This window comes from Dyadobacter sp. SRI_021, from assembly GCF_057586235.1.
Window position 1 is genome coordinate 576,715 of sequence record NZ_JBYCZM010000004.1, and the last position, 57,671, is coordinate 634,385.

Here is a 57,671-nt window from a genome sequence, read left to right on the forward strand (position 1 = left end):
GAGCCGGGAGTTGCAAAACCGGAAGGTCACAGAACGCGACAGTTTGATCAGCCCACATTGCAGCACTTTCGGGTCGGCACCCGCCGTCCGCGGCAAATTGATGATTTGTGTCTTTTCAAACGGCCAATTGGAAAGTATCCCGACGCCCTGCGTCCCGTTTTCATTGGTATCGGCAACTGCATAGGCATAATACATGCCCGTCTGTGCGGCGATCTGCCTCAACTGGAACTGCACCTTTCCCTTGTCTGTAAGGCTGTCGACCGCCTGTAATGCCACAAGATCCGGGTCATTCTCCTTGATTATCCTTAAAATATCCCTCAGATTCGACTCTTCCCGATTATTCAGGCCATGCCGGATGTTGAAACTCATCAGCTTCACTTCCACAGCCTGGCGGGGCTGAGATGAAAGCAATGCAAACGATAAAATAAGGATGGATAATGCGTAAAATAGTCTACTCAACCTGTTCGAATGCTAGTTCATACTACGACCTTTATTCTCAGAGGGCAAATATCTGTTCCATTAACACCCACTTTTCGCCGGGTTTGGCAGTGGGCAATGCTTGTTGGTATTTCCACATGAGCTGCTCCCATTCCTGTACTTTCGGATTGTCGGCGTCCATTTGGGATTTTGTTTCAAAACTGAAATCGTCTTCCGTCTCCATGATCATGAACAGGCGGTTACCAACCCGGTAAATGTCCATCACAGTAATGCCGGCATCGGTAATGCTCTTATGGATTTCAGGCTGGATCTTTTTGTGGTAGCCTTCGTATTCCGCAATCATTTGCGGGTCATCGACCAGGTCCACTGCAAGACAATATCTTTTCATAATCCTATTAAATATCGAGGTTGTAAAAGCGCCTCGCGTTGTTACCCATTACATCGCGCATTTCGTCGTCGGAGAACATACTCAGGTAGTCGGTCAGGATTCCCTTCGCGCCTTCGTATTCGCCCGCGACCAGGCATACTGGCCAGTCGGAGCCATACATAATGCGCTCCGTTCCGAATGCTTCGAAAACCACATCGAGATAAGGCCTGAAATCGGCTTTCTCCCAATGCATCCAGGTGGCTTCGGTCACCATGCCAGACACTTTGCAATGCACATTCGGCAATTCTGCGAGTCGACGGATATCATCGGCCCAGGGTTGCAACTCCTGCGCTTTGATGAGCGGCTTGGCAATGTGATCCAGCACGAAATGCACATTCGGCAGTTTTACCGCGAAGTTGAATGCTTCTTTCAACTGGTTTTGGTAAATGAGAATGTCGTAGGTAAAATCGAATGCGACCAGCGTACCCACGCCCCGGATAAACTCCGGTTGCAGCAGAAAACCTTCGGGCTGCCCCTGCGCCACATGACGGAAGCCTTTCAATTTCTCAAACTGCGAGTATCTTTCGAGCTGATCATACAAATTCACCGCTTTGAGATCTACCCATCCTACCACGCCTCTCACAAAATCGTTGGCCTCGGCTAAATGCAGCAAAAACTCCGTTTCCGCATCGTTCTGCGACGCCTGCACCGCCACGCAGCCATCTACTTTATTGGCTTTGAGGACCGGCCAGAGGTCCTCCGGTAGAAAATTCCGCCGGATAACCTGCATGTCGGGTGTGATCCACGAATCACGTTCCTCGTCGAATATCCAGAAATGCTGGTGAGCGTCTATCGTCATATACTTCTTTACTATGCTGGTAACTTGGTTCGGCTGTCAAGTATGGTCATGTGTTGTCATCCATTGTCATTTGTGGTCATTCGTTGTCAAGTGTGGTCAGGTGTTGTCAGGCATTGTCATTCATTGTCAGGGCTTGACTATCAGTGACTACACTTGACAGAACACGACCACACCTGACTATTAATGACTATACCTGACCATCCCTGACTAGTTATGACCCCGAACGTAGCAAACTCCCTTACACCGTCGCCTTCCAGGCAATCGCTTCCTGCTTTTGTGAACCCAATTTTTCAATACCCAATTCTACAACGTCGCCTGGTTTGAGGTAAACCGGCGGCTTCATGCCCAGACCTACGCCCGCCGGTGTGCCGGTCGTGATCACATCTCCCGGGAGCAGTGTCATAAACTGGCTCAGATAGCTAACCAGGAATGGGATCTGGAAAATCATGTCGGATGTATTGCTGTCCTGGATTTTCTTGCCGTTCAGGCTCAGCCACAAATCGAGGTCGTTGGCATTGCCTACTTCATCCGAAGTAACCATGTATGGTCCCAGCGGTGCGAAAGTATCATTGCTTTTACCTTTCACCCATTGTCCGCCACGCTCCATTTGGAACGCCCGTTCCGAATAGTCGTTGTGAACGGCATAACCAGCTACGTAGTCTAATGCATTAGCCTCATCCACGTAGCTCGCTTTTTTACCGATTACTACGGCCAGCTCTACCTCCCAGTCTGTTTTTTCCGAATTTCTCGGGATAATCACCTGGTCAAAAGGTCCGCATAATGCAGTAGTTGATTTAAAGAAGATGATAGGTTCTTTCGGAAGCTCCGTCGCGCCGGATTCGTAGGCATGTTTGGCATAGTTCATGCCAATGCACACGATCTTCGAAGGACGTGCCACGCAGGAACCATAGCGGAAACCATCCGCCACTTTCGGCGCGGAGGCCGCATTGATTTCGAGCCATGCCGACAAACGAGCGATACCATCGGTCGCGAAGAATTTTTCATTATAATCTTCACCAAATGCAGAAACATCCAGCTTTGTACCGTCGGCCAATTCTACGCCCGGTTTTTCATTTTCAAATGCACCAAATCGAAAGAGTTTCATATTTTGTACTTCGGCTTTCGGCTTTCGGCCGTCGGCATTTTTTTAGTTATACTTCGGCCGTCGGCTATCGGCCGTCAGCTTTTTGCTAGTTATTATTCATTTCAAGGTCCGACAGCCGATAGCCGACTGCCGACAGCCTCCTAATTATTTAGCTTCTCAAATCCCCCGTCAATCAAATAATCGCAACCTGTGATAAAACCTGCTTCATCCGAGCAAAGGTACAATGCCAATGCACCGATTTCTTCCGGCTTCGCCATACGGCCGATAGGTTGGGTTTTGGACAGTTTTTCAAACATTTCCTGCTCCTTGCCCGGATAATTTTTCGAGATAAAACCATCCACGAAAGGTGTGTGCACGCGTGCCGGCGAGATGCTGTTGCAACGGATACCGTCCGCCAGGTAATCGCGGGCTACCGACAACGTCATGGAGTAAACCGCACCTTTTGCAGTAGAATAAGCAAAGCGGTCGGGTATTCCTACTGTTGCGGCAATGGAAGCCATGTTCAAAATCACTCCTCCGCCGTTGGATTTCAAATGCGGAATGGTGGCCATGAGGCAGTTATAAACGCCTTTGACATTGATATTAATCACCCTGTCAAAATCGATTTCCGCAGTCGTGTCCGCCTTGCCGATATGCGCGATACCTGCGTTGTTTACAAGGATATTGATCGGATGCTGCGCGGCGATGGCGTTGATAATATTCACGACATCCGCCTGTTTGGAGATGTCCAGTGCGTGTGCCTCAGCTTGTCCGCCTTCCGCAGTGATTTCGCTCACCACCTGATTGGCCAGATCAATATTGAGTTCCAGAATATGCACGTAAGCGCCCTGTTTAGCGAAAGTTTTAGAGATCGCCAATCCGATCCCACTCGCTCCGCCGGTTACCAGTGCTGTTTTTCCTGTTAGATTAAACATAGATAGTTGGTCTAGGCCCAAGGCTGAAGCCTTGGGTTAATGATGCTTGTCTGTTGGTCTTAGGCAAAAGCACAGCTTTTGCCTTGTTACTGTTATTGTTATTGCATTGCTGTTGCCGATGCGTTGCTGTTGCAGTGCAATTCTGTTGCTCTACAATTCTCTTGATTGAAATCTTTCTGCTCTGCAATTCTTTTGCTTTGCGATTCTTTTGCTTTGTGTCCGGGGGTTAACCCCCCGGCAATAGATTTGCGCTTCTCCGAGTTACTGCGTCGGACAATTTGAATTTGCTATGCAAATTTCCAATCTGTTACCGTCGGTTTTAACCGACGGAAGGCCGAGACTTGGATTCTGGGAGCCCGGCGCCGAAAACCGGTTATTATAGTGAAACGCCGCGTTTCCACGGGATAAAGTCGTCTTGTCCCAATTGCTGCGCTTTGGTCAGCTCGCCGCTGGCTACTTTAATCACATATTCCAGCAATGCTTCCGCATTCTGTTCGATTGATTGCGTGCCGTCTACAACCGGACCACAGTCGAAATCGATCACGTCGGGCATTCGTTGGGCAAGAGCCGAGTTGGTGGCTACTTTTGCTACCGGGCAGATCGGGTTACCTGTTGGGGTACCAAGACCAGTGGTGAAAAGGATAATGTTTGCGCCTGCGGCGGTTTGACCAGTAGTGGCTTCCACGTCGTTGCCTGGCGTGCACACGAGGTGCAGACCTGATTCCGTTGCGCGTTCGGTGTAGTTCAAAACGTCGGATACGTAGGCATTACCCCCTTTTTTAGCTGCCCCGGCGGATTTGATCGCGTCGGTGATAAGACCATCCTTAATATTACCCGGCGATGGGTTGAATGCGAATGCGGAGCCAACGGCCTCGGCTTTGCCAGCGTAGTCGCGCATCAGTTTTTCAAATTTGGCGGCTTTTTCTTCGGTCACACAGCGATTGAGCAGCTCCTGCTCTACCCCATTCAATTCGGGGAATTCGGCAAGAAGTGTCTGTCCACCGAGGCCCACGACGAGGTCGGAAAGGTGACCAAGTACCGGATTGGCAGAAATCCCTGAGAACCCGTCCGATCCGCCGCATTTCAAGCCTACTGAAAGTTTAGAAAGTGGCGCATCGGAACGTTCAAATTCGTTGATTTTAGTCAAACCCATGAAAGTTTCCTTGATCGCACCCGACATGAGCGAATACTCAGTGCCCTTCTGGTGCTCGAATGCAAAGAACGGCTTGCTGAAATGCGGATCGCGCTTGCGGATTTCGTCTTCGAGCGTTTTCAGCTCGGAGTTCTGGCAACCGAGGCTCAGTACCGTAATACCTGCTACATTGGGATGCACCGCATAAGCCGCGAACAGAGAGCACAATGTATTCGCATCCAGACGCGTACCGCCGCAACCGCCCTCATGCGTGAGGAATTTAACACCGTCCACATTCTTGAACGGGCGTTCCGGTTTCTTTTTCGCTGCCGCCGGAGCGTCAACAAAAGTTTCCAGATTCTTGATCGTACGCATATCGCCCTGCTGGTACAAATGCAGGAATTCGCGTACCTGGTCGCGGTAAATATCCGTTTGTGCGTACCCGAGCTCGCGCTCGAATGCGTCCTTCATGATGAGCACGTTGCGGTTCTCGCAGAAAACGAGCGGCACTACTAGCCAGTAATTGTATGTCCCTACGCGACCATCTTCACGGTGGTAACCTTTGAAAGTGCGGTTTTGCCAATGGCTCACGTCGGGCTGCGTGTATGAATACGGCTGACGATTAGCAGTGCTGTAATCGTGTGCGTCGTGTTTCAGGTTGAATGTTGTGATCGGCTCGCCTTTTTTGATCGGCTGGGTGGCACGGCCTACAAGCACGCCGTACATAATGATGGCGCCGCCGGTTTCGATATCCTCCGTAACGAATTTATGCTTGGCCGAAACGCCGTATTGAAGATGGTAGAGATTCCCCTCGTACGTCACGTCCGAGCCCGCGGGCTGGTCGCGCAATGCCACGATAACATTATCGGAAGGGTGAACTTTCAGGAATTGGGACGCCATATTAATGTTCAGGTGAATGTAATCTGGTATATCCTACTGGTTTTCAATCACGCCAAATAGAATATATCAGCAAAGCAACAGAATTATTTGAATACAATGAACTCAGACATTAGCAATTTTTTCAACTATATTGGCATATATTTCTCCCTAACGGTTTTAATTGTGTAATTATTTGTGAAACCGCAGCTACTTAAAGTCCCGAAAGGCTTACAGAAATCATTCAGCATCCGGCGCGATGTAGTGCTGTATTTCTATAACCGATGGCATTACCATCCTGAGTTAGAGCTCATTCACATCGAACAGGGCTCCGGTACGCAATTCGTGGGCGACAATATCCGCAGTTTCCAGAGTGGTGACTTGCTGCTGATAGGCCCCAATCTCCCTCATTACTGGCGTTGCGACGAAAAGTACTTCCAGCGCGGCAGCCAGCTTTATGCACAGGCGACTGTCGTCCATTTTTCGGAAGAAATTTTTGGCAAAAACTTCCTGGCGCTGCCCGAAAACAAGTCCATCCACGATTTGCTCGTGAAAGCTCGTCTTGGAATGAAGATACTCGGCGAAGGTACTGATAAAGTAAAAATGCTCTTGCACGAGCTTCTCAACCAGACCAGCGGCAATCCGATTATCTCTTTAATGCAAATACTCGAAACGCTGGCCCATTGCGAGGAGATTAACCTGCTCTCCAACACGCAGTACCACAACGAGTACGACCAATACGACACCGACCGCATCAACCATATTTATCAATACTCGATCTCTAATTTCCAGAAGAAGATCTCGATCGAGGAAATCGCTGAAGTAGCCAGCATCAGCCCGCATTCGTTTTGCAGGTATTTCAAAAGCCGCAGCCGCAAAACCTACTCACAGTTTTTGCTGGAATTGCGCATCGGCCACGCCTGCAAACTGCTTTCCGAAAGCCGTATTCCGGTGGCTCAGGTTTGTTTTGAGAGCGGTTTCAACAACTTCGCCAATTTCAATAAGTATTTCAAACTCCACACCGGCAAAAGCCCGATGCAATACCAGAAGGAATTCCGGAAAATCCCTATTTCAGGCCATTTGCCCACTTTTAACACCGTATTATGAAAGTTAACCTGATCAATATCTTCGAAAAGCGTATTCAAGAAGCCGAGATTCACATCGTCGGCAAGCGGATCAGTAAAATCACCGTATCAGGCCCCGAAAACCCTGCCCTGCCTTATGCGTTACCCGGCTTCACGGACGCACATGTACACGTGGAAAGCTCAATGCTCACTCCTGTGCAGTTTGCGAGACTGGCCGTGGTACACGGGACGATTACGACGGTGTCGGATCCTCACGAAATTGCGAATGTACTCGGCGTCGAAGGCGTGCATTTCATGATCGAAGACGGCAGGCGCGTGCCGTTTAAATTCTGCTTCGGTGCGCCTTCGTGTGTCCCCGCGACGGTTTTTGAAACGGCCGGGGCCGTTGTAGACGCGAAACAGGTGGGTGAGCTGCTAGCCAGCGATGATATAGGTTATCTGGCGGAGGTTATGAATTTCCCGGGGGTTTTAAATGAACATCCCGACATGATGGCCAAGATCAATTGGGCCAAACATTATGATAAGGTAATAGACGGCCACGCGCCCGGCCTGCGCGGTGAAGCGGCGAAACAATATGCCAGCTACGGCATCAGTACAGATCATGAATGCTTCACGTACGCGGAAGCGCGCGAAAAGATCAATTATGGGGTAAAAATCCTGATCCGTGAAGGCAGCGCGGCCCGGAATTTCGACGCGCTAATTCCGCTTATCGCCGAGTATCCGGATCACATTATGTTTTGTTCCGATGACAAGCACCCCGACAACCTCGTCGAAGGACATATTAATATGCTCGTCAAACGGGCTCTCGCGCTCGGGTACGATCTCTGGAATATACTGCAAGCCGCCTGCATTAACCCCGTAATGCATTATAATGTGAATGCCGGCTTGCTGCGCGAAGGAGATGCCGCCGATTTTATCCTGATCGACAACCCGAAAGCATTTAACATCCTCGAAACCTGGATCGACGGCGAACTTGTTGCCCAAAATGGCACATCATTAATCCCCGATTTGCGCAGCAGGCACCCTAACTTTTTTGAATGCGCGCCGAAAACTGCGGCAGACTTTAAATGTCCTGCAAATAATTCCGAAACAAGAATCAGGGTGATCGAAGCCTTGGACGGTCAATTGGTTACAAATGAGTGGATAACGGAGGCAAAAATTATCAACGGCGCGATAGTATCTGACCTGGAAAAGGACGTATTAAAGGTGGTTGTCGTAAACCGCTATTCAACTGCACTGCCCGCCATTGCATTCATCCGCAATTTTGGGTTGAAACAAGGCGCATTGGCGTCGTCGGTTGCGCACGATTCGCACAATATAATATGTATAGGATGTGATGATGAAAGTATTGCGCGGGCAGTGAACCTGGTGATGGAAGCACGGGGCGGATTATCCGCTGTGGGGGCGGGATCGGAGCATTTGATCGGGCTCCCGATCGCCGGATTAATGACCGACCGGGACGGCCATGAAGTGGCCGAAAGTTACACGAAAGTCGATCGTTTTGTAAAAGAAACGCTCGGGTCAACATTAAAATCGCCGTTTATGTCGCTGTCGTTCATGGCATTACTGGTGATACCATCGCTAAAACTGAGCGATAAAGGCCTTTTTGACGGGGAAAATTTCAAGTTTACCACGCTAAGTTTATAGAAAGCAGCGATTTTCAGGAAATAGTATCATTAACCTTAGAAATATAATTTTATGATGAAAATATTTTTAAAATATGTTTTTTTATAAATATATTTACAAGTGTAATAATGACATTATTCACAATCATTCCTAACCCCAATTCCAAATCCTGTCCAAACAATGGCTCACCTACGCTACAAGCAAGAAGAAGAACTCTGTTTTTGGGATCAGTTCAGAAAAGGCGATGAAAATGCCTACGCATGCCTCTACCGCTCTTACGTTCACATTCTTTACCAGTACTGTTCGCAATTCACGATCGACAAGCCCCTTATCAAGGATTGTATCCACGATTTGTTTGTAGAATTATGGAGAAACCGCATGACGCTCGGTGACACCACTTCGGTCCGCTTCTACCTGATGGCCTCCATCAAACGCAAATTGGTCCGCCATTTGAATGCACAACAAAAGCACACCAGCAATGAGGATATCCCGGTTGAGTACTGGCACATCAACACCCCTTCCCACGAGAACCAACTGATTTCGGAAGAAGAGTTCGAATCGACCAACCAGCATCTGAATGTGGCCATCAACGGCCTGCCACGCCGCCAGCGCGAGGCTATCTTTCTCAAATTCTATATGAACCTGAACAACCACGAGATCGCAGATTTGATGAAGATAAATATACAATCAGTTTACAACCTGGTTTTTGGTGCGTTGGGTAACCTGAAAAAGCAGATGACGCTCGACCGGCTGACTTTTTGATAGCAGCCTGTTTAAACGTTTAAATACATGCATAGAAAGCGTGGCGAACTCTGCCGCGCTTTTTTTGTGTTAAATTTGCCTTACATTGACAAGCTAAATTCCGACACTTCACCCATGAACACGATTACCACGCCCCTTGCCGAACGCCTCCGCCCGCGGACGCTCGACGACTTCGTAGGGCAGGAAAAGCTACTTGGCCCGAAAGGACCTTTACGGCGGGCTATTTTACAAAATGCCATCCCCTCGATGATTTTTTGGGGACCTCCCGGGGTGGGGAAAACCACCCTCGCATTACTCATCGCCGAAACTACCAAGCGGCAATTCTATAACCTGAGTGCGATCAGTTCCGGCGTGAAGGACTTGCGCGAAGTGCTTGCGCGACCTTCCGGCCTGTTCCCGGCGATCCTTTTTATCGACGAGATACACCGGTACAACAAAAGCCAGCAGGACGCATTACTCGGGGCGGTGGAAAAGGGGCAGGTTACGCTGATTGGCGCCACCACCGAAAACCCGTCGTTCGAAATCAATTCCGCATTGCTCTCTCGCTGCCAGGTATATATTCTGGAAGCATTCGGCGAAAAAGAATTGAAGAACCTCATTGCTCGTGCACTTGAAAAAGACCCCTGGCTGAAAGAAAAGAACATCAAATTCACATCATATGACGCTTTAATGCGCCTTTCCGGTGGCGATGGCCGCAAGCTATTGAACTTGCTGGAATTGGTAGTACTAGGCAAAGGCGAGGCCAAAAAGATCGAAATCACCGACGAATGGGTTACCGAAGTGGCGCAACAGAACATTGCGCGCTACGACAAATCAGGCGAGCAGCACTATGATATTATCTCAGCCTTTATCAAGTCGCTCCGCGGTAGCGATCCTAACGGAGCGGTGTATTGGATGGCGCGGATGATCGTCGCGGGCGAAGATCCGTCATTTATTGCCCGCAGAATGCTCATTATGGCTTCGGAGGACATCGGAAATGCCAACCCGACGGCGATGATCATGGCTAATGCCTGCATGCAGGCCGTGAATGTAATAGGCTATCCCGAATGCCGCATTATACTTTCTCAAACGGCGGTTTACCTAGCCACTTCGCCTAAAAGCAACGCAAGCTACATGGCCATCGGCGAGGCGATCGAAGCTGCAACGCGTACTGCGCACCTGCCTGTGCCCCTGCACCTGCGTAATGCACCCACGAAGCTGATGAAACAGATCGGCTACGGAAAAGACTACAAGTATTCACACGATTTTGAAGGAAACTTCGCGAAACAGGATTTCCTTCCCGACGAGCTGAAGGGTACCAAATTCTTCGAGCCGGGCAGGAATGCGCGGGAAGAGGAGATCAGGAAAAAGTTACAATATTGGTGGGGGGATTGGTACGGCTATTGATCGCCGCGCCGCTTGCGCTTCTTTTCGAACTTCTCGAAGGAGAGGTCCCGCGTGGATACGTCCGGCGCGGATACGGTAGATTTACCTGGTTTTCTCAGGTCGCTTTCCAATTTTTGAGCAAGCTTTTGAAGATTTCCCTCTGTTTCCATGCGCTTTACATAATCGGCAATGGACTCTTCGTTTCCGCTGCTATCATTGATAAGGTTGGTTAAATTGGGGCGTGACTGTTCCATGTGTTGAGTCGAAATGTATATTGACCGGCTTATGTACAGGATAACTGAACAATGCGATTGTAAAGGAGCAAACTTTCCGGAACATTGCAAGTAAAACGGGAACAAAATGTGTCTATTAACATTAACTTGCTGAAAATGTCGAACCAACTATATATGATTCCCGAAAGTATTTCCCTGATTGAAAGACAACTGCTGATTAATCAATGTAAAATCCTCTCTGCTATTGGAAACGAAGACGAACGTGAGCTATACGAAAAGCGGGTTGAAATACTCGAAAAGGGCTATACAGGCCTGTATCCCAAGGTATTCAACAACCTGTACGAAGAAGTCCCCCTGAGTGTTTACAATGAAATCTCCGACATTATGAAAATGTATAGCCGCATCAACGACTCCATTCGCTTGTTGCCGGAAACCGATAAAGAATCACTCGATCTCGCATCGTTGGAATTCGAAGGATTCGACCAGGATAGCGGCATGCATTACTATATGATGTCTTATCTCGTTGATCGTATGGATGAGCATGGCGAGTATAAGGGCCGCGAATTAAAGTCGCACAAAAACAATTCACTGATCAAATACAATCGTATGCTTTCAGTGTATTTCAACTATGAAAAGGTGGAAAAGCATCAATATTCGGTGTCGGATTTGCAAAATTTTATCGACCAGGTCAAAGCGATAGAGCTTGATACCCAGGCATGATAGGCAGTTGCAAACCGTTCGCTAACTAGATGGCGCTCAACGGCTCCAAAAAATATTATTTCGTAAACAAAAAACAATGTTTTGAATAAAGAAATCATTAAGTTTGTATCGAAAACCCATCAAAAGGTTTTCAATAACGTTGAGTAAAATCGGACATCCCGGTTACTTTGTAATTGGGATGTTTTTTTATACCCCTATCCTAATGTAGCTGCATTTTACGAAGCCGGTTGGCATTGCGTCTGAGAAACAAACGGTCGCTCTGGGAATAACGAGTATAGGCGCTTCGCTTTTTCAATTCAACGACCAGCCAGAACCCACCTGCCGCCGCACCCGCGATGGCGATCATCGCCAGCACCGGTCCCAGATTATATATGTTTTGAAGTAACTGTGCCATAGTACACGCTATTAGTCAGGTTTAACAGATAAACCTAAATAATCGTACCAATGGATTTACACCACAGGCCTACAATCTCGCACTAAGCACTTTTACGTCACACCCCACTACGGAATTGTTGACATAACCAACACTCAGTCCTGATACTTTTGCTGATTTTTTTGCCGGAACCGGCGTCTTGATAGTGATGACTTTGGACGTCACCACAGCCTGCACATCATTCAGGTACTTGAACTCCACTTCCACACTTTTTACCGGCGAAGCGGATGTATTTTCAATGACCATATTGTGGATCGCTAGCCCGCCTACCTGGTGCCATTCATTGTTTGTAACGTGTATTTGAGCAGCCAGTTTCTCCGATCCGCCAATGCCGGCCTGCAGCGAATCTCCGGAGGCCAGCACTTTTGTTTCTGTTTTAACGCGTTCTTTCGGTTTCAGAAAGTCGAATTGCTTATAATAGTAAAGGATGTAAATGAACGCACAAACCGGGATAATGGCGCTGGCCCATTTCAACACGGGAATCAGGACCTTTTTGAACTTGCTCTTTTTACCTCTTTTGCTGGGCATATTAACTAACGTTGATAATCGGGGATACTTTAAAGCTCAAATATACCGTTCTGCTGTTTCAAAAAAAGTAGTAGCCCTCCCTTTTTGAATCCGGCCTATAAAAAACAAACCGCTGACTCATCGCCAGCGGTTTGTTTGTGTATCGTGTGAGAAAGGACAATTACTGTCTCACAAATTTCTGTGAGCTTACAGTGCCATCAACATGTGTCACCTGTACTACGTATGCACCTGCCACAAGATTCCGTGCATTGAGCCCTGAAAGTAATGCATTGGAAGCTTCGAACACCACCTTTCCCGCAGCATTCACCACTTTCACCTGGCTTACTTTGCTCCAATCGCCAACATTGAACGTCAGGTTTTGCGACGCGCTTACAGGGTTAGGATAAACCAACGCGATACCGTCGAAATTCAGATGTTCGATGTGGCTGTACGCGAATGTCTCGTCACGGTCAACCATTTTAAGACGGTAATAGTTGTCGCCCCTCAAAGGAGCTGCGTCCGCAAAAGAATAATATTGATTAACCTTGCTTTCCTTGTGCGAGGACAAAGAACCTATTTTTACCCAGTTCTTACCATTCTGGCTGCGTTCGATATCGAAACGATCGCTGTTGGTCTCCTCAGAAGTAGTCCACGACAATGCAGCGGTCTGGCCTTCGGACAGAGCTTTGAAACTAACCAGTGTTACAGGCAGGGCTTTTTCGATAACAAGCCGGAAGACAGTAGTATCGGTCTGTCCGAAATTATTGGTAGTCTCGATATCGAAGTCATAAGTTCCATCCTGACCAGTAGTCGGCGTCCCCGTCAACGTTCCATTAGGACTCAAGGTAATCGTGTTGGGTAGTGAACCCGCCAACACGCGAGCGTTTTGCGCCACGCCAGACAAAGCAAAAGTATAGTCCGCAGGGTTGCCGCAGTTCAGGCTAAATCCTGGCTGACCGTTTCCAGCCACCGCAGTCGTAATACTAACATTCAGTGGATCCCCTACTCTTGTTACGGGAAGTACGCCGCCGGTCATGACAACGGGAGGACGAGAGCTCAATTCGTGAATTCTCAAACCGGTGAAAAGGTTAGCATTCAAAATAGTCACGGATGTTACCTTGATTCGATCGTAAGCACCGCCCGGCACAAATCTTACTGTTGCCAGCCCGTCATTGCCAAAAAGCGTCAGAAGATCCAGGTCAACGAGCAGATTCTCAGCAGTGTGCGGAACACCTACAGCTGTTTCGCCCAGATAAGCCTGGAAAGTGATGTTTTCTAAAACACCAAGGTTGAGCAATGCCGCCGGTTTGGAAATCGTAGCCACAACTTCATTGGTTCCCGGAGAAGTTTTACCGAGAAATACGGTTTGCGAAACCGTTGACGCCACTGCAACCGCTCCATTCTGGAGCAGCGAGAAGTTACCTGCACTTACATCGCCGTCAATGGCACGTTCAGGATTCTGCAATGCATCCGTCAAAGTCAGCGCAATGCCTGCTGCGTGCGGGTTCACACCTGCGAAAGCAAATGAAGCCGCATCACAGGGCCCAAGTACCAGGTTCTCATAGTTTGCGGCATAATCCACCGTCATAGTGATGCGGCCCAAAGCTACCCCTAACAGCTGACTTGTTGAATTATCAAAATTGAGCCCCACGGTCACACTGCTATATGCATTTGTAGGAGTAATAGCAATAAACAAGTCGCCCGCTGCATTGCGCACCAGTTCCCGCGTGGTCGCACCTCCATCCGAAGACACCGAAATAGTCTCATTTTCCAGCAATCCCAGCGCATTGAGCAATGAGCTCAAATCCAGGTTCAAACCGGTTTGCGTCAGGCTATTAATACGTACGTAAGTCGTTTTGCCTGCTGGGACTAACGACCCAAAATTCAGCACCAATGCGGCGTCACTGGAGTACGTTACACTTACACCCGGCAATACGTTGACAACAAGACCCGAAGCAGATATTGTCGCTACCTGACTATCGGATGCGCCGATGGCGTTGTCCTTGTCGTTAACATAAGATGTAGCGAGCGCTTCCGAATTCACTACCGTGCTCGTAGAGGCAATATACTGTTGTGCAAATGCACCCTGCGCCGCGAAAGAAAGCAAAAACACACCTGCTCTCCATCGGGACGGACTCGATACTAATTTCCTAACTAAATGGCCGATAGAACTTTTCATAGTGATAGAAATTTAGAATAGAAAGAAACCGTTATGTGATCAAATAAAAATAAATGCCTGAAATTCAATTAATTATAAATTATACAAATAAAACCTAATCCCGGCAGAACCGGTAGCATGGTCTGAACCAAAGTAGCGACTCATCTGAAGCCCACGCCGAGTCCTATACGCGCAAGCGCCCGATGATCATTCTTGTGAAGATGTCGTCTAACGAATAACCGGAGTGCCGGTCAAGAGAGATGAGCAATAATTTTTGTAATCGTATTATGAATGGTTTAGGTATTGATGACTTTAAGAATATGGGTGAATCCAGTACGTCAATTTAGTTATACTATATTCTCAAACTAAATAGTACTTATTTGCAAATGTATCTATAAATGGATCAAAACAAACCCACATATTTTTAGTATGCATATACCCCCAAAAATTTGGGGGTATCGAACTAATTTTATCTACGCCGTCGTTACAAATTCACCGAAAGTTACTACCGGCAAATAAGTGGCGGGCTCCAATAGGTGGCCTATTTGCTTTACATTTGAGTATTTTGTGTAGCGGAATTGAGTATATCAAAACATGTTAAATATCTGTAAGCATCCGGCGCTTAGACTATAACTATCAAATGATCAAATTGTACAAAATTGGGTCTCAAATTAGGTCGTATAATACTTAAAGTAATTCTATGAATATAGTTTTAGTAGATGAAAACCTCCTTCTTGCAGACGCCCTTCAAAATCTGTTGAAGCTGATTCCGGACGTCGAAATGGTAGAAGCGTACACGGACGGAAAAGATTTCCTGACAGAAAGACGTAGCACTCCCCCCGACATCCTGGTTATGGACCTGGCGCTCAACGGTCAGAATGGTCTCGAATTACTCGACGTGTGTCGATCGACGTTACCAAGGGAAATGAAAGTGATAGTTCTATCGACTGTGACAGACGCCCAAACCGTCAAACATACGATCCGCCGTGGAGCAAACAGCTTCTTGTCTAAATCGACGCTCTTCGAAGAATTCAGGGAATCAATTTTCCAGGTGCGGGCGGGCAAGCAATACATCGGCAAAACCATACGCGACTCCCTGATCAACAGTGTATTCAGCGAAGAGGAAGTGGTTATGCACCTCTCTCCAAGAGAAAAAGAGGTACTCCACAAGGTCTGCGGCGGGCACACCATCAAGGAAATCGCCTATGAGCTGAAACTAAGCGCTCATACGGTTCAATATTACCACCGTAGCGTAATGGATAAACTGAAAGTACGCCGTACCACCGACCTCATTGTATATGCCATGCAGCACGGATTGTATATTCCGGAGGCCAGATAGGTAAGCCCGGCCTCCGGTTACTTTTATCGTCGGGCCATAAGATGCCCGTAGAAGTCAGGGAGCGGATTTAATGCGGTATTCTTCCGCTGATGCCAATAAGGATAGATCGGCGATTTTTCACTGGCCGCATCCAGGCGTTTCACCTGTTCCAGCGTCAGGTTCCAACCCACAGCACCGAGGTTTTGTTTCAATTGCTCCTCATTCCGCGCGCCTATTACGATATTGCTGACAGTCGGGCGTTGTAACAGCCAGTTCAATGCCACTTGCGCAACGGTCTTTTCCGTTTCCGCAGCTACCTCGTCGAGCACATCGATCAGGTTAAAGAAAAAATCCTCGGGTATGGCAGGCCCTTCGCCTCCTCCTTGTGCAATACGGCCTTCCGGCGGCAGAGGCTGGTTTCTGCGATATTTACCGCCCAGGCGTCCCGCAGACAACGGGCTCCATACGATCGTACCTACTTTCTGATCGACGCCGAGCGGCATCAATTCCCATTCCAGTTCCCTGCTCAACAGTGAATAATGCGCCTGGTGCGCAACGTACTTCGCCCACCCATACCGCTCCGAAACCGAGAGCGATTTCATCAGGTGCCAGCCCGAAAAGTTGGAGCACGCAATGTAACGTACCTTTCCTGCGCGGATCAGGTCGTTCAATGCGCTGAGCGTTTCCTCCACCGGTGTCGTGCCATCGAAGCCGTGCATATGGTAAACATCGATGTAATCCGTTTGAAGCCTGCGCAGACTATCCTCACAAGCCTTGATCAGATGAAAACGCCCCGACCCCGACTGGTTCGGCTTATCCCCCATTCTGAACGTTGCTTTGGTGGAAAGAATAATCTTGTCGCGCAGCCCGATAATCGCTTTGCCAAGGATTTCCTCGGACAAACCCTGCGAGTAGACGTTAGCGGTATCGAAAAAATTGAGCCCTGCATCCATACACAACCCGACTAGCTTCGTTGCTTCATCGACCTGTGTGTTGCCCCATGCCTTGAAGAAATCACCCGTACCGCCGAAAGTACCTGTACCAAAGCTGAGCACCGGTACCTTCAAGCCCGATCCTCCCAGTTGTCTGTATTCCATTTGTCTAGATGTTAAAATAATAAAACGAAGCCGGCGTGGCGCGACCTACTCGGCCGAATTAAAGGATAAAATCCCCAAACGTCAAGTCAGAAAGCCCTTTTGTGCACAAAAGGATACAAAAAAAGGCCGGACGCATCCGGCCTTTTGCCTCAATCGCACAATCAGGAATCCGCCAGTTTACCAGGAAGTGTGACGATCTTGGCTGTTCGTTTAGCTAGGTTGGTTACACTATGAAATTGTACGCTTTTCTTTCAATGCCTCTCAAAAAAATATCTTCCCTGAACCTCAGGGAAGATATCCACATTATTTACTCAACGTTCCTCTATTACCTAACCTTTAACTAGCGCAACAGAATGTCTGATCTGCCGTTGCCTGAGCCCCTAGTTCAGTAAGTATGATTCAAATATCATCACGGGATACGGACCTTACGAAATTTGATGTGCAAATGGCCTTTTTGAATGAATATTCGGAAAAATGGGCCTGTTTTGCCTCCCGAAACACCCTTCTTATTATCTTTAAAGGATATTTTTTATAGCAATTTGAATTTCCTGACTTAATAACCTAACCATGAACCGTAGAGAAGCTGTTCAAAGAATAACCTTCCTGTTGGGCGGCGCGATTTCAGCCCCGCTTATGGCCGGTATCACAGGCGAACGTCTGAATTTCGGCCCGTCCCTCGAAGTGTCCGATCAGCAGGAAGCCCTGCTTGCGGAAGTTGCAGATGTTATCATTCCCACTACCGGCACCCCGGGTGCCAAAGCTGCCGGAGCGGAGAAGTTTATCGTGCGCGTAATGCGCGACTGCTATCCGATGGAGGAGCAGAAAAAGTTCTATGATGGTCTTGCTAAAGTGAATGTCCTTGCCAAAGAAACCTATTCCAAGGATTTCGCGGCGCTGGACGCAGCCCAGAAGAACGATATTATCAAAAAGACCACCGTTTCCGACAAGCCTTTTTTCCTGCAAATGAAGGGGCTTACCGTTACCGGTTATTTCACGTCCGAAATCGGTGCGACACAGGCACTCGATTACCTGCCGATCCCCGGCCGGTTCGAGGGTAGCTGGCCCATGCCCAAAGGACAGAAAAGCTGGGCACTTTAATTCGGAAACAATTAACAGGACAGTAGCGGCAGTCAGCCCATGACTTTCCGACTACTCCTGACATTCCAACCTCTTAGAAAAATGGCGAACCTTAATATTGACGCAAAAAAAGACATCACCTACGATGCCATTGTGATCGGCTCCGGAGTTTCCGGCGGCTGGGCGGCGAAAGAACTGACCGAAAAGGGCCTGAGAGTACTCATGCTCGAAAAAGGCAAAAACCTGGAACATGTAACGGGTTATGAAAATGCACTGAAGGCTCCCTGGGAGACCCAATACAACGGCCGCCTGACGGTCAAACAAAAGGAAACACACCCGTTCCTCTCCCGCGATTATCCGTACAACGAAATGACCGAGAAGTACTGGATGAATGACATGGACCAGCCTTACGAAGAGAAAAAGCGCTTCGACTGGTTCCGCCCGAATATCGTCGGTGGAAAATCGATCATGTGGGGACGGCAGTCCTACCGCTGGAGCGACCTCGACTTCGAAGCCAACCTGAAAGACGGTATCGCAGTCGACTGGCCGATCCGTTACAAAGACATTGCTCCATGGTATTCATATGTCGAAAAACATGTGGGCATTTCGGGCGAGAAACTCGGGCTTCCACAATTGCCCGACAGCGACTTCATTGCACCGATGGACATGTACCACGTCGAAAAAGAAGTACGCAAACGCCTCGAAAAAGAGTTCCCCGGCCGGGTGATGACGATCGGACGCGTTGCCAACCTTTCGCAACCGACCAAAATCCAGCTCGATGGCGGCCGCGGCCCTTGCCAGTATCGCAACCGTTGTTCGTACGGCTGCCCCTATGGCGCCTATTTCAGCACCCAGTCGTCAACATTGCCTCCCGCGATGAAAACAGGCCGGTTGACACTCCGCCCAGATTCGGTGGTGCGCGAGATTATTTATGATGGTAAAAAGCAAGGTGGCCGCGCTACCGGCGTACGCGTGGTCGACACGGTCACTTTGCAAGAGCGTGAATTCTTTGCCAATATCATCTTTGTTTGTGCGAGTGCACTGGCATCGACTGCATTGCTCCTCAACTCTACCTCCGACCGCTTCCCGAATGGAATGGGCAACGACTCCGGCGAACTGGGCCATAACCTGATGGACCACCACTTTCGCACAGGCGCGAGCGGTACCTGGGAAGGTGACCTCGACAAATATTACTTCGGCCGCCGCGCAAACGGTATATATGTACCGCGTTATCGCAACATCGGCAACGACAAACGTGATTACCTGCGCGGGTTCGGCTACCAGGGTGGCGGTGGCCGCCAGGGATGGCAGCGTAACGTGGCCGAGCTGGCATTCGGCGCCGATTTCAAGGAGGAACTCACTACTCCGGGCAACTGGACAATGGGCTTCGGCGGCTTCGGTGAAACATTACCCTACCACGAAAACCGGATGTACCTGAACAAGGATAAAAAAGATAAATTCGGTATTCCGACAGTTGTTTTCGATGCGGACCTTCGGGAGAATGAGAAAAAAATGCGCAAGGACATGATGAACGACGCAGCCGAAATGCTCGAAAGATCGGGTGTGAAGAACGTCCGCACTTATGACAACGGCTCGTATCTGGGTATGGCTATCCATGAAATGGGTACTGCCCGTATGGGACGCGACCCCAAAACGTCGGTTTTGAATGGCAACAACCAGATCCACGCGGTGAAAAACGTATTCGTTACCGACGGTGCGGCCATGACTTCCGCGTCGTGTGTGAACCCTTCGCTTACCTATATGGCGCTCACGGCGCGAGCGGTGGATTTCGCTGTGAAAGAATCCAAAAAGAAAAATATCTGATGGTATGTTCAGAGGCCGGGTCACAAAACCCGGCCTCTTTGTCTTAAACCCTTCCTATAACCGCTCATTTTCAACAAATGCTATTTTTTGCAATATTTTGCAATTTTCTGCAAAATTACATTTCTTTGTAGAAAATTCACGCTTACATTCATGGAAGAAAAACTGAGAATCAGCGCCGCCCGGAGAGCAACTTTACTGATATTTCTAGTGTGCGGCATCGGGCTGTCGAGCTGGGCGCCGATGGTGCCTTTTGCCAAAATCAAACTGGGGCTGAATGATGCTGACTTGGGTGTGGTACTGCTTGCATTAGGAGCTGGGGCCATTCTGACAATGCCATTAACCGGATTGCTGATCAATAAATACGGCAGCCGCACGGTGGCCATCGTTTCAGCACTGGTAATCGCTTCTCTTCTTCCATTATTGTTGCTGGCCGGTTCTCCCTACCAGCTTGCCGTCGCATTATTTGTATTTGGTGCAGGAATAGGCTCCATCGATGTTTCTATGAATGCGCAGGCCGTCGTGGTTCAGGAGCGGCACGGCAGTCACATTATGTCTTCATTTCACGGTATGTTCAGCCTGGGCGGGCTCATGGGCTCCATAGGGCTTGGTTTTCTTATCAAAGCCGGCCTGTCACCAACTTACGCGGCCGTTGCCATTTCCGCATTGCTCGTCTTCATTACGGTAACCCAGTCGCGGTACCTGCTCCCCCATTCAGAAGAAGCCAAACTGGATGGTACCAGCTTCGTTTTGCCCAAAGGTCCGGTGGTATTACTGGGCATTATGTGTTTCATTCTTTTTCTTGCCGAAGGCTCCCTGCTCGATTGGAGCGCCGTTTTTCTGCAATTTTCCCGCGGTTTTGATCCTTCATTTTCAGGGCTCGGCTACGCCGCATTTTCAGTGGCCATGGCCGTTATGCGCCTCACCGGCGACGGCATTATTCACCGGCTGGGGCCTGCAAAAGTGGTATTTTACGGTACGCTGCTTGCCGGCGCCGGCTTCATTATGGCAGTTACCATTCCATCTGCCCTGGCCGCATTGGCCGGGTTTGTGATGGTAGGACTGGGTGCCGCCAACGTGGTACCGATATTCTTCACCGCCGCCGGGCGTATTCCCAATGTTCCACCCTCCATCGCATTGTCGGCAGTTACCATTCTGGGCTACTCCGGCCAGCTTGCCGGTCCTGCGCTGATTGGCGTGCTCGCCGAACTCACTTCTTTATCCTGGGCGCTCGGATTGGTTGGCATATTGCTCTTTTTTGTCGCATTCGGCTACAAGCACCGCGATTAGAAAGGCTTCAAAATCAATTTCTCAGCGTCCAGTAGATGCGGTGTAGCCGGGCTCTTTTGCACCAAACCATTCATTCCGGCATGAAAAACCGTATTTTACTCCTTTACTTTATTCTCAGCGCAAGCTGCCTGCTGGCGCAAAACAAGGCCGACCTCTGGTGGAAGAGGAACAATCTGAGGGTTATCCAGATGAACCTTCCCGCCTACGAGGCTGCGACGATCAACGCTGACTCCATTGTAGCCGACCTCATTGCGTGCTCTGCCAACACTCTGTTGATCAACGCGGGAGGCATTATGGCCTTTTACCCTACAAAACTGGATTTTCATTACCCAAACCCCTATCTGAGGGATAATAACCTCCTCGCTGACGTCGTCCGGAAATGCCACGAAAAAGGTATCAAGGTAATCGTCCGCTTCGATTTCAGCCGGGTGCACGAGCGCATTTTCAAAGCCCATCCCGACTGGTGCTACATTTCCCCGAAAGGCGAACGCATCATCAATACCGATATGTACGTGGTGTCCATCAATGCTCCCTATGTGCAGGAAAAGGCATTCAAGATCATTGAGGAGGTGATCAATACCTTCCCGATCGACGGCATTTTCCTGAATATGCCAGGCTATCAGGTCAATAACCCCTACGAAGGCAAATACCACGGCATTGATCAGAACGAATACGATAAAAAGCGCTTCGCGGAATTCAGCGGCGGCAAGGCGCTGCCTACCGAGGAAAACAAGGCAGACCCACTTTTCCAGCAATATCTCGAATTCAAAAAAGCAACTGTCGAAGAGTGGTCGGAAAGGCTGCACAAGCTGGTGAAATCGAAAAATGAGCAGATTGCAATCTGTACTTACTCCGACAAGTTTGTAGATATCATCCGCCATGAGTCGCAAAGCATGACCACGCTGCCCTATTGGCCCTATACTGCTTCGGACAACGTCGGCAATGCGGTCAATTCCTTTCCGGAGCATATTATCAGCAATGCAAGCATCCAGCAAATATCCTTTCAGTCACGGTACAACGCTGTGGAACCGGAAGAAACGCGGATCAGGCTGTACGAGAACATTGCCAACGGCTCAGGCCTGGACATGAGCATGATGGGCGACATGCGCGGATATGAGGACGAACGCAGCTATCCCGTCTTCAGGAAGGTATATGGTTTTCACAAAAAGAATGAAGCCTATTTCGGCAGGTATCAATCGGTAGCCAAAATAGCTGTCGTAGCTCCGGGCGCCTGGCCCAACGGCGAGCCGATGCAAGAATACCGCGGCATTCAACTGATGCTTCGCGAGGCGCATATTCCATTCGATATCGTGGAAGACGGTCGGATCGCTAATCTGGAACAAAAGGTAAAAGATTACAAACTGATCATCCTGCCTGAGATCACCTACCTGAAACCGGAGGCCATCCGAATACTGAAAGAAGCCAGCCAGCAAGGCACCCACCTGATCGCCACCAATCGGACATTGTTTGATAATCCTGAAACCCTGCGAGCGCTTTTTGGCGCAAAAATAGAAAAGAAGGACAACGATGGCGCGGGAAATTACCTCGTGCCCGACGACCGCAGCATTTTCAAGAGCTTCAAGGGACAAAGCATGCTTTTCTGGAAATTCAACCTCGGCCTGTACAACCTTTCAGGTGCAGATCTAAAACTGCTTCCTATCTTAACAAAAGGCCGCCCAGGCCCGCCCGAAATCATCGGCGGCCACGATCCCACCGGTTACTATGCACTGGGTATTAAAAATCATCCCCACAGCAAAGCAGCACTTTTCCCAATTAACCTCGGCCGGATATACTATATGCATGGCTATCAGGAACACAAAAACCTTTTGCTGGATATGATCCGCCACATGCTACCTGAAATCGCACAGGATTTCAATACGAATGCACCGGCGCGGGTCGAAACAGTGTTGAAAAAGTTTACTCGCAATACCCCCGAAAAACAGTCGAAAAACACCCCCGACGGCCAGATTTTGCATCTGATCAACCTCACTGGTTTCAGCGGAAATACCTATTTCGAACCACTGCCTGTCAACGATTTGCAATTCAGGATCAGGCTGGTGAAAAAACCGCAAAAAGTGTTTACATTGACGAATCACAAGCCTTTAAACTTCATCTGGAAAGACGGCGCGATCACTGTCTCGCTCGCTCGCCTCGCGGAGTTCGAAAGCATTGTGATGGAATGGTAAACTAAATCAAACGCTACCCCATGAAACCAAGACTCCTCCTGCGCATTGCTGCGCTGTGTATCCTCATTCACCTGATCGGGCATTTTTTCGGCCATATTACATGGAAAGAAACCCCCGATCCCATTAAACAGGAAGTGATCAGGCAGATGACCGGGCCGAAATTCGAGTTCATGGGTGCTATGCGAAGCATGGGCGACTATTTTGAAGGTTACGGCCTCATTCTGTTCGTCGTATATGGTATGTCGATCATGCTTATTCTTTCTGCAGCACGATATGCCGACAGCAACCACGACATTGCCCGCAACGTACTCACACCCATCGGGATCGGTTACGTTGCTATGGGTATTATTGAATTTGTGTACTTTTTCCCGTTCGCCGGTTCCATCAGTCTCGTTGCGGGCCTGCTGGTGGTACTGGCTATTTTCCTGAACGGCTAACTACAATTTGGGAGCGTCTGGCTTGTTGGGCGCTTCTCCCGGATTTATGCCGCGGGTTTTTAGTTTGCGGCCATAAGTCTTACCATTGATTTTGATGTACAGTACATCGGAACTGTCGCCGCCAAATGTTATTTTGCTGGCTACACCATTGGGTGTAGGTAAAATAGCATTCACGCGGCCGGTCTGATCGAGGATTTGCACACCTGAATTCGTAGCTACATAAATCCGGCCATCTCGGTCACAAACAATGCCGGAGGCTCCGGCTTTATTTTCGGCATCGGATACGTGTAGCCATCCAAATCGTTGCCTGTACGCCAGTTTCCGGTTCGGTTGCACCTGATAGGAATACACCCAATGGGAAGTCGAGTCGATGGTGTAAACCAATGTCTGATCGGGTGAAAGCGCCGCGGCTCCGGCTTTCAGTGTTTTCAAAGAATTCGCGCTGGAAGGTGTCGGTTTTCCTTTCATGGGAAAAGCGTCGGTAGTCTCCGTCCAATTCTCTCCCGGAATCAACAAAGCCGACAGAAATGCATTTTGCGACTGTCCTTTTTGGACCGGCTCCGGCCAGCTCTTCCACAAATAGCGCATTGCGTCGGGAAACAGCGCCGTCCCCTGCTTACCATTATGGCCGCCCTCACCCCATTGATGTTTCACCTCGTAACCGGCAAATGTCAACGCCCGCAGCATGGTCTGATTCGCCATCCACCAATCACCGGCGTAGATATTCAGGTCATTGGCACCATCCTGCATGTAAATGCGGATGGGTTTGGGCTCAACTTTTCGGAGTAATGTCGGGTAACGGTCCGCTCCGCGCAGGCCTACATAGGTCCCTATTGCACTGAAAACGCGCGAAAAAGCATCCGGTCGTTCCCATGCAGCTGTGAATGCACACACAGCCCCGCTGCTGGAACCACCGATCGCGCGGTCGTTACCGTTTTTGGAAAGGCGGATTTGGCGGCCATCACTCGTTTTCTGCTTTTCAACTTCCGGAAGGATTTCGTCGAGAATAAACCGCGCGTAAGCATCGCCCAAGCCGTCATACTCGAAGCTGCGGTTGAAACGGTCGTTCGCGGTATTCGGATCGGTCGCCTTCACACGGCCGTGCATCACGAAAACGCCGATCGTGACCGGCATTTCCTTTTGATGAATGAGGTTGTCGAACACCGTTGGGGCCTTCCATTGAATCCCGTCCTGGTTTACATACACACATGCGGGCGTATCGGGCTTGTATTGCGCAGGCACATACACCCAATACTCGCGCCACGTGCCCGGGAATATTTTGGATTGATCGAAAACAAATTTTAGAACCTCGCCCTTGGGTACGCCCGGATGTTCTTCGGATGCGGGATCTACCGGGTAGTTTTCCTCCAGGGTCTGGGCATTGGCCCAAAAAGGCGTAAAAAAGCAGAACAGGAGCAGAAGATGCTTCATGCAGGTGTGTACTTAAATTGGAAAAACATTTACAAATAGCTCAGCCACCATGTCCGCTTCCGCGCCCGGTAATCACCGTACCATTTGCAAGGCCAGTACATCGCCACGACGATCAATATCCAGATCAGGTAGGTTTGCCCGAGCGGATACCCGAATTCGTTGGGCCGGAACTTGAAGAAAAGGCTGTCGTCCGTTGCCTGCTGCCAGGTGTATCCCGATAAGAAAACAATCACCATCGTCATGATGTGGATCACGTAAAAATGGACGAGGAAGAAAAAGAACGGAACTCTGCCATAGACTGTGCAAATGCGGCTGAATGCATTGTCCGTCTGCTCGGTAAGGGCCAACAGAATGAGTATCGGCCCCTGCGTCATGAAAGTAAAAAACAGCGAAGGCGGATATTTGGTCACATTCAGGAAAGACATGAAGGTTTTGATACCGGTATCCTGCATCGACCAGGGCGCCGGGTCGCCATATCGGTTGATCAGCCTCAAAACAACAAACAGCACCGTGAGTAACGAGCCGATCAGCATGAGCAGTTTCCTCCGTCGCACGGGATCCGCATTGCGCTTATACAGCATACCCAGTCCGTACCCCGCCATCATAATGCCCGCCCAGGGAAATATCACATATAGGAAAACAATTGCGCCGCCGTCGGGCCGGGGCAGGAATGTGCCCCTACCGGTGAAGAATATGCGCAGGAGAATGTCGGCGGTAGAATTTTCCTGCAACTTCACATAATCCAGCAGGTTATGCCCGAGCACCAATGCCAGACCGAGTATCAGAACGGTCTTCGGGGACGCAAACCGTACCGCAATGCCGAGTACGATCATGGCCCCGCCCAGCGCCCAGAATACGGCGAAAAAGAGTGTTTTGTAATAAATATCAAATGTGAATGCGAATGTCATAAACACCATTTCTACCAAAATAAGCCAGAATCCACGCTTGATCAGGAAAGCCGACTTCTCCGCGGCCGTTTTGTTCAGGCCCGACAAATAGGCTGATAGTCCCGAGAGCATCATGAACGATGGCGCGCAGTAATGCGTAATCCAGCGGGTGAAAAACAATGCGGGCGTGGTGGTAGCAAGGTCGGTAGGGTCGCCGGTGGCGCCGGCGATGTGGAAGAAGTCGCGTACATGGTCGAGAGCCATGATAATGATGATCAGGCCGCGAACAGTGTCGATCGACCGGATACGGTTGGTGAGGGTGCTGGTGGCTGTGGTATACATGACTAATGTGAGTTGATGACAACTGACCTAAGAAGCCACATAAATTACTGATTTACTGCCTATGTACCTCTAACAAACGGCAACAAAAATCCCGGCATTCTTCAACAAAGGCTGAATAATGCCGGGATAAGAAGGTGGAATTCCGGTTACAGCAATGCTGCTCCGAAAACGCCCGCGCTATCACCCAATTTGGGTTTCACGATCGGCGTTGTGACGATGCCCTTATTGAAAATATACTTGCGAATGCGCTCGTAGCCTGCGGTGTAAAGCAGGTCGATATTACCTACACCACCACCAATCACGATCAGGTTCGGATCAAGCACGTTAATGAGGGTCGAAATCGCCCGGCCATAGTATTCCAGCAGCCGCTCGATAGTCGCTTTGGCATGCTCATCGTTACCGGCGTAATATCTTTCAAGCACGGTTTTCATGGTTACCTTCTCTCCGCTCAGCCTTTCGTAATGGCGTTCCAATGCGGGACCCGAGATCACCTGTTCCACACATCCCGCTTTTCCACAATAACAAGGTTCCCCGCCCTCTTCAAGAATATTGTGGCCCCATTCGCCACCGATACCGTGGTGCCCACCGATAATTTTGTTATTCACAACCAATCCGCCGCCTACTCCAGTGCCCATAATCACGCCGAACACCACCTCCGCGCCGTGGTAATCTTTACCTGCGCCCATCAATGCCTCTGCCAATGCAAAGCAGTTTGCATCGTTGGCCAGCTCACAGGGTACACCCAGTATTTTTTCAAGATCAGCCTTCAAAGGCATTCCATTGAGGCAGGTCGTATTCGAGTTTTTCATCAACTGCGAATCCGGTTCGAGGACGCCGGGCGTCGCGAATCCGATTTTGCGTGGCCGCTCACCTACCTGGTCCGCTACCATCTCGATCAGCTTCTTGATTTGCGACAGAATATGGTCATAGCCATTCACGGATTCCGTCGGCACGCGCATACGTACTACCACTTCCAGATTCCTTTCGGGATCCAGCACTGCACATTCTATTTTGGTACCTCCTAAGTCGATTCCCCAGAGTTTCATTGTTGGTTTTTTTTAAGACTTCGGCTATCGGCAATCGGCTTTCGGCTGACTCTCAGTTGACCAAAAGCGATTGCCGACGGCCGAAGTATCCTTATTCGTTTTGTTAATTAATTTTTAGACTTCGGCTATCGGCAGTCGGCTTTCGGCTGGCTTTCAGTTGATCAAAAAGCCGATTGCTGATTGCCGACGGCCGAAGTACATCAATGTGATTTATAAAACTTATATCCAAACAGGAAGATCACCGCGTAGCAGATAATCGGCAGGTAATAGGCGTGCGCCACGTTGGTTTCTGCCACTGCGCCCATCAGGAATGGGAAGAAAGCTCCTCCCGCTACACCCATCGCGATGAACGACGAGCCTTGCTGGGTATGCGCTCCCAGGTTTTTCAAACCAAGGCTGAAAATCGTCGGGAACATGATACTAAAAAAGAAGTTCAGCATCATGAGCGCAATGAAAGACGGCCATCCCCACGCCTGAGCCACGATAAGGCACATCACGATGTTGCTGAATGCAAAAATAGCCAGCAATGTGTGCGGAGCGATGAAACGCATCAGGAAAGTCCCCACGAACCGTCCTGCAAGCATCAAGGCCATAAAACCGATCATATAGTTGGCTGCCACGGCGTCGGAGAAGCCCATTTTCTCGTGGCCGTAGTTGATAAAGAAAGCCCAGGTACCGCCTTGCGCAGCCACATTGAAGAACTGCGCAGCCACCGCCCATACGAAATGGCGGTGCTGAAACAATGACTTGCCTGGCTCTGAATCCACATTCACCGCGTCCGGATCAATATCGGCAGCATGCGGGTCGATCAGCGCGGGTACTTTTACAAATGAGAAGGCCAGGGCAATCAACGCGATCACTGAACCGATCGCGATGTAAAGATTTTTTACGGAAGTGAGATCGGTGCTGCCTTCGACATGGTTACGAAAAAGGAAATAACCGCCGATCGCAGGCCCGAGGATAGCTCCCAAAGCGTTGAATGCCTGTGCGAAATTGATCCGCTGATCGCTGGTGCGCTGGTCGCCCAGCGAAGCCACAAACGGGTGAGCCACGGTTTCAAGCGTCGCCAAACCACAACCCAGGATAAACAGCGCAATGCCGAAGAAAGGGAAAGAAGCGGTGCTGGCCGCCGGAACGAACAGGAACGCACCGAGCGCAAACAGTGACAGGCCGAGCAATACGCCGTTTTTATAACCAAACCGTTTCATGAACAAACCCGCGGGGATACCCATGATGAAATAAGCCCCGAAAATCGCAAACTGCACGAATGCCGATTGGGTCTTACTCAGGCTGAGTACTTTCTGAAAGTGCTTGTTGAGCACGTCTCCCATCGTAATCGCAATCCCCCAGAACATGAAAAGGGATGTAACAAAGACCAGGGTAACAAGGTATTTTTTGTCAGTAAACTTAGGCGGGGAGGCGTGAACGGTGCCGACAGACGAATGGTTGCTCATTTAGCTGAATAGTAAAATTAAATATTAGGTTCGGTCTATTTTTGCAAATGTAAATCAGAGAAATTTAAAAACTGTATCCAGTCGAACATTTTAACGTCGTGCCCGCCCGGCCGGATATGGAAGCTGATTTGACCCGATACAGGCTGATTCAGCGCCGGAAATGGGACGTCGGGAAAACCGCTCGTCCCTAAAAACCGGTACACGGAGTCCGCGGCCCGCGCGGTGGCGAACTCACCCTGCGGATCGGCATTTCTGTCGTCCTCGGCCGTGGCCAGGTAAACCGGCCGCGGGGCAATGAGCGAAAGGACAAAATGCTGATCGAACGGCAACTCGGTATCTTTCCCTTTGTATTTACCCAAACTCCGGGCATACCAATGCGGGAATACCGTGCATAGCCGGTTAATATCCTCACCGATCCCGCGGCGGAACTGCTTGCCGCCACCCGCGCCCGACTCATTGCTCAGTACGGCAGCAAACCGCCGATCCGTGGCACCTGCCCAGAGCGCAGCCTTACCCAACCGCGAAAAACCGAACACCGCTACGCGTTTGGCATCGATCTCCTTATCGGTTTCCAGATAGTCCAGCCCGCGGCTCAAAGCCCACGCCCAGGCAGCAATCGTACCGAAATTATCTTCACGCTGCTGCAACTCCGGATATAATGCGTGCACGCCCGTTTGAAACGCGTACTCCTTCCGGTCCGAAGCGATTTCCTCGCGGTAGAGCGTCACCAGCGCGTACCCGCGTGCAAGGATGCTATCCACCGCCCATTGCGAGGCATTCACGCCCCGGCAGGCATCCCCTGCCTTCCCTCCGGCTGAGCAAGGGAACATTCCGCTCTTTTCGACCCAGGCGGTCGTCAGTTTAATACCCGGATCGGCATGAATGGCCTGGTTACCGATGAAATTGAGCCCGATAATGGCAGGCACCGGATGTTTGGCGTGATTGGGAATGTAAATCAGCAGGTCGAAACTCGCTTCCTTGCCTTTTTCGGTGATATGAACCATGACCTGCTTCCGCGTTGCTTTGCCGCCCAATGCATTTTTATCCAGATCAAACACTTCGAAACGCATGTTTTGTGGCTTTTCGGGGGCCACGCCATACATTTCGCGCGTCATGATTTCGAGAATTTCCTTCCGCCTGCCTTCCCACTCCTTTACCGATTTCACCTTCTTTCCATTGTTGAAAGTAAATGGATCCGGTAATGCCCTATTGCCCTCCTGGGCGAATAGTATTTGGGATAAGACAGTCAGGCACAATGCCGACGCGAAAACAAAAACCCTCATGATAAGCAGGTTATATTATTTTTTATTGAAATAGTTACTCATAAAAAGGAGCTGGTGCTGCACTGCATTCTCCCAGTAAGGCCAGTTGTGCGCACCCGGACGGGAAATGTAATCGTGCGGGATTTTGCGGTATTCGAGCTGCTTGTGCAGATTTTCATTCACGCCATAGAAGAAATCCTCGGTACCACAATCTATCATGAGTGAAAGCGAGTTGGGCGTCAGCAAATGAAGCATGTTGATCACCGTATTCTTCTCCCATCTTTCGGGCTGCTCCGCATAGCTGCCCAGGCGCTTGGCCATATCCCAGTTATTGGGAAAAGGACGGATATCCACGCCGCCGCTCATGCTTCCGGCGGTACCATATACATCCTGATGCTTCAATGCGAGATACAAGGCTCCGTGGCCGCCCATACTCAGTCCGGTAATGCCACGCCCTTTGCGATCTTTGATGGTTTTATAGTTTTTATCTATATACGAAACCAGTTCTTTCGAAACATAGGTCTCGAACTGTGACTGCGGATCCACAGGGCTATCCCAATACCAGCTGCTGAAGCCGCCGTCGGGGCACACGATAATCATATTGTAATGGTCGGCGGCTTGCTGGATGCCGGGCGCTTTGGTAATCCAGTTGGAATGGTTGCCGCTGTAACCGTGCAGCAGATACACCACAGGAAACTCCTTGCCTGCATTATACCCGGCCGGCCGCACCACAACCACTTTAAGGTTCTTTTTCATCACCGCGCTATTCACCTCCACAGTGTCGACCTGCGCCGCGCTTACCGGACTTACTGTAAACAGAGCAAATGCAAAGAGTAACAGAAATGCTTTTTTCATTTTAAAGAGTTAAAAGAGAATTGAGAGAATGACGTTAACGGGGAGGCAGCCACCGTAAGTTTTTGAGAAAATTTTCTACAACTCCATGGTGCAAAGGCCTTAAACCCCGCAAATATTGTAGAAACCGGGGAAATATCCCGTTTTAGCACATGAGAAAGTAGCTGGCATTTAAATTGATATAATCCAGATATCTCTAAAATAACTCTAACTCAAAATTTTATAACAATGGGAAATCTCCTGTATACCATAGCCGTGATCCTGGTGATCCTGTGGCTGATCGGCTATTTTGGCTTTGCAAGTTTTGGATTAGGAAATATCATTCATATTCTACTGGTGATCGCCGTAATAGCGATTATTCTACGTTTGATACGCGGCGACAGGGTGGTTTAGCCCAACATCCACTCAGCACCATGAGCCCGGGAGGTTAGTTTTCAACCGTTCCGGGCTTTTTGTTTGCAGCAATCCGGCTACAAAACCTTATCTTGAGATAGCCTTTGCACGATAACCCCTTATTCTATGCAGTCAATTTTACGCAAACACCGCTCACTGGTGTTACTGATTATGCTGGCCGCTTCTTCCGGTTGCCTGATGGCACAGACGTACGTCGGGAATGTCGAATTCACCAGCCAGAGCGCGCTGAATTCCTGGGAGTCTCAATGGAAAACGGTTACCGGCAATATTTACATCACCAGCCTGGCGAGCGATGTCATTACCAGCCTCGCTCCGCTCCAAAACATCACCGGCGTCGGGGGCGCCGTCATCATTGCAGAAAACCATTCGCTCACCTCGCTGAATGGCCTCGGCGGCCTCCAAACTGCGGGTATGCTGGAGATATCGTTTAACAGAGCATTAAATAATGTGGGAGCTCTGAGCGCCCTCACGACTGTCAACGGCGCGGTGAATATCGTCGGCAATGAATCTCTTACCTCGCTTACCGGACTGGCTAACAGTCTCACGATCGGCGGGGACCTTACGATCCGCAACAACCCGATGCTGTCCGTATGCAACGCTACGCCTATTTGCAACTATCAGCGCACCCATCCGGCCGGCACTTACTTAAATGTGTCCGGCAATGCGGGCATGTGTTTCAACGAAACAACGCTCTACTCGGCGTGTAACGGCCCCTTACCCGTGGTCCTTACTGAATTCGATGCGATCGGCGAAGGGTCTTCCGTGCGCCTGAGCTGGGCCACCACGACCGAAAGCAATGCTTCCCATTTCGATATTGAGCGCAGCAGCGACGGCCGGGCATGGCAAAAAGCGGGTGTTTTGCAAGCCAAGGGAGAAAGCGTACAAAAAGAGGCTTATTCTTTCTCGGATGATTTCCCTTTAGCTGGTGAAAATCTTTATCGCCTGCGCATGACCGACCGCGACGCCACATACTCGTATAGCCGCATACGGAGCGTGTACGTGCGCGAGGCCCCGGCGCCCGCCTACCCTAACCCGTTTTCGGAATTCCTGTTCCTGTCGCCGCGCCAGGCCAGCCTCCCCGGCGCAGTAGAACTCTCAGACGCCCGCGGAAAAGTGGTATTCCAGGCACACGGCCTGTTACCGGCAAGCATTACCACTTCACAGTGGCGTTCGGGCGTTTACCTGTTAAAACTTACGGACAAGAATGGGCTTTCGACGCAGTTTAAGGTTGTGAAAGCAGACTAGCTTTGTCTGATTTCTGGCATAATTGTTTTCCAATCGCGCGAGGATTAAACCAATGCACGATATCATGGAAACGACAATCGAATACGACTATCCCTCGCTCGTGAATGCGGTATTCTCCAACCGCAACGATGCCCAAAAAGCTTATGATGAGCTGATCTACCGGGGTTATAAGCCGGAGGAAATCAACGTGATCATTTCGGACGAGACACACCGGATACACCACGAAAAAATTGCAGAGGAAAAACCAGCGCATTCGACGATGGAGAATGCAGGCATTGGCTCAGCTATCGGAGGCACAGCCGGGGCCATCGCCGGCGCGATTATCGCCATAGGTACCACGGTGGTAATTCCGGGCCTCGGCATTGCGGTAGCTGGTCCGCTGCTCGCGGCGCTTACGGGTGCAGGAGCAGGCGGACTCACAGGAGGCATTGTGGGCGCATTACACAACCGCGGAATACCCAGGGAACATGCCGAAGCATTTGAATCCAGCATCCGCGAGGGCGGGGTAGTCATCTCTTTCACCCCTCGCACCGTCGAAGACAGGATAGAGATCATCGAAGCCTGGAACCGCTACAACGCCCGACAGCTTCATGGCAACGAAACCTACAATGCCTGAAATGCAAGAACCCGCCATTGCGCGGGTTCTTACATTTCATAACAAATCTTTGATCCTTACCCACACATTCTCGGCGAGAATCTTGTGTCCTTCGGCCGTCGGGTGAATGCCATCGGCCTGGTTCAGTTTCGACTCGCCTCCTACGCCTTCGAGCAAGAAGGGAATAAGGGTTACTTCATTCTTTTTCGCCAGATCAGCGTACACATCCTTGAATTCGGTCGCGTATTTCTGTCCCATATTCGGCGGGATTTGCATACCGGCCAGCACACGTTTGGCGTCTGGGTATTTAGCCTTTACCTTATCCAGGATTTCCTGCAGGTTCTTCCGGGTTTCCGAAACAGGAATACCGCGCAAGCCGTCGTTACCGCCGAGTTCGAGTACAAAAACATCGAGCGGTTGTTTGAGCAGCCAGTCGATACGGCTATTGCCCCCGGAAGTAGTCTCGCCGCTCACGCCTGCATTCACGACTTTGTAATTAAGACCCAGCGAATCGATCCGTTTTTGGATAAGGCCCGCAAAACCCTGGGCCGGATCGTCGAGGCCGTAACCGGCCGTGAGGCTATTGCCGAAAAACACGATGATCTTTTTCTTCGCAGCGGGCGTTTTGGTAGCTGCCTGGGGAGAGTCGGCTTTATGCCCGGACTCTTCTTTTTTCTCTCCGCCACATGAACACAGCGAAGCGGTCAGAAGGGTTAATGCTAAGAATGTCTTGAAAGAACGCATATCAGCCATAATCTGGATTCAAAAGGAATGGATTTTATAGTTTCAAAAGGCATACCCGGCCATTCATTCTCAAATAAAAACCGTTTAAACTATATTTATGAGAAACAATAGTCGAAAAGAGGCAAATTAGGCCTTTCACGCCTGGGCTACGCGCCCCGGGCTACGCGCCCCGGACTGCGCGCCCCGGACTACGCGTCCCGGACACGACGCAAACATAAAATAAAAACGATTGATGAATACCATACTCGATCTGCACGACGTCAGTAAAATATATAAAAGCGGCGACCGCACCCTCAAAGTCCTCGACAATATCAGTTTTTCCATCGAAACAGGTTCCACCGTCTCGATCGTAGGCCCTTCCGGCAGCGGTAAAACGACGCTTCTAGGCCTCTGCGCCGGACTCGACCGCTCGACGGCCGGCACAGTAGAACTGCACGGGACCCGGCTGAACGGCCTCAACGAAGACCAGCTGGCGGCCGTTCGCAACCAATATGTAGGATTTATTTTCCAAAACTTCCAGCTCCTGCCTACACTCACCGCATTGGAAAATGTGATGGTACCGATGGAGTTGCGTGGTGAAAAGAATGTAAAGTCCCGTGCGCTCGACCTGCTCGATAAAGTGGGCCTGGCCGAACGCAGCCACCATTACCCTACCCAGCTCAGCGGCGGTGAACAGCAGCGTGTATCGCTGGCGCGGGCATTCTCCAACCGGCCACAGATCCTGTTTGCCGACGAACCGACCGGTAACCTCGACGCCGAAACAAGCGAAAAAGTGGTAAAACTGCTTTTCGACCTCAACCGGGAGGCGGGCACCACGCTGGTAGTCGTTACCCATGACCTCGAACTCGCTGCTAAAACCCAGCGCATTATCCGCATTAAAGGCGGCAAAATTGTGGAGGCCAGTTAACCGTGAATTTCCGATGAACCCCAATACTTTCAACCTTTCCTGGTTATTGCAAATGGCCTGGCGCGACAGCCGCAGGAACCGAGCACGGCTCGCCCTGTTCATATCGTCGATTATCCTCGGCATTGCTGCGCTCGTGGCCATTTACTCGCTCGGCGACAACCTTCGCGACAATATCGACAACCAGGCCGCTACGCTCATCGGTGCGGACCTTTCAATTTATAGTGGCAAGAAAATCGAGGGAAAAGCGATGGCGTTTGTCGACTCGCTAGGCAAAGTGCGCTCCGAAGAACGCGCATTCGCCTCGATGGTGTATTTCAATAAAGGCGGCGGCAGCCGGTTGACGCAGGTGAAGGCGCTCTCCGGCGATTTCCCCTATTATGGTAAACTGGAAACCATTCCGGTTTCAGCCGAAAAGACGTTTAGGAACCGTCAGGAGGCATTGGTGGATCAAACGCTGATGTTGCAATACCGCGCACAGGTCGGAGATTCGATCCGGATCGGGGAAGTCACTTTTGCCATTGCAGGCATCCTCGAAAAAGCACCTGGCACGACCGGCATTACAGCCTCGGTGGCACCGGTAGTTTACATTCCCATGCGCTTTCTGGACCAGACGGGCCTCATGCAGAAAGGCAGCCGCGTCGGTTACAGGTATTATTTCAAATATCCCGCCAAAACGGATGTCGAAAAGATGGTCAAGGCGCTGGAACCTAAATTTGAGCGCTTCGACCTTGACTATAACACGGTTCAAAGTCAGAAGGAAGACACCGGCCGCTCCTTCCGGGACCTGACCCGCTTCCTCTCGCTGGTAGGCTTCGTCGCGCTCCTGCTCGGGTGCATAGGCGTCGCGAGCGCCATACACATATATGTGCGTGAGAAACTGAATTCCATAGCAATACTCCGCTGCCTGGGTGTAAAAGCGTCGCAGGCTTTCCTGATCTACCTTATTCAGATCGCGGGTATCGGAGTCATCGGCACCGTGCTTGGAACCATTCTCGGGACGGTGATCCAGCAGTTCTTACCAGTGGTTTTGAAAGATCTGCTTCCGTTTGACCTAACCACAGACATTTCATGGCCTGCTATCGGGCAAGGGTTGGCGATCGGTGTACTCATTTCTATACTTTTCGCATTGCCGCCGCTGGTATCGATCCGCAAAGTATCCCCGCTGAATGTACTGCGCTCGGCTTCCGATGCCGCCCACCCCGAACGCGACGCCGTGAGCTGGGCATTGTACGCGCTGATCGTCCTGTTCATTTTCGGGTTTTCGTTCCTGCAAATGCAAACCTGGGTGCAGGCACTGGTATTTACCGCGAGCATTCTAACCTCATTCCTCATCCTGTTCGGTATCGCCAGCTTGCTGATGTGGCTTGTGCGCAGGTTCTTTCCTACTTCATGGAGCTATCTCTGGCGCCAGGGACTTGCCAACTTATACCGGCCTAACAACCAAACCACTATTCTGATCGTGTCCGTAGGCCTCGGTACTTCCCTGATTTGTACGCTCTTTTTTATCCAAACCATTCTGCTTACCCGTGTGAAGCTTTCGAGCAGCGGCAACCAGCCTAACATGGTGCTTTTCGACATTCAGAGTCATCAGAGAGACGGCGTTCTGGCCATTGCCAAGGCGCAAAATGTACCGATCAATCAGAGCGTTCCCATTGTAAATATGCGCTTGGAGGAAGTCAATGGCAAAACCGCCTCCGACTTCGAAGGTGACACCACCGAACAGTCACGCCGCATTTTCGGCCGGGAGTACCGTGTTACGTTCCGCGATTCGACCACTTCTTCCGAAAAAATCACGAAAGGGAAGTGGCAGGGTAAATACGACCAATCCTCCGGGCTTATCCCTATTTCCGTTGAAGGCGGGTTCGCGGAAAGGAGCCGCCTGGAAATAGGCGACACGCTGGTTTTCAATGTGCAAGGCACTATTATGTCCACCATTATTTCCAGCTTCCGGGAAGTGAACTGGAGTGAGGTGCGTACCAATTTCCTCGTTGTATTCCCGACCGGCGTACTCGAAGAAGCCCCTCAGTTCCACGCCATGCTCACGCACGTGCCCAATCCGACCGTCTCGGCACGGTTCCAGCAGGCGTTGGTAAGGCAATACCCCAACATTTCGGTCATCGACCTTGCCCTGGTGCTGCGTGTGCTGGACGATATTTTCAACAAAATCGGCTTTGTAATCCGGTTTATGGCCGGTTTCAGCATTCTTACCGGACTGATCGTGCTCATCGCGTCCGTCATGATCAGCAAATACCAGCGCATTCAGGAAAGTGTGCTTCTGCGCACGCTGGGCGCCAGCAGGAAGCAAATTTTCGTCATTACTTCACTTGAATACTTCTTCCTGGGCGCGCTCGCTGCATTTACGGGTATTCTTATCGCGGTCATCGGAAGCTTCTGCCTTGCCAAATTCAACTTCGAATCCGAATTCAACCCGGAGCCCGGTCCGGTGGTGCTGATATTCCTTTTCGTCTCTTTGCTAACCGTAGTCATCGGCTTGCTCAACAGCCGCGGCATCCTGTCCCGACCGCCGTTAGAGGTATTGCGGCAGGATGTTTAAGTGTTTAATTTTCGGTATATTTATACTGAAATTAAACTACACACACGCTTGGAATTTGACATTAACGGCAACTTGAAGCCCTACGAGATTATTTACACCGACTGGGCAACATTTAAAGCCGAGTTTGTGGACGCATTCCCGCGATCGAGTACGAGGCAGGTGATTTTCCAGAATTTTTCAGAATATTTGGAGAGGCTCATCCCCATCATTGGCACGGGATTTCATCAGTGGATAGATGGAAGTTTTGTTACAAGAAAACTTAGCCCACGCGACATTGATTTGGTGACATTTGTCGATGCCGGCATTTATTATAGCAATGAACCAGAAATCGATATTTTCCGCAATGGCTACCTAGGTCACAAAGCAAGAATTGACGAATACTTTGTAAAGCAATATCCAGACGCTCATAGAAAGTACGAGTTCTACCATATGGACACGCTGCAATGGTATAATCAATTCACGACTTCGCGCGCCCAGCAACCAAAGGGTTTCATACAACTAAATTTTTAGATCATGGATATGAAGGTATTAGAGGATTTGCACGATTGGACAGCGAAGGTTGCCAGGCTTATTGAACTGGTAGCATTTACTAACAAAACTCTGCAACTACATCGCGAATTAGGCGATACTCCGTCGATTATTAAGCAGTACGAGCGTTTACTCGCAGAACAACAACAAGAGCTGGACGAACTTCTGAGGACATATGGCTTGACAGTCAAACTCCTTCCGTTGGAAACCGCCGCCTAGCAGCCTCACAATGATCTGTTGGCACCCTTCTTTTCGTGGTACTAACTAGCTTTTCCCCTTCGTCCCGTCTCTCCTTTCTCCGTTCCTCCGGCTACTCCACTTTCCGACCCGCGTCCTATCCGTTCGCGGCGATTTAACAATTCCTTAAAACCCATTCTTTCATTTATTCTTGCTGCTAACCCCATTTTTGGCTCGAAATGCTGCTTTAATGCAACTTTTCCCGTCCCGATTAGACTTTGGGATGATTTAAAATCACTATTCCTACACCGCAAAAAGCAATATTAATTTCATCCAATTTAATCTTCATATTTTTTCAAACGTTTGCACAGAATTTCAAACGTTTGCATTGATTATAGAGTTATTGCTATTAATTATCTTAAAAATACAATTTGTAATCTTGTGGTTTATAACTCCCCAAATTTCCTCTATGACTAAAAATCTCTTTTGCCTCAACTTTCTATTCATTGTAAAATCCAATAATCCACGACTATGAGAAAGACTTCGACTCTATCAGTCAGGACGGGAATAATCAGAAACTGCCTTATGCAAGTAACGGCCGTATGCGGCCTCCATGCCATTGCCGCAGCTGAAATACCCGTTCCCAAAGGCCAGCCCAGGAAGCATGTTGAAACCAACATGAATACATCGCAGGAGGTTACGCTCACCGGAAAAGTTACCACCGAAGGCTCCTCCGAAGGTCTGCCCGGCGTTACCGTGGTGATCTCCGATGCCAATGGCAATAACAAGCAAGGTGCAACTACCAATGAATCAGGCTCTTTCAGTTTTGCAAAATTACAAACGGGCCAGCGGTATAACCTGGAATTCAGCTACATTGGTTTTGAAAAACAGTCGATCAGAGACTTCCTTCTGACTGAAAGCAACGCCAATTCCATCGAAATAAAGCTCAAAGAATCCGCTTCCAACCTTAGTGAGGTGGTCGTGGTGGGTTACGGCATTGCTACGAAAAAGGATATTACCGGTTCGGTGAAGTCTTTGAAAAGCGCCGAGTTCAACCAGGGGATCATCAACTCACCCGAGCAGTTGTTGCAAGGAAAGGTGTCGGGCGTGAACATCACGTCGGCGACCGGTGAACCGGGCGGTAAAACCAGCATTACGGTTCGCGGTCCGGGTGGTGTGCGCACAGGTAGTACGCCATTGTTCGTCGTGGACGGTATGGCACTCGACAACAGTGGTACGGGAGGCGACGCAAACCCGCTCAACTTCCTGAACCCGCAGGACATCGAGTCGATCGATGTATTGAAAGACGCTTCGGCCACAGCCATTTACGGTGCCCGCGGTGCGAACGGGGTAATCCTGATTACCACTAAAAAAGGCAAGACCGGTCAGGCGAACGTTACCTACTCGGGAAGCCTCGGCATCTCGAATGTGGCCCGCCCGCTGGACGTGCTTTCGGGGCCGGAGTTCCTCGCGGAAGCCGCCAAACTGGGCGCAACCGTTACCGACGGCAAAGCGAATACCGACTGGCAAAAAGAAATTTTCCGGACGGCCACTACGCACAACCACAACGTATCCATTGGAGGTGGCACCGAGAAAATGACGTATTACGCTTCATTCGGAGCCCAGAAGCAACAAGGTATCCTGAAAAACAGCCAGCAGAACCGCTACACCGGCCGTGTGAACCTTTCCCAAAAACTGTTTGAGGACCGTGTGACGCTCGATTTCAACCTGAACGCCACCAACACCAAAAACACGCGCCCCAATAACCAGGGTGTAATAGGTAGCGCCCTGACGATCAATCCTACTTATGCGCCGTATGACGCAAACGGACAGATTGTTCAATATCAAGACTTTACTAACCCTTTGTTTACCCTGCAACAGTACAAGGAAGAGCTTACCACCAACCGTGTGCTTGCAAGTATTTCGCCGTCGGTGAAAATTATCGACGGGTTGGTTTACAAACTCAACTTCGGTATCGATAATTCAACGGCTACCCAGGATAAGCAATTGCTGCCAAGTACGATCCCGGCGGAAATCGGGCGTCTGGAAACCTACGGCCTGCGCAATACCAACAGGCTGATCGAAAACTACCTGACTTACACATTGAATACGAAAGTACACAGCCTGACGGCGTTGCTCGGTCATTCCTACCAGCGCATTTTCATTCAGAGCCGGAATTTCAGCATCAACAAGTTCCCGATTTCCGATATCGAGCCCATTTACAACCCTGGTCTGGGACAGGATCTTTCATTGACGCTAAACCAGCCAGGCGGTTTTGCCACCATCAATGAGCTGCAATCGTTCTTTGGACGTGCGAGCTATGGTTTCAAAGACAGGTACCTGCTTACCGCAACATTGCGTATCGACGGATCTTCGAAGTTCGGTTCCAACAACAAATACGGATCTTTCCCCTCATTCTCGGCAGGTTGGAGAATTTCGGAGGAACCTTTCATGAAATCGTCGCCATTCTCGGAGCTGAAACTCCGCGTAGGCTGGGGATCTACGGGTAACCAGGAAATCCCTTCCAAAATTACCCAGGCGAGGTTTACATCGGTGGTTTCAGGAACAGCCAGTTATCCATTGGACCCTGGAACCAACTATCCCAGCGGAACAACCTACACACGTCTGGCTAACCCCAACATTCAATGGGAGGTTTCCAAACAGACAGACTTAGGCCTTGATTTCGGCTTGTTCAAAGGTGCATTGAGCGGAGAAATCGATTATTTCAGAAAAGTATCTGAGAAAATCCTCCTTGAAGTAATCCCTGCCGACCCTGTTCAACCTGCCAGTACTTTCTGGACCAATGTGCCTAACATGCAGATTATCAACCAGGGCCTGGAGCTTGACCTGAATTATCGCAATGCGCTCGAAAATGGCTTGAAATACTCATTGGGCGGAAATATTACTTTCATCAAAAACCGCGTGGAGAACTCGCCTTACACCGTAATCCCGTCGGGTTCCGCGCAGGGATCGGGTCTGACGTCGGCGACCATCAACGGTTATATCAACGGCGAAGCCATCGGCTCGTTCTACCTGAAAGAGTTCATCGGTTTCGATGAAAAGGGAATCAGCAAGTTCCGTGACGTGGACGGCAATGGCATTGTCAACGACGCCGACCGGATCGTGGCCGGTACTGCATTGCCTACGCGCATGTACAACTTCAATGGAAATGTCAGCTTCAAAGGCTTCGATCTGTCGGCCAACTTCAATGGCGTTGCAGGGAACAAAGTTTACGACAATACAGCCAACTCCAATTTCTACAAACTGAAATTGTCGAAAGGCGTCAACGTGACGCCGGAAGCGCTTGCATCTCCTGAGGAATCGATCAACAACTCAGCAGGTGTTTCTACAAGGTATCTCAAAAACGCCGCTTACCTGAGGCTGAACAACCTTGTGCTGGGTTACAATCTCAATACCGCCAAGCTTGGAATCAATAGATGGGTACAGACTGCCCGCATTTCGGTAACCGGGCAGAATCTGGCATTGTGGACCAAATACAACGGCTACGATCCGGAAGTTAACAACGACCGTTCGATCGCCGGTATTACCTCTTACGGTATCGACTATCTGAGCTATCCGAAAGCGAAAACCGTCATTTTCTCGATCAATCTCGGCTTTTAATTATTGACCCATGAAGAAGAAACTATCAACCATATTTGCGGTAGCCGGCCTGCTGATGCTCAGCAACGGGTGTACCGATCTGAAAGAACAAGTGCTCGATGAAACGCTCACGGCAAAACTTTCGGAAGAACAGACTGTCAACGGCCTGCTGGCGCCTACATACGCATTACTGCCCAACCTTTTCCAGCATACCACCTATTTTGCATTGCAGGAAATCTCCACCGACGAGGCGATCCTCCCCTACCGCGGCGGAACCGACTGGGGGGATAACGGTATCTACATCGCATTGCACAGCCACAATACCACCAGCACCGATCCTAACGTAAACAACACGTGGAACCAACTGGTACAGTCAATTTCACGCTGTATCACAGCCATTGAAGGTCTCAAAACCTCCACATCGCCCAACGCGGCACTCTACACTGCCGAGGCCCGCGGAATGCGCGCCTACTACAATATGGTAATGCTCGATTTGTTCGGTATTGCATTTGTGAAAGACGAGCAGGGACCTACGTCCATTTCGAAGATTATCCGTGGCGACGAGGCCGTCAAATACATAGAAAGCGAATTGCTGGCCGTTGAGCCGACGGTGCAACCAAAATCTGTTGTGGGCCCAGGCCGGTTGAACCAGGCGGCCGTGTGGAGCCTGCTGGCGCGGCTGAATCTAAACGCTGCTGTGTATCGCAACATCTATGGTGCCACATTCGATTTCAAGGCCGAGGATATGGACAAGGTGATCCAGTACACCGACAAGGTGATCAACTCGGGACAGGCAAAACTTTCCGCCGATTACTTCGCGATTTTCGGAAACAACAACCATACCAACGAGGAGATCATTTTCGCGGTGGACCAGCGCGCCGAACTGAACGGACACAACCGCATGGCCTATTTCTCGATTTCCGGCGATCAATTCCCGCTGGCTGAATTCCCTGCTGCCAACGGTACCGACGGCCCTGCGATCACTTCCGATTTCTATCAGTCGTGGGTACAGGCTTACGGGGCAGTGGATCCTTCGCGCGACCCGCGTTTTTATCAACAAAACATGTCCATTTATTCCAATGCTTCGGATACTTGTGTCGCCGACGCTGATTACAAAATCAACCGTGGTATTCTACGAGGCCAGCAATATGGTGCATTGCGTGTGAACGGTGCCTTCCTTCGCTGCCCTGACGGCAAGCTGAAAGTAGGAAAACTGAGCTATGTAACGCGCAACCGCGCCGATTTGCCCGTAAGTTTCACGGAGATGATCGACTTCACTACCGCAGGCAGCAATTACAACACGGGCTACCGGGTAGAGAAATACGAGTTCAGCAGCAAGTCAAACACAGGCCGTAACCGTGGCGAGGCAGACATCGTGATCGCACGTCTGGCGGACATTTATCTCATGCGCGCCGAAGCGAAACTCCGCAAAAGCAATGACGCTGCCGGGGCCCTCGCTGACGTGAACCTCGTACGCGCATCACGCACGAAGACACTCGCACCCCCAGCATTAACCAGCATGAATCTCGATCTCCTGTTCCGTGAGCGCGGCTTCGAGTTTTACTGGGAAATGCTCCGCCGCCCGGATATGATCCGTTTTGGCAAATACGAAGGTAAATGGACCGAAAAAACCAACACCGACGTAAAGAAACGCATCTTCCCGATCCCACAAACGGCCATCGACGGCGCATCGAATTCGCCGGGATATTTGAAGCAAAATGATGGGTATTGATATTTAAGTAACGAAAAAAACGAGGCAGAGGAAACTGTCTCGTTTTTTGTTTTAAAGGAAAAAGCTAGTCGACACGTTCAAATTTCATCTGCTTTTCCAAATGTCACAGCGCCTCCCTGCTGTTCCGATTGGGGCGATTGCCCGCCGGCTGCATGCTCAGGGCGGGGAGCGGTTGCAGGTTCGGCATTGCGCTCTGATTTTTCTTCCGGAACGTGTACAAGCTCGGTTTCCCGCTCGTAGGTGTGTGCATTCAGCAGGCCTTTTTGCTCCGCGTAGGTGTTAACAAATGTTTTCGCTACGCGGCTGGATTTGCGCAGGTACGAAGTCAGCATCACCGTCCAGAAAATCTGTGCAGGAATAGCGAGTAAATCACGTGTATCAGGGTCGGTTCCAAAAAGATACTCTGAAACCTCGATGAGGATTCCGGTAAAAAGGTTTATGGACAAAAATGCGCTGTAAACCATAGGAAATGAATCACGTTTCTTGAAAAACAAACGCCACAGATATACCGAGAAGCACCAGAGGCCCACTATACTCACACATTGAAAAACAAGAAACAGATGGTAGCAAAAGATTCTCTGATCCGTCGTACCGTCCATCCGGTACCATTCGGCATCGGTAAAGAATGTTCCTGCCTCGGCAGTCAGCAATCCCAATGGCGTGAAAATCGGGAGTATAACCACGAATACGCCGACCAGAATCAGCCAGCCGCGGACTGGCAGCGCCGGTTCATGCCCGTAAAAACCCGGCGAATAGCTTTCCCAACGTCGTGCCATGGCGAAGCACGCGATCACGGTTAGGATCGCGACTAATACCATCCATCCGTTGGCATCTTTCCAGCCAATAAACGTACTGGAAATCTCGTCTACCCTGTACTCGAGATGTTCGGTCAGCTTAGCAATATCTTCTTTATATTGTTCCACCTGGTCTGCGGGCACGTGGTCCTGCTTGGTTTGGTACGAATAGGTGAGTTCCCAAACCTTCTCGCCGGGAAGAAATTCCGATTTAAAAGAAATATCATAAGCCATCCGCTCGATCTTCCATTGGTCTCTGGGCACGCTCCGGTTGCCGGAAAAGTGTACGCGAACCTTGTAAGTAATATTTAGCGGATAGTTCAGGTCAGCCGGCGATTTTCGCTTCCGGCCCGGCAGGATATTCAAATGATTATAAATAGCACGGCCAAATACTTTAAAATACCAGTCCAGGTTGTCTTCATCAAGTTGCCATAAATTCCTTATCTGGTACCGTTCCAATACCGAAATGTTGTTGGCTTGGCGCTGGTCGTAAAATTCCAGTGAATCAATACGCTCAAAGCTTGTCCCCTTATACAGATCACTGTAAAAATTCTGATACGATTCTTCCAGTTCCGATAAAACAGATTGCTGCAAAGCACTCCTGAAATTGTCGGCATGACTATTGAAATACACCGTTTTAACTTGCAACATACCTTTTGAGGCCGTGTCAGCAACAGGTGGTAGGTAAAAATCCTCGGTAATTTCTATGGAACCGGGATTTTGCGTCTGAATATGCAGCAATTTGCTCTCACCATCTTTCAACAATAATCCATAGCCGTAAGCCGGAAAATAAGTCTGAGGAATTGCCCCGCCTTGCAATGACATGGTAGCATCCACGAACACATAATCGCGTGCCTCGGGCAGGCGGTTCTCCGGATCGTGCATGAGCACCCTTGTAACTACGTGGTTGAAATCGGCAGGCGAAGGCAGGTAATCTTCCAGGCGTGAGCGCTTGTATGTATCCACAAGCACAGGTGACGCTTCAATGCCATTTGCCTTTAAAATTGCGCAAAGCAGCAACGTTTTGTCCTTGCAATCACCATATCGCTGGTCAAAAACGTCCTCTGGTTTGTGCGGCCGGTGCGAATTCTCCCCGGTTTCAACTCCCAGGTAACGAACTTCGTCCTGCACAAACCGAACCGCTTTTTCAATGTAATCCAGGCGGCTTTCAGAGCCTCTCTTCCACTCTTCAACCTTAGCCCGCAATGCGCCGGAAACGGTTGGAATACTGTAAATCCCCAGTCCCCAATCAACGACTTCTTTCCAGCTTTTGAATTCCGTGACCTGCACCCGTGGTATTGGATCGTACCATGCCGGCTCCCCCTCCTCATAAGCGATCCGTTTGATATTCCGGGCGTCCCATTCATGAATCTGCACACCATTTATAGTCCGCTCCTTGCGTGCAGGCGGCTTGTTAAAATTTTTAATATAAACCGGGCGGCCAGTCTTCACCAGTACTGCGGCATGCACATGCCCCAGGTAATCGTTGGTGGCAAATGTGAAAAAATCCGAGTATTTACCCTGGAACACAGGGTTCCAGCCTGTAAGCGAATACGAAAGTTCAATGCGATCGCCTTTGCGAATGTCTTTCAAAATGACCGACGCCGTATAATAGCCATTATAAATAAACCGCTGGCGGTCGGTTTCCACGGGAATGAGCTTGAAATCGGACAGATTCAGCCGGGATATAGCCACTCCGTCGCGCCATACTGCGAGGCTATGTACATTCAGACGCTCGTACGATGGATCAAACCTAATGATCATTTCGGAGCCGTTTTGCACGCCGCTTTCTGAAACGATCTGCCGGATTACCCGGCGGTAGACCGTTTTTTCATCAAGATTGGCCTGAATGTCCGAAAAGGCAATGTAAAACCCATTTGAAAAATCCTTGACACCCGCGGGCTTCCCACCCGGCGTAACCGGCACCACCCACGAAGGAACAGGCTTGATGCCAATGGAAGGAGCTGCCCGTAGTTCGCCAATGCACATAGCCAGCACACACAATACGGGCAGAAAGGGTCGGATTGAAGGGAATGTAAATGTCAAGTTAATAAATCAGATAGAAGAGTTACAGATAGGCTAAGCTATTCATATTTCTCCAAAGTATCTGACAGCTACAAGCTATTTATTTTACAAACAAGTAATCCGCTGAACAGGCTTCAAATCCGTAGCGACGACTCCCTGATCACCAGTTCGGATGGCAATACAATGCTCTCCGGAGCAAAGTCGCCAGACCCATTCAACTGATTGAGAAATAGACGAGAAGCCTCCATGCCTATCTTCCTACCGGGGCGATGAACGGTCGTGAGCGATGGGAATGTGTAAGCAGATATAGGTGAGTTATCAAATCCGACGAGCCCGATATCCTGTGGTATGCGGAGCCCTTTGTCTTTGGCCACGCGCATTGCGCCGATCGCCACCTGGTCGTTCACACCAAAGATCGCGTCGGGCGGAGATGCCAGTTCCAGCAGGCGTTTTGCGGGGAGAATGGCGCTTTCCACTTTGAAATTCGTATTGATGATCAGATCCTCACGAATAGGCATATTGTATTTTTTGAGACAATTGATATAGCCCTTGAAACGCTGCTCGGAAACGGTTAGGCCGTTCGGTCCCTTCAAATGTGCAATTTGCTTATAACCTATTGAAATCAAATGCTCTACGGCTGCAAATGCGCCGTGGTAATCATCCACCGTGGCACGACTTGTCTCGAAATCCTCATATTCGCGATCAATGAAAATAAGCGGGGTTTTGCGCTGGATCACACTTTCCAGATGCTCGTAGTAACCTGCATCGTAAGTCTCCTGAGAGACCGACAGGAATATCCCTTCCGTCCGGTTGGAGAGCAGCTTGGACAATGATTCTTTTTCAAGCAGGTAGCTTTCGTTGGTCACGCAAATGTTGAGCGTGTAACCCATGGGCTGCAACACGGTGTGCAGGCCTTCGATCACAGCTGTCTCGTAGTAATTGCTGATCGTCGGCACTACCACACCGAGCGAGGCGGTCTTCTTGTTGAGCAGGCTCAGCGACACTTCATTACGCTGGTAACCTACTTCTCTGGCATATTCCTGAATGTTTTTGCGGGTGTCTTCATTGATGGCCGGGTGGTCGTTGAGCGCACGGGAAACAGTGGATGGAGAGCACCGGAAACGGCGTGCAATATCTTTGATCGTAACAGGACGTGAGGAATTCATGGGTTGGAATAGGACAATTAATTCTTTGAAATTTTTTCAAACGTTTGCATTCGATATTAACATATTTACATTTTGTGTTTAATTTATACAACACTATCATTGTGCAAATGTAATGGATTTACCACAATGAGTAACCTGCTGATCAAGCCCCAAACACACGACAAGACGTATCATTCCCTCACCGCCGAACAGGCTGGCTGGACGTACCTGAACTTCGAAGCTAAAATACTGGAAGCAGGCGAACAAATCGTGGGAGATACGGGTGAATATGAATATTGCTTTGCACTGCTGGGTGGAAACTTCAAAGTGGAAGCCGCCGGGAAAGTCTGGGAAACGGGCAATGGGCGCAAAGACGTGTTCAGTGGGATCGGCCACGCGATGTACCTGTCGCGCCGCACGCCGTTTGTACTTACAGCACAATCACCCGGTACCGATATCGCAATTTGCAAGGTACTGTCCGACGAAGATCACCCTCCGCGCATGAAGCGCCCGGAAGAAGCTGCCATTGAATTCCGCGGAGGTGATAATGCCAACCGCCAGATCAACAGCCTGCTTGAACCGGGTTTCGGCTGCCATAAGATCGTTTGTGTGGAAGTGTACACGCCTTCCGGCAATTGGAGCTCTTTCCCGGCGCACAAGCACGATGAGCGCAAGGTAGCCGAGGACGGCACTTTGCTCGAAGCGAATCTCGAAGAAATCTATTTCTACAAAATCGACAAACCGCAGGGCTACGCCATCCAGCAGGTTTATACCGATGACCGCTCGCTCGATGAGATTATCCGCGTAAAAAACAATGAAGCGGTGCTCGTCCCGAAAGGCTATCACCCGGTAGTAGCTGGCCACGGCTACAATGTGTACTATCTCAACTTCCTCGCCGGAAGCGACCAGTCGCTAGCCAACACGTCCGACCCCGACCATGATTGGATCTACGGAACCTGGAAAGGCGCCGACCCGAGACTACCAATCGTCACCGCGGAGATGAATGGATGAAAAGAACTTCGGCTGTCGGCTATCGGCTGTCGAACTGTTGGTGATTAAGATAAAATAACGAAAAACAAGGGCCGACGGCCGACTGCCGAAAGCCGAAGTACAAAAAAAGACATGCCCAAATACGACCTTCTTACCCTTGGCCGCTCCTCCATTGACCTCTACTCGGCCAACGTGGGCAGCCCTTTTGAAAAAATCGAGGCATTCAATGCATTTGTGGGTGGTTGCCCGCTTAATATCGCCACGGGAAGCCGCCGGCTGGGCCTCGAAACAGCTATTCTGACTGGCATAGGCAATGATCAGGTTGGGAACTTCATCAAGCATTTCCTGGACAACGAGGGCATTGTTACCGAATGGGTTCCGACCATCGAAGGTACCCGCAGCTCGGCCGTCGTGCTGGGCATCGAGCCTCCTGACCGATTCCCGCTGGTGTATTACCGCGAAAATTGCGCGGATATCAACCTGAATATTGATCACGTATCCGCAGTACCGTTCCAGGATTTTAAGGCTGCGGCATTCTCAGGCACCGCTTTCAGCAAAGACCCGAGCCGTACCGCGATGTTCTATGCATTGGAACTGGCAAAAAAGAATGGGGTTACCCGATTACTCGACATTGATTTCCGCGCCGATCAGTGGTTCGATCCGCGCGCATTTGGCATCACCATTCGCGCAGCATTGAGCAGCTTCAATATCGTAGTGGGAACGGAGGAAGAGATCCTCGCCACGTTTTTGACCGATAAAGAGCAGCTTCTCATTAAACATCAGCAAATATCAGCACCCGAAATTCGCGGGAATATCGAGAATGCCATTCATGAAATCCTGCATTCGGGCGTGGAAACGTTAGTAGTGAAACGCGGGAAAGACGGTGCATCGATCTTCCAGCCCGGTAAAGAAGAAATGAAAGTACCCGGCTTCCCGGTGGAAGTACTGAATGTGCTTGGAGCCGGCGACGCGTTTTGCGCCGGCTTCTCGTTCGGCCTGCTGCGCGGCTGGGATTTGTACAAAAGTGTGCGAATGGGTAATGCCTGCGGGGCCATCATCGTGACGCGCGAAGGCTGCGCGAATTTCATGCCCGCCTACGATGAAGTAATGGAGTTTGTGAAAGGATACGGAGGATTATAAGTTTTAAAATACAAATGGAAAAATTACAGAATTACATCAACGGCCGCTGGGTCGACAGCCATTCCGATAACTACGTGGATGTGCTCAACCCCGCCAACCAGGAAGTGCTGGCGAAAGTACCTTACGGCAATGCCCAGGATGTTGCCGACGCCGCCGCGGCTGCCCATGAAGGTTTTCAGGAATGGAGGAATACGCCCGTTTCGAAGCGTGTACAATATTTGTTTAAACTCAAAACCATACTGGAAGACAACGCCGACGACATCGCCCGGACTATCACCCTCGAATCCGGTAAGACGTTCATCGAGGCGAAGGCGGAAATGGTGCGCGCGATCGAAAACGTGGAAAATGCCTGCGGTATGCCCACGCTCATCCAGGGCGAATTTTCAGAAGATATTGCCAAAGGTATCGACGAGTACATGATCCGCCAGCCGCTGGGCGTGTGTGCATGTATCGCACCATTCAACTTCCCCGGCATGATCACGTTCTGGTTCCTCCCCTATGCACTCGCCTGCGGCAACAGCTACATTATTAAGCCCTCGGAAAAAGTGCCCCTGACCATGACCAAGATCGTGGGACTAATGGAGCAGCTCGACCTTCCCAAAGGTGTGCTGAACCTCGTGCAAGGCGCACGTGAGACGGTAGATGCTATTTTGGAACATCCTGTGATCAAGGGAATCAGCTTTGTAGGCTCTTCCAATGTGGCCCGTTATGTGTATGCCAAAGGTTCGGCCAACGGCAAACGCGTGCAGGCACAAGGCGGTGCCAAAAACCCGGTGATCGTGCTGCCGGACGCGGATATCGACATGACTTCACAAATCGTGATCGACAGTGTTTACGGCTGCGCAGGCCAGCGTTGCCTGGCCGCTTCGACGATCATTACCGTTGGCGAGCATAAGGACATCACCGACAGCCTCGTCGAATCGGCCAAAAACCGCAAGACAGGTTTTGGCCTGGATCCTGATGTGCTAATGGGGCCAGTGATTACTGCTGAGAGCAAAAACCGCGTGCACAGCCTGATTGATAAAGGTTTGCACGAAGGCGGTCGCCTGCTGGTAGATGGACGCAATGCGAACATCAGCGGCTATGAAAACGGCAACTTCATTGCTCCTACCATTATCGAAGACATTCCGCTGGATGGCGAGCTCGCTGCGACGGAGATTTTCGGGCCGGTGTTGAGCCTGGTGCATATTAACACCATCGACGAAGCAATCCGCTTCATCAATTCCGGCAAATACGGGAATATGGCTTGTATTTTTACGAGCAGTGGTTTGAATGCACGGCGTTTCCGTCATGAAGCCGAAGCTGGTAACATTGGTATTAATATCGGTGTGGCCGCTCCTGTGGCACAGTTCCCGTTCTCGGGCTGGAAGGATAGCTTCTACGGCGACCTCCACGGACAGGGCAAGCATGCGGTCGAGTTCTTTACTCAGACCAAAGTGGTCATTGAGCGCTGGCTGAAAGAGTGGAACAGGAAATTCTAAGAATCTAAAAAATTCTAATCAATTCAATTCTAATCAATTCCCGTCGACTTAAGTCGACGGCAAGGGATGATCAAATTATCTAAGAATAAATCTTGTATAAATCTTTGACCGCCGACTTCGGTCGACGGATGTAACTCGCTCGCAACTCCTGACGATGACAAAAAAACTTAAAACCGGTGTGATCGGACTGGGCCGGATTGGCCAGATCCACCTTAGCAACCTGGTGCACCATATGCCCGATGCGGAAGTGATTATCGCTTCCGACTTGTCGCCTGCTGCACATGCATTCGCTCGTGACCTGGGAGTGGCCGAGGTCGTGACGGATGCCTACGACATAATCAACCACCCTGATGTGGAAGCGGTGATCATTTGCTCGCCTACACCTTTCCACGTGCCTTATACCGTGGCCGCAGCTGAAAAAGGGAAGCACATTTTTTGTGAAAAACCCCTTGATGTAACGCTGGAAGCTATTCAGGCTGCTGAAAAGGCGGTTTCGGATAATAATGTGAAGCTGATGCTTGGCTTTAACCGTCGCTTCGATGCCAACTTTATGAATGTAAGGCATTTAGTAGTTAACGAAAAGATAGGCGAGCCGCACATTCTCCGTATTACCAGCCGCGATCCGGCACCACCGCCGGTGGAATATCTGAAAGTTTCGGGCGGGATTTTCCTCGACATGTCCATTCACGACTTCGATATGGCACGCTACATTGTAGGAAGCGAGGTGAAAGAAGTATTCGTGAAGGGCGATGCGCTCATACATCCGGAGATTAAGGAATTCGGCGACATTGACACTGCCGTAATCGTTCTAACCTTCGAAAACGGTGCCATTGGTGTGATCGACAACAGCCGCAAGGCCGTTTACGGTTACGACCAGCGCCTGGAAATCTTCGGTTCGAAAGGCATGGCTAAGGCGGAAAATAATACCGCCGATACGCTCATTCATTTCGATAGCAATGGCGGCCACAGCTCGCTCCCGCTGCATTTCTTCCTGGAAAGGTATGAAGCAGCCTACCGCGTCTGTCTTAAAACGTTCATCGATTGCGTGTTGAAAGACAACCCATCGCCGGTGGATGCGCACGACGGTCTGATGGCGACCGCTATCGGTATCGCCGCCATGAAGTCGCTGACCGAAGGACGGAGCGTGAAGCTGGACGAAGTGCTGCATTATGCCGGAGCGCCGGTCACGGCGGCGGTTCAGGAATAGTCAAATGTAGTCATGTGTGGTCAGGTATTGTCATTTGTAGTCATGAATGGTCAGGTGTAGTGGAAAATGAATAAGTTTGGCCCGCATAAATAACCAGAGCTGACTAAACCTGACAATACGTGACTGCACTTAACAACAAGTGACAACACCTGACCATAAATGACAATACCTGACCAACACCAATTCTCGACATCCATTACCGTACCATTTAACCAACTAACCCTTTCATAAGCATGTCCACTACCGGTCTGCAATCGCTGGATTACATAGTATTTTTCATCTATCTGATAGGCGTTTCCGCTTACGGTTACTGGATTTATAAAAAGAAAAGCTCGAAAGAGGTTAGCTCGACCGACTACTTCCTCGCGGAGGGTTCGCTGACGTTCTGGGCGATTGGTGCTTCCATCATTGCCTCGAATATTTCGGCCGAGCATTTTATCGGAATGTCGGGGTCGGGATTTGCCATCGGACTGGCCATTTCTTCTTACGAATGGATGGCCGCGGCCTCGCTGATCGTCGTCGCATTGTTTATCCTGCCAGTGTATCTCAAAAACAAGATTTACACGATGCCGCAGTTCCTCAGGGAAAGGTATAACCCCACAGTAGCGACGATTATGGCGGTTTTCTGGCTCCTGCTATACGTATTTGTAAACCTGACATCCATCCTCTACCTCGGAGCTCTCGCGCTTGAAGTGACTGCCGGCATTGATTTTCAATATGCTATCGTCGGCCTCGGACTCTTTGCCGTTGTGATCACCATAGGCGGGATGAAGGTAATCGGTTATACGGATGTAGTACAGGTAGTTGTGCTCGTTCTCGGAGGTCTGGCAACCACTTATCTGGCCCTGGACCTGGTATCCCAGCATTTCAACCGGCCGGGGATATTTAATGCACTTGGATTACTGAAAGAACAGGCTGATTCGCATTTCCACATGATCCTGCCCAAGGATAATCCCTTTTACAAGGACCTTCCGGGCTTAACTGTGATCCTCGGTGCGATGTGGATCAACAACCTGGCCTATTTCGGCTGCAATCAGTACATTATCCAGCGCAGTCTGGGAGCCAGCTTGCCTACCGCACGAAAAGGGATCCTGTTTGCTGCATTGCTCAAATTACTCATCCCGATCATCGTTGTTATCCCGGGTATCGCTGCATTTGTTTTGTACCAAAATGGCATGTTCCAGCAAGAAATGCTCGACGGCAATGTAGTGAAACCCGACCACGCCTACCCTGTATTACTTAACCTGCTACCGGCAGGTCTGAAAGGAATGGCATTTGCCGCGCTCACTGCCGCCATTGTGGCGTCGCTGGCCGGCAAAGCGAACAGTATCTCAACGATATTTACATTGGACATTTACAAACAGTACATCGCCCCGCATGCTACCGAGCGCCAGCTTGTACGTATGGGCAGGTACACGATCTACGTCGCAATGGGCATCGGTGTCCTGATTGCCCCCCAATTGAGGGTGCTTGACCAGGCCTACCAGTTCATTCAGGAATACAGCAGCTTCATTACCCCGGGCGTGTTCGCGATATTCATTCTCGGTATGTTCTGGAAAAGGACTACGTCGGCCGCTGCATTGACAGCCGCGTTGCTGACGATCCCATTGTCGACCGCCGGCAAGTTTATGTACCCCGAAATTCCGTTCCTGGATCGTATGGGCTACATTTTCCTGATCTTGTGCGCTGTGATCGCCGCCATTTCCCTGGCAGATCCGAAGAGTAAAAATAACCCCAAAGGCCTGAACATCGAGGCTTCCATGTTCCAACCCGGCAAGAGTTTTGTGATCGGTTCGGTGCTGATATGCGGTGTGCTGGCCGCTTTGTATACGATATTTTGGTAGCTGTCGGCTGTCGGCTGTCGGCTGTCGGCTGTCGGCTGTCGGGGACAAGCGGAGCCCGAAGCGTTTTAGTTCGCGGGAATATGCATTGAATTAAAAGAACTGCCATACCACACAAATGATCGACTGCCGGTTGCCGGCAGCTGAAAGCCATTAACCAGATGCTTCTGACGACGAAACAATTATTCCAAAAATGCTATGGCCGCTACGCGATTCCGGCCGTGAATGTGTTTTTCATGGAAGAAATCCATGGTCTTTTTGCTGCGGCACAAGAGGCGAATGCTCCTTTCATCGTGCAAACGACCCCCTTCGCACGTGACTATGCGAACGCGGATATGCTCCTGTCCATGATAGGCGCGGCGACACGCATTTACCCGCACGTAACCTATGCGATCCACATGGATCACGGGTACGAAGCGCACATTTTCGACGCAATCGGCAAAGGTGGCTACACTTCCGTGATGATCGATGCCTCGCACGACAATTTTCAACAGAATGTGGCCCGTACGAAAGCGGTCGTGGCAGCCGCACATGCCAAAGGCATTAGTGTAGAAGCAGAACTCGGTGTGCTCGCCGGCGTGGAAGATGACCTTACCGTGGACGCGGCGCATTCATTTTACACCAATCCGCAGCAAGTCGAGGACTTTGTGAATGCGACCGATTGCGACAGCCTGGCCATCGCAGTGGGAACTAGCCACGGCGCTTACAAATTTTCGGGCGGCCAGGGTTTACAGTTTCATATTCTGCGAGAGATCCAGCAGCGCTTGCCCGGCTTCCCGCTCGTACTGCACGGAGGTTCGAACGTGGTCCCAGAAATAATCGAACGCATCAATGCCGCCGGCGGCCAATTAAAAACCGATGCCAAAGGCGTGCAAGAAGAAGAGGTACGAAAAGCTATTCCACTGGGAATTTGCAAAATCAACATTGCTACCGATACGCGCCTGCTCTGGACGATGGTCAACCGCGAGTTTTTCCGCGACCGTCCGGACGAATTCGCCCCTACCACGCCGGGGAAGATTTTTATGGAAGAATACAAAAAGTTTATGCTGAAAAAGTTCGACCTGTTCGGTTGCACGGGTAAGGCCAGCGATTTCAGCGACATGATCAACTGACTCTGTTTCGAACAGTAAATATTCAAAGACATGACCCAACGACTCACGGTAGCACAGGCTACCATCATGTTTCTAAAAAACCAGTACATCGAACGCGACGGCATTGAAGAACCCTATTTCGGTGGCTGTTTCGGCATTTTCGGACACGGTAATGTGGCCGGGCTTGGCCAGGCCTTGCAGGAAAACCCGGATTTCCGTTATTACCAATGCCGCAACGAGCAATCGATGGTGCATACGGCAGTGGCTTATGCGAAGGTGAAAAACCGGCTGGGCGCATTCGTTTGTACGACGTCCATCGGACCGGGCGCTACTAATATGATCACGGGTGCCGCACTGGCGACCATTAACAGGCTCCCGGTATTGCTCCTGCCGGGCGACATTTTCGCTACCCGCGAGCCCAACCCGGTTTTACAACAGCTCGAAAGCGCCGCCTCACAGGACATTTCGGTGAATGACTGCTTCAAACCGGTTTCCAAATATTGGGACCGCATTAACCGCCCCGAGCAACTCATTTACTCCCTGCCCGAAGTCATGCGCGTGCTTACCTCGCAAGCGGAAATGGGTGCGGTGACCCTTTCAATGCCGCAGGATGTGCAAACTCACGCTTATGATTTTCCTGAGTCATTGTTCCAAAAACGTGTATGGCACGTCGGCCGCCCACGCCCGGATTTGGTAACACTGAGAAAAGCTGCCGAATGGATCAAGTCTGCTCAAAAACCGGTAATTGTGGCAGGCGGCGGGACCATTTACAGCGGTGCCGCGGAAACGCTTCATCAATTTGCCTCCAAAACGGGTATCCCCGTCGGTGAGACATTCGCCGGAAAAGGTGCGGTGCGCTACGATGCGCCTTACAGCGTTGGTGGTCTGGGCGCTACCGGAACCAAATATGCGATCGATGTGGCCAACCAGGCTGACCTCGTGATCGGTATCGGCACGCGTTACAGTGATTTTACGACGGCTTCCAAATCGATTTTCAAAAACCCGGATGTCCGTTTTATCAATATCAATATCAGCGAATTTGATGCTTTCAAACACGCTGCATTACCGGTGATCGGGGACGCGAAAGCAGCGCTGGAAGAACTGGCAGGCCTTTTAGGCGATTATGAAGTTTCAGCAAATTACCGTCAGCACATCGCCGACATCAATAAGGCATGGGACGACGAGGTAACTCAAATTTACGCCGACGGCAATAGTACCGTTCCGCCGATCGATCAGGCCGTCGTGATTGGCACGCTGAATAGCTTCATGGACGACCGCGATGTGATGATCAACGCTTCCGGCAGCGCCCCGGGCGATTTGCACAAGCTCTGGCGCGCCACCGATCCTAAAAACTTCCACCTCGAATATGGTTTCTCCTGCATGGGCTACGAGATCGCTGCGGGATTGGGCGCTAAAATGGCAGATCCATCGCGTGAAGTGTACGTACTCTGCGGAGATGGCGGCTACCTGATGAATAACCATGAGATCGTAACTTCCATTCAGGAGGGCGTGCGCTTCACGATCCTGCTCTTGAACAATAATGGCTATGCAAGCATCGGAGGTTTATCGGAAAGCATTGGCAGCGAGCGATTCGGAACCATGTACAAATACCGCGAGAGTGAAACCGGCCAGTTATCGGGCGGCTTTTTGCCGGTGGATCTGGCTAAAAATGCGGAAAGCCTCGGCGCTAACGTCATTCGCGCTACCGACAGAAAATCGCTGGAAAACGCATTGGCACAAGCCAGAATCGCCGACCGCACTACCGTCATTTACATCGAAACAAGCCTCTACCGCACCGTGAAGGGCTACCACGCCTGGTGGGAAGTGCCAGTGGCAGAAGTCTCGACGTCGGCATCGGTGCAAAAAGCTTACGAGACTTATCGAGAGAACAAAAAAACGCAACGAATTTTCTTATAAGGAGGAAAGGGAGGATGGAAGAAAGGGAGGAACGGGAATTAATCTTCCCTTACTTTTCCCCTTCCTCCATCCTCCTTCCTCCCCTTACTCCTTTCAAAAAAATGAACTTCGAAAACATCCAACTAGGCGTTGCTCCGATCAACTGGACCAACGACGATATGCCGGAGCTCGGCGGCGAGAATACATTTGAGCAATGTGTCAGTGAAATGGCACTGGCCGGGTTTACCGGTTGCGAGGTCGGCAACAAGTTTCCCCGCGATACCAATGTGTTGAAAAAAGCACTGGGGCTCCGTGGCTTGCAGATCTGCAACCAATGGAACAGCTATGAGCTGACGACTAAATCCTTCGCCGAAAACCGCGAGAATTTCACGAAACTGCTCGATTTCCTGGAAATAATGGGCGCGAAAGTGATCGGTGGCGGCGAAACGGGCAATAGCTGCCAGGGCCAAATGGACGTGCCGGTA

48 protein-coding genes (2 of these 48 only partly in view) are annotated in these 57,671 nt (G+C 50.2%); 28 read left to right on the plus strand and 20 right to left on the minus strand.

Annotation, left to right across the window (positions count from 1 at the left end):
• The 6 genes from AC2YIT_RS15370 to AC2YIT_RS15395 form a co-directional block, all read right to left on the minus strand.
• Positions 1-459: the 5' portion of an endonuclease/exonuclease/phosphatase family protein gene (locus tag AC2YIT_RS15370; protein ID WP_430845518.1), read on the minus strand. 324 nt of this gene lie to the left of the window's left edge; 459 of the gene's 783 nt are visible here — the first part of the coding sequence; its start codon is at positions 457-459; its stop codon lies beyond the left edge, outside the window.
• 37 nt (positions 460-496) lie between these two features.
• Positions 497-826, minus strand: a complete 330-nt coding sequence (locus AC2YIT_RS15375) for an L-rhamnose mutarotase (protein ID WP_430845517.1) — start codon at positions 824-826, stop codon at positions 497-499.
• Between the two features lie 7 nt (positions 827-833).
• The gene (locus tag AC2YIT_RS15380; RefSeq protein ID WP_487279730.1) at positions 834-1,664 is read right to left on the minus strand and encodes an amidohydrolase family protein; all 831 of its coding nucleotides are present in this window, start codon (positions 1,662-1,664) and stop codon (positions 834-836) included.
• 238 nt (positions 1,665-1,902) lie between these two features.
• Positions 1,903-2,769 carry a fumarylacetoacetate hydrolase family protein gene (locus AC2YIT_RS15385; protein WP_487279731.1) on the minus strand — a complete coding sequence of 289 codons (867 nt, stop codon included), beginning with the start codon at positions 2,767-2,769 and terminating at the stop codon, positions 1,903-1,905.
• Between the two features lie 140 nt (positions 2,770-2,909).
• Positions 2,910-3,683: an SDR family NAD(P)-dependent oxidoreductase gene (locus AC2YIT_RS15390; RefSeq protein WP_430845514.1), complete on the minus strand. Its 774-nt coding sequence runs from the start codon at positions 3,681-3,683 to the stop codon at positions 2,910-2,912.
• 376 nt (positions 3,684-4,059) lie between these two features.
• Positions 4,060-5,715 (minus strand): UxaA family hydrolase, encoded by a 1,656-nt coding sequence (locus AC2YIT_RS15395; protein WP_430845513.1) that lies wholly within the window; start codon positions 5,713-5,715, stop codon positions 4,060-4,062.
• Between the two features lie 174 nt (positions 5,716-5,889).
• On the opposite strand from AC2YIT_RS15395, the gene AC2YIT_RS15400 reads away from it, so the two are divergent.
• From AC2YIT_RS15400 to AC2YIT_RS15415, 4 genes are all read left to right on the plus strand, one after another.
• Positions 5,890-6,798, plus strand: a complete 909-nt coding sequence (locus tag AC2YIT_RS15400; RefSeq protein ID WP_487279732.1) for an AraC family transcriptional regulator — start codon at positions 5,890-5,892, stop codon at positions 6,796-6,798.
• Positions 6,795-8,423, plus strand: a complete 1,629-nt coding sequence (gene ade, locus AC2YIT_RS15405; protein ID WP_487279733.1) for an adenine deaminase — start codon at positions 6,795-6,797, stop codon at positions 8,421-8,423. Before AC2YIT_RS15400 ends, ade begins: the two co-directional genes overlap by 4 nt.
• Positions 8,424-8,582: 159 nt before the next feature.
• The gene (locus AC2YIT_RS15410) at positions 8,583-9,164 is read left to right on the plus strand and encodes an RNA polymerase sigma factor (RefSeq protein WP_138364844.1); all 582 of its coding nucleotides are present in this window, start codon (positions 8,583-8,585) and stop codon (positions 9,162-9,164) included.
• Between the two features lie 114 nt (positions 9,165-9,278).
• Entirely contained in the window at positions 9,279-10,550 is a 1,272-nt protein-coding gene (locus AC2YIT_RS15415) for a replication-associated recombination protein A (RefSeq protein WP_487279734.1), read from the plus strand.
• On the opposite strand, the gene AC2YIT_RS15420 is transcribed toward AC2YIT_RS15415, so the two are convergent.
• On the minus strand, positions 10,544-10,783 hold the full coding sequence (locus tag AC2YIT_RS15420) for a hypothetical protein (protein WP_487279735.1): 240 nt from the start codon (positions 10,781-10,783) through the stop codon (positions 10,544-10,546). The genes AC2YIT_RS15415 and AC2YIT_RS15420 overlap by 7 nt on opposite strands.
• A gap of 135 nt (positions 10,784-10,918) precedes the next feature.
• On the opposite strand from AC2YIT_RS15420, the gene AC2YIT_RS15425 reads away from it, so the two are divergent.
• The gene (locus tag AC2YIT_RS15425) at positions 10,919-11,482 is read left to right on the plus strand and encodes a YfbU family protein (RefSeq protein WP_487279736.1); all 564 of its coding nucleotides are present in this window, start codon (positions 10,919-10,921) and stop codon (positions 11,480-11,482) included.
• A 199-nt stretch (positions 11,483-11,681) separates the two neighbouring features.
• Here AC2YIT_RS15425 and AC2YIT_RS15430 read toward each other — a convergent pair whose 3' ends face one another.
• From AC2YIT_RS15430 to AC2YIT_RS15440, 3 genes are all read right to left on the minus strand, one after another.
• Entirely contained in the window at positions 11,682-11,876 is a 195-nt protein-coding gene (locus tag AC2YIT_RS15430; RefSeq protein WP_430845507.1) for a hypothetical protein, read from the minus strand.
• A 69-nt stretch (positions 11,877-11,945) separates the two neighbouring features.
• On the minus strand, positions 11,946-12,443 hold the full coding sequence (locus AC2YIT_RS15435; protein ID WP_487279737.1) for a hypothetical protein: 498 nt from the start codon (positions 12,441-12,443) through the stop codon (positions 11,946-11,948).
• A 160-nt stretch (positions 12,444-12,603) separates the two neighbouring features.
• Positions 12,604-14,601, minus strand: coding sequence for a T9SS type A sorting domain-containing protein (locus AC2YIT_RS15440; protein ID WP_487279738.1), 1,998 nt, complete (start codon positions 14,599-14,601; stop codon positions 12,604-12,606).
• A 679-nt stretch (positions 14,602-15,280) separates the two neighbouring features.
• Here AC2YIT_RS15440 and AC2YIT_RS15445 point away from each other — a divergent pair.
• Positions 15,281-15,919, plus strand: a complete 639-nt coding sequence (locus AC2YIT_RS15445; protein WP_430845504.1) for a response regulator — start codon at positions 15,281-15,283, stop codon at positions 15,917-15,919.
• A 23-nt stretch (positions 15,920-15,942) separates the two neighbouring features.
• Here AC2YIT_RS15445 and AC2YIT_RS15450 read toward each other — a convergent pair whose 3' ends face one another.
• Positions 15,943-16,995, minus strand: coding sequence for an aldo/keto reductase (locus AC2YIT_RS15450; protein WP_487279739.1), 1,053 nt, complete (start codon positions 16,993-16,995; stop codon positions 15,943-15,945).
• Between the two features lie 567 nt (positions 16,996-17,562).
• On the opposite strand from AC2YIT_RS15450, the gene AC2YIT_RS15455 reads away from it, so the two are divergent.
• From AC2YIT_RS15455 to AC2YIT_RS15475, 5 genes are all read left to right on the plus strand, one after another.
• The gene (locus AC2YIT_RS15455; protein WP_430845502.1) at positions 17,563-18,093 is read left to right on the plus strand and encodes a gluconate 2-dehydrogenase subunit 3 family protein; all 531 of its coding nucleotides are present in this window, start codon (positions 17,563-17,565) and stop codon (positions 18,091-18,093) included.
• Between the two features lie 81 nt (positions 18,094-18,174).
• Positions 18,175-19,896, plus strand: a complete 1,722-nt coding sequence (locus AC2YIT_RS15460) for a GMC oxidoreductase (protein WP_487279740.1) — start codon at positions 18,175-18,177, stop codon at positions 19,894-19,896.
• 150 nt (positions 19,897-20,046) lie between these two features.
• Complete coding sequence (locus AC2YIT_RS15465; RefSeq protein ID WP_430845500.1) at positions 20,047-21,183, plus strand: MFS transporter; 1,137 nt, start codon at positions 20,047-20,049, stop codon at positions 21,181-21,183.
• An 80-nt stretch (positions 21,184-21,263) separates the two neighbouring features.
• Positions 21,264-23,369 carry an alpha-amylase family protein gene (locus AC2YIT_RS15470; RefSeq protein WP_487279741.1) on the plus strand — a complete coding sequence of 702 codons (2,106 nt, stop codon included), beginning with the start codon at positions 21,264-21,266 and terminating at the stop codon, positions 23,367-23,369.
• A 20-nt stretch (positions 23,370-23,389) separates the two neighbouring features.
• Positions 23,390-23,806, plus strand: a complete 417-nt coding sequence (locus AC2YIT_RS15475; protein WP_487279742.1) for an LIC_13387 family protein — start codon at positions 23,390-23,392, stop codon at positions 23,804-23,806.
• On the opposite strand, the gene AC2YIT_RS15480 is transcribed toward AC2YIT_RS15475, so the two are convergent.
• The 6 genes from AC2YIT_RS15480 to AC2YIT_RS15505 form a co-directional block, all read right to left on the minus strand.
• The gene (locus tag AC2YIT_RS15480) at positions 23,807-25,237 is read right to left on the minus strand and encodes an SMP-30/gluconolactonase/LRE family protein (protein WP_487279743.1); all 1,431 of its coding nucleotides are present in this window, start codon (positions 25,235-25,237) and stop codon (positions 23,807-23,809) included.
• A 29-nt stretch (positions 25,238-25,266) separates the two neighbouring features.
• Positions 25,267-26,466, minus strand: coding sequence for an acetyltransferase domain-containing protein (locus tag AC2YIT_RS15485; RefSeq protein WP_487279744.1), 1,200 nt, complete (start codon positions 26,464-26,466; stop codon positions 25,267-25,269).
• Positions 26,467-26,612: 146 nt separating this feature from the next.
• Positions 26,613-27,512: an ROK family protein gene (locus tag AC2YIT_RS15490; RefSeq protein ID WP_487279745.1), complete on the minus strand. Its 900-nt coding sequence runs from the start codon at positions 27,510-27,512 to the stop codon at positions 26,613-26,615.
• A 200-nt stretch (positions 27,513-27,712) separates the two neighbouring features.
• Positions 27,713-28,966, minus strand: coding sequence for an L-fucose:H+ symporter permease (fucP, locus tag AC2YIT_RS15495; protein ID WP_487279746.1), 1,254 nt, complete (start codon positions 28,964-28,966; stop codon positions 27,713-27,715).
• A gap of 35 nt (positions 28,967-29,001) precedes the next feature.
• A complete protein-coding gene (locus AC2YIT_RS15500; protein ID WP_487279747.1) occupies positions 29,002-30,249 on the minus strand; it encodes a glucuronyl esterase domain-containing protein in 1,248 nt (415 codons plus the stop codon).
• A 15-nt stretch (positions 30,250-30,264) separates the two neighbouring features.
• A complete protein-coding gene (locus tag AC2YIT_RS15505) occupies positions 30,265-31,083 on the minus strand; it encodes an alpha/beta hydrolase (RefSeq protein WP_487279748.1) in 819 nt (272 codons plus the stop codon).
• A gap of 225 nt (positions 31,084-31,308) precedes the next feature.
• Here AC2YIT_RS15505 and AC2YIT_RS15510 point away from each other — a divergent pair, with 225 nt between their 5' ends.
• From AC2YIT_RS15510 to AC2YIT_RS15520, 3 genes are all read left to right on the plus strand, one after another.
• Positions 31,309-31,473 (plus strand): lmo0937 family membrane protein, encoded by a 165-nt coding sequence (locus tag AC2YIT_RS15510; protein ID WP_295927853.1) that lies wholly within the window; start codon positions 31,309-31,311, stop codon positions 31,471-31,473.
• A 126-nt stretch (positions 31,474-31,599) separates the two neighbouring features.
• Positions 31,600-32,739, plus strand: coding sequence for a T9SS type A sorting domain-containing protein (locus tag AC2YIT_RS15515; RefSeq protein ID WP_487279749.1), 1,140 nt, complete (start codon positions 31,600-31,602; stop codon positions 32,737-32,739).
• 64 nt (positions 32,740-32,803) lie between these two features.
• Entirely contained in the window at positions 32,804-33,355 is a 552-nt protein-coding gene (locus AC2YIT_RS15520; RefSeq protein ID WP_430845490.1) for a hypothetical protein, read from the plus strand.
• Positions 33,356-33,391: 36 nt separating this feature from the next.
• On the opposite strand, the gene AC2YIT_RS15525 is transcribed toward AC2YIT_RS15520, so the two are convergent.
• Positions 33,392-34,087, minus strand: coding sequence for an arylesterase (locus tag AC2YIT_RS15525; protein WP_487279750.1), 696 nt, complete (start codon positions 34,085-34,087; stop codon positions 33,392-33,394).
• Between the two features lie 223 nt (positions 34,088-34,310).
• Between AC2YIT_RS15525 and AC2YIT_RS15530 the strand changes: the two genes are divergently transcribed.
• The 6 genes from AC2YIT_RS15530 (at position 34,311) to AC2YIT_RS15555 (ending at position 43,576) form a co-directional block, all read left to right on the plus strand.
• Complete coding sequence (locus AC2YIT_RS15530; protein WP_487279751.1) at positions 34,311-34,985, plus strand: ABC transporter ATP-binding protein; 675 nt, start codon at positions 34,311-34,313, stop codon at positions 34,983-34,985.
• A gap of 13 nt (positions 34,986-34,998) precedes the next feature.
• The gene (locus tag AC2YIT_RS15535) at positions 34,999-37,539 is read left to right on the plus strand and encodes an ABC transporter permease (RefSeq protein WP_430845487.1); all 2,541 of its coding nucleotides are present in this window, start codon (positions 34,999-35,001) and stop codon (positions 37,537-37,539) included.
• Positions 37,540-37,587: 48 nt separating this feature from the next.
• Positions 37,588-38,049, plus strand: coding sequence for a DUF6932 family protein (locus tag AC2YIT_RS15540; RefSeq protein ID WP_430845486.1), 462 nt, complete (start codon positions 37,588-37,590; stop codon positions 38,047-38,049).
• A 3-nt stretch (positions 38,050-38,052) separates the two neighbouring features.
• Positions 38,053-38,286, plus strand: a complete 234-nt coding sequence (locus tag AC2YIT_RS15545) for a hypothetical protein (protein WP_430845485.1) — start codon at positions 38,053-38,055, stop codon at positions 38,284-38,286.
• A gap of 543 nt (positions 38,287-38,829) precedes the next feature.
• Positions 38,830-41,865, plus strand: coding sequence for a SusC/RagA family TonB-linked outer membrane protein (locus AC2YIT_RS15550; RefSeq protein WP_487279752.1), 3,036 nt, complete (start codon positions 38,830-38,832; stop codon positions 41,863-41,865).
• A gap of 10 nt (positions 41,866-41,875) precedes the next feature.
• Entirely contained in the window at positions 41,876-43,576 is a 1,701-nt protein-coding gene (locus AC2YIT_RS15555) for a RagB/SusD family nutrient uptake outer membrane protein (protein ID WP_487279753.1), read from the plus strand.
• A gap of 77 nt (positions 43,577-43,653) precedes the next feature.
• Here the strand turns inward: AC2YIT_RS15555 and AC2YIT_RS15560 are convergent, their stop codons facing one another.
• Both AC2YIT_RS15560 and AC2YIT_RS15565 read right to left on the minus strand, forming a co-directional pair.
• On the minus strand, positions 43,654-46,416 hold the full coding sequence (locus tag AC2YIT_RS15560; protein WP_487279754.1) for a DUF3857 domain-containing protein: 2,763 nt from the start codon (positions 46,414-46,416) through the stop codon (positions 43,654-43,656).
• 113 nt (positions 46,417-46,529) lie between these two features.
• Entirely contained in the window at positions 46,530-47,561 is a 1,032-nt protein-coding gene (locus tag AC2YIT_RS15565) for a LacI family DNA-binding transcriptional regulator (RefSeq protein ID WP_430845481.1), read from the minus strand.
• A 126-nt stretch (positions 47,562-47,687) separates the two neighbouring features.
• Between AC2YIT_RS15565 and iolB the strand changes: the two genes are divergently transcribed.
• From iolB to iolE, 8 genes are all read left to right on the plus strand, one after another.
• Positions 47,688-48,551 (plus strand): 5-deoxy-glucuronate isomerase, encoded by an 864-nt coding sequence (iolB, locus tag AC2YIT_RS15570; RefSeq protein ID WP_430845480.1) that lies wholly within the window; start codon positions 47,688-47,690, stop codon positions 48,549-48,551.
• 111 nt (positions 48,552-48,662) lie between these two features.
• A complete protein-coding gene (iolC, locus tag AC2YIT_RS15575; RefSeq protein ID WP_430845479.1) occupies positions 48,663-49,670 on the plus strand; it encodes a 5-dehydro-2-deoxygluconokinase in 1,008 nt (335 codons plus the stop codon).
• Positions 49,671-49,684: 14 nt separating this feature from the next.
• Positions 49,685-51,151, plus strand: coding sequence for a CoA-acylating methylmalonate-semialdehyde dehydrogenase (locus AC2YIT_RS15580; protein ID WP_430845478.1), 1,467 nt, complete (start codon positions 49,685-49,687; stop codon positions 51,149-51,151).
• A gap of 154 nt (positions 51,152-51,305) precedes the next feature.
• The gene (gene iolG, locus AC2YIT_RS15585; protein ID WP_487279755.1) at positions 51,306-52,358 is read left to right on the plus strand and encodes an inositol 2-dehydrogenase; all 1,053 of its coding nucleotides are present in this window, start codon (positions 51,306-51,308) and stop codon (positions 52,356-52,358) included.
• 233 nt (positions 52,359-52,591) lie between these two features.
• Entirely contained in the window at positions 52,592-54,202 is a 1,611-nt protein-coding gene (locus AC2YIT_RS15590) for a sodium:solute symporter family transporter (RefSeq protein WP_430845476.1), read from the plus strand.
• Between the two features lie 158 nt (positions 54,203-54,360).
• Positions 54,361-55,311, plus strand: coding sequence for a class II fructose-bisphosphate aldolase (locus AC2YIT_RS15595; RefSeq protein WP_487279756.1), 951 nt, complete (start codon positions 54,361-54,363; stop codon positions 55,309-55,311).
• A 30-nt stretch (positions 55,312-55,341) separates the two neighbouring features.
• Positions 55,342-57,207, plus strand: a complete 1,866-nt coding sequence (iolD, locus tag AC2YIT_RS15600) for a 3D-(3,5/4)-trihydroxycyclohexane-1,2-dione acylhydrolase (decyclizing) (RefSeq protein WP_487279757.1) — start codon at positions 55,342-55,344, stop codon at positions 57,205-57,207.
• Between the two features lie 101 nt (positions 57,208-57,308).
• Positions 57,309-57,671: the start of a myo-inosose-2 dehydratase gene (gene iolE / locus AC2YIT_RS15605; protein ID WP_430845473.1), read on the plus strand. 540 nt of this gene lie beyond the right edge of the window; 363 of the gene's 903 nt are visible here — the first part of the coding sequence; its start codon is at positions 57,309-57,311; its stop codon lies beyond the right edge, outside the window.

What these genes read in the sequence shown, in the direction of transcription:
- AC2YIT_RS15375 (WP_430845517.1), bottom strand. Translation starts at nt 826, where the DNA reads ATGAAAAGATATTGTCTTGCAGTGGACCTGGTCGATGACCCGCAAATG.
- AC2YIT_RS15380 (WP_487279730.1), bottom strand. Translation starts at nt 1,664, where the DNA reads ATGACGATAGACGCTCACCAGCATTTCTGGATATTCGACGAGGAACGT.
- AC2YIT_RS15385 (WP_487279731.1), bottom strand. Translation starts at nt 2,769, where the DNA reads ATGAAACTCTTTCGATTTGGTGCATTTGAAAATGAAAAACCGGGCGTA.
- AC2YIT_RS15390 (WP_430845514.1), bottom strand. Translation starts at nt 3,683, where the DNA reads ATGTTTAATCTAACAGGAAAAACAGCACTGGTAACCGGCGGAGCGAGT.
- AC2YIT_RS15395 (WP_430845513.1), bottom strand. Translation starts at nt 5,715, where the DNA reads ATGGCGTCCCAATTCCTGAAAGTTCACCCTTCCGATAATGTTATCGTG.
- ade (WP_487279733.1), top strand. Translation starts at nt 6,795, where the DNA reads ATGAAAGTTAACCTGATCAATATCTTCGAAAAGCGTATTCAAGAAGCC.
- AC2YIT_RS15410 (WP_138364844.1), top strand. Translation starts at nt 8,583, where the DNA reads ATGGCTCACCTACGCTACAAGCAAGAAGAAGAACTCTGTTTTTGGGAT.
- AC2YIT_RS15415 (WP_487279734.1), top strand. Translation starts at nt 9,279, where the DNA reads ATGAACACGATTACCACGCCCCTTGCCGAACGCCTCCGCCCGCGGACG.
- AC2YIT_RS15420 (WP_487279735.1), bottom strand. Translation starts at nt 10,783, where the DNA reads ATGGAACAGTCACGCCCCAATTTAACCAACCTTATCAATGATAGCAGC.
- AC2YIT_RS15425 (WP_487279736.1), top strand. Translation starts at nt 10,919, where the DNA reads ATGTCGAACCAACTATATATGATTCCCGAAAGTATTTCCCTGATTGAA.
- AC2YIT_RS15430 (WP_430845507.1), bottom strand. Translation starts at nt 11,876, where the DNA reads ATGGCACAGTTACTTCAAAACATATATAATCTGGGACCGGTGCTGGCG.
- AC2YIT_RS15435 (WP_487279737.1), bottom strand. Translation starts at nt 12,443, where the DNA reads ATGCCCAGCAAAAGAGGTAAAAAGAGCAAGTTCAAAAAGGTCCTGATT.
- AC2YIT_RS15440 (WP_487279738.1), bottom strand. Translation starts at nt 14,601, where the DNA reads ATGAAAAGTTCTATCGGCCATTTAGTTAGGAAATTAGTATCGAGTCCG.
- AC2YIT_RS15445 (WP_430845504.1), top strand. Translation starts at nt 15,281, where the DNA reads ATGAATATAGTTTTAGTAGATGAAAACCTCCTTCTTGCAGACGCCCTT.
- AC2YIT_RS15450 (WP_487279739.1), bottom strand. Translation starts at nt 16,995, where the DNA reads ATGGAATACAGACAACTGGGAGGATCGGGCTTGAAGGTACCGGTGCTC.
- AC2YIT_RS15455 (WP_430845502.1), top strand. Translation starts at nt 17,563, where the DNA reads ATGAACCGTAGAGAAGCTGTTCAAAGAATAACCTTCCTGTTGGGCGGC.
- AC2YIT_RS15460 (WP_487279740.1), top strand. Translation starts at nt 18,175, where the DNA reads ATGGCGAACCTTAATATTGACGCAAAAAAAGACATCACCTACGATGCC.
- AC2YIT_RS15465 (WP_430845500.1), top strand. Translation starts at nt 20,047, where the DNA reads ATGGAAGAAAAACTGAGAATCAGCGCCGCCCGGAGAGCAACTTTACTG.
- AC2YIT_RS15470 (WP_487279741.1), top strand. Translation starts at nt 21,264, where the DNA reads ATGAAAAACCGTATTTTACTCCTTTACTTTATTCTCAGCGCAAGCTGC.
- AC2YIT_RS15475 (WP_487279742.1), top strand. Translation starts at nt 23,390, where the DNA reads ATGAAACCAAGACTCCTCCTGCGCATTGCTGCGCTGTGTATCCTCATT.
- AC2YIT_RS15480 (WP_487279743.1), bottom strand. Translation starts at nt 25,237, where the DNA reads ATGAAGCATCTTCTGCTCCTGTTCTGCTTTTTTACGCCTTTTTGGGCC.
- AC2YIT_RS15485 (WP_487279744.1), bottom strand. Translation starts at nt 26,466, where the DNA reads ATGTATACCACAGCCACCAGCACCCTCACCAACCGTATCCGGTCGATC.
- AC2YIT_RS15490 (WP_487279745.1), bottom strand. Translation starts at nt 27,512, where the DNA reads ATGAAACTCTGGGGAATCGACTTAGGAGGTACCAAAATAGAATGTGCA.
- fucP (WP_487279746.1), bottom strand. Translation starts at nt 28,966, where the DNA reads ATGAGCAACCATTCGTCTGTCGGCACCGTTCACGCCTCCCCGCCTAAG.
- AC2YIT_RS15500 (WP_487279747.1), bottom strand. Translation starts at nt 30,249, where the DNA reads ATGAGGGTTTTTGTTTTCGCGTCGGCATTGTGCCTGACTGTCTTATCC.
- AC2YIT_RS15505 (WP_487279748.1), bottom strand. Translation starts at nt 31,083, where the DNA reads ATGAAAAAAGCATTTCTGTTACTCTTTGCATTTGCTCTGTTTACAGTA.
- AC2YIT_RS15510 (WP_295927853.1), top strand. Translation starts at nt 31,309, where the DNA reads ATGGGAAATCTCCTGTATACCATAGCCGTGATCCTGGTGATCCTGTGG.
- AC2YIT_RS15515 (WP_487279749.1), top strand. Translation starts at nt 31,600, where the DNA reads ATGCAGTCAATTTTACGCAAACACCGCTCACTGGTGTTACTGATTATG.
- AC2YIT_RS15520 (WP_430845490.1), top strand. Translation starts at nt 32,804, where the DNA reads ATGGAAACGACAATCGAATACGACTATCCCTCGCTCGTGAATGCGGTA.
- AC2YIT_RS15525 (WP_487279750.1), bottom strand. Translation starts at nt 34,087, where the DNA reads ATGGCTGATATGCGTTCTTTCAAGACATTCTTAGCATTAACCCTTCTG.
- AC2YIT_RS15530 (WP_487279751.1), top strand. Translation starts at nt 34,311, where the DNA reads ATGAATACCATACTCGATCTGCACGACGTCAGTAAAATATATAAAAGC.
- AC2YIT_RS15535 (WP_430845487.1), top strand. Translation starts at nt 34,999, where the DNA reads ATGAACCCCAATACTTTCAACCTTTCCTGGTTATTGCAAATGGCCTGG.
- AC2YIT_RS15545 (WP_430845485.1), top strand. Translation starts at nt 38,053, where the DNA reads ATGGATATGAAGGTATTAGAGGATTTGCACGATTGGACAGCGAAGGTT.
- AC2YIT_RS15550 (WP_487279752.1), top strand. Translation starts at nt 38,830, where the DNA reads ATGCAAGTAACGGCCGTATGCGGCCTCCATGCCATTGCCGCAGCTGAA.
- AC2YIT_RS15555 (WP_487279753.1), top strand. Translation starts at nt 41,876, where the DNA reads ATGAAGAAGAAACTATCAACCATATTTGCGGTAGCCGGCCTGCTGATG.
- AC2YIT_RS15565 (WP_430845481.1), bottom strand. Translation starts at nt 47,561, where the DNA reads ATGAATTCCTCACGTCCTGTTACGATCAAAGATATTGCACGCCGTTTC.
- iolB (WP_430845480.1), top strand. Translation starts at nt 47,688, where the DNA reads ATGAGTAACCTGCTGATCAAGCCCCAAACACACGACAAGACGTATCAT.
- iolC (WP_430845479.1), top strand. Translation starts at nt 48,663, where the DNA reads ATGCCCAAATACGACCTTCTTACCCTTGGCCGCTCCTCCATTGACCTC.
- AC2YIT_RS15580 (WP_430845478.1), top strand. Translation starts at nt 49,685, where the DNA reads ATGGAAAAATTACAGAATTACATCAACGGCCGCTGGGTCGACAGCCAT.
- iolG (WP_487279755.1), top strand. Translation starts at nt 51,306, where the DNA reads ATGACAAAAAAACTTAAAACCGGTGTGATCGGACTGGGCCGGATTGGC.
- AC2YIT_RS15590 (WP_430845476.1), top strand. Translation starts at nt 52,592, where the DNA reads ATGTCCACTACCGGTCTGCAATCGCTGGATTACATAGTATTTTTCATC.
- AC2YIT_RS15595 (WP_487279756.1), top strand. Translation starts at nt 54,361, where the DNA reads ATGCTTCTGACGACGAAACAATTATTCCAAAAATGCTATGGCCGCTAC.
- iolD (WP_487279757.1), top strand. Translation starts at nt 55,342, where the DNA reads ATGACCCAACGACTCACGGTAGCACAGGCTACCATCATGTTTCTAAAA.